Annotated in this window: 49 protein-coding genes and 1 pseudogene (2 of these 50 cut by a window edge); 36 read left to right on the top strand and 14 right to left on the bottom strand. The window is 75.0% G+C overall.

Going from position 1 to position 57,671, the window contains the following annotated elements:
• The 5 genes and pseudogenes from XF36_RS04065 to XF36_RS04050 all read left to right on the top strand — a co-directional run.
• Positions 1-309, top strand: partial view of an IS3 family transposase gene (locus tag XF36_RS04065; protein WP_060710839.1) — the 3' portion only. The gene continues 600 nt to the left of window position 1, outside the view; the window shows 309 of its 909 coding nt (coding positions 601-909); its start codon lies beyond the left edge, outside the window; it ends in the stop codon at positions 307-309.
• Positions 310-444: 135 nt separating this feature from the next.
• Complete coding sequence (locus tag XF36_RS04060) at positions 445-897, top strand: hypothetical protein (protein WP_060710941.1); 453 nt, start codon at positions 445-447, stop codon at positions 895-897.
• 122 nt (positions 898-1,019) lie between these two features.
• A pseudogene (locus XF36_RS31245) lies at positions 1,020-1,365 on the top strand (integrase core domain-containing protein); the annotation flags it as partial.
• Positions 1,366-1,721: 356 nt separating this feature from the next.
• The gene (locus XF36_RS29980) at positions 1,722-2,915 is read left to right on the top strand and encodes an aminotransferase (RefSeq protein WP_060714408.1); all 1,194 of its coding nucleotides are present in this window, start codon (positions 1,722-1,724) and stop codon (positions 2,913-2,915) included.
• 72 nt (positions 2,916-2,987) lie between these two features.
• A complete protein-coding gene (locus XF36_RS04050; protein WP_060710940.1) occupies positions 2,988-4,424 on the top strand; it encodes an MFS transporter in 1,437 nt (478 codons plus the stop codon).
• A 31-nt stretch (positions 4,425-4,455) separates the two neighbouring features.
• On the opposite strand, the gene XF36_RS04045 is transcribed toward XF36_RS04050, so the two are convergent.
• Positions 4,456-6,129, bottom strand: a complete 1,674-nt coding sequence (locus XF36_RS04045; RefSeq protein ID WP_060710939.1) for an FAD-dependent oxidoreductase — start codon at positions 6,127-6,129, stop codon at positions 4,456-4,458.
• A 165-nt stretch (positions 6,130-6,294) separates the two neighbouring features.
• Between XF36_RS04045 and XF36_RS04040 the strand changes: the two genes are divergently transcribed.
• From XF36_RS04040 to XF36_RS04020, 5 genes are all read left to right on the top strand, one after another.
• Positions 6,295-7,449, top strand: a complete 1,155-nt coding sequence (locus XF36_RS04040) for a DegT/DnrJ/EryC1/StrS family aminotransferase (protein ID WP_238589117.1) — start codon at positions 6,295-6,297, stop codon at positions 7,447-7,449.
• A 203-nt stretch (positions 7,450-7,652) separates the two neighbouring features.
• The gene (locus XF36_RS04035; protein WP_060714406.1) at positions 7,653-8,252 is read left to right on the top strand and encodes a sigma-70 family RNA polymerase sigma factor; all 600 of its coding nucleotides are present in this window, start codon (positions 7,653-7,655) and stop codon (positions 8,250-8,252) included.
• A 186-nt stretch (positions 8,253-8,438) separates the two neighbouring features.
• Positions 8,439-9,299, top strand: a complete 861-nt coding sequence (locus XF36_RS04030; protein ID WP_060710938.1) for a DUF5134 domain-containing protein — start codon at positions 8,439-8,441, stop codon at positions 9,297-9,299.
• Positions 9,296-10,702 carry a PepSY-associated TM helix domain-containing protein gene (locus tag XF36_RS04025; RefSeq protein ID WP_060710937.1) on the top strand — a complete coding sequence of 469 codons (1,407 nt, stop codon included), beginning with the start codon at positions 9,296-9,298 and terminating at the stop codon, positions 10,700-10,702. Before XF36_RS04030 ends, XF36_RS04025 begins: the two co-directional genes overlap by 4 nt.
• A 79-nt stretch (positions 10,703-10,781) precedes the next feature.
• Positions 10,782-11,675 (top strand): oxidoreductase, encoded by an 894-nt coding sequence (locus XF36_RS04020; RefSeq protein WP_060710936.1) that lies wholly within the window; start codon positions 10,782-10,784, stop codon positions 11,673-11,675.
• 52 nt (positions 11,676-11,727) lie between these two features.
• Here XF36_RS04020 and mftD read toward each other — a convergent pair whose 3' ends face one another.
• Positions 11,728-12,945, bottom strand: coding sequence for a pre-mycofactocin synthase MftD (mftD, locus tag XF36_RS04015; protein ID WP_060714405.1), 1,218 nt, complete (start codon positions 12,943-12,945; stop codon positions 11,728-11,730).
• A gap of 621 nt (positions 12,946-13,566) precedes the next feature.
• Between mftD and XF36_RS04010 the strand changes: the two genes are divergently transcribed.
• The 7 genes from XF36_RS04010 to XF36_RS35095 all read left to right on the top strand — a co-directional run bounded on the left by XF36_RS04010 (position 13,567) and on the right by XF36_RS35095 (position 23,434).
• Entirely contained in the window at positions 13,567-14,418 is an 852-nt protein-coding gene (locus XF36_RS04010; RefSeq protein WP_060714404.1) for a LytR/AlgR family response regulator transcription factor, read from the top strand.
• Positions 14,419-14,523: 105 nt separating this feature from the next.
• On the top strand, positions 14,524-15,540 hold the full coding sequence (locus XF36_RS04005; protein ID WP_238589115.1) for a hypothetical protein: 1,017 nt from the start codon (positions 14,524-14,526) through the stop codon (positions 15,538-15,540).
• An 802-nt stretch (positions 15,541-16,342) separates the two neighbouring features.
• Positions 16,343-18,697: an LCP family protein gene (locus XF36_RS34945; protein WP_060710933.1), complete on the top strand. Its 2,355-nt coding sequence runs from the start codon at positions 16,343-16,345 to the stop codon at positions 18,695-18,697.
• 156 nt (positions 18,698-18,853) lie between these two features.
• The gene (locus XF36_RS03990; RefSeq protein WP_238589114.1) at positions 18,854-19,855 is read left to right on the top strand and encodes an ABC transporter substrate-binding protein; all 1,002 of its coding nucleotides are present in this window, start codon (positions 18,854-18,856) and stop codon (positions 19,853-19,855) included.
• Between the two features lie 80 nt (positions 19,856-19,935).
• Positions 19,936-20,913 carry a FecCD family ABC transporter permease gene (locus tag XF36_RS03985; protein ID WP_060710932.1) on the top strand — a complete coding sequence of 326 codons (978 nt, stop codon included), beginning with the start codon at positions 19,936-19,938 and terminating at the stop codon, positions 20,911-20,913.
• Entirely contained in the window at positions 20,910-21,962 is a 1,053-nt protein-coding gene (locus XF36_RS03980) for a FecCD family ABC transporter permease (protein WP_145981246.1), read from the top strand. The genes XF36_RS03985 and XF36_RS03980 overlap by 4 nt, the downstream gene beginning before the upstream one ends.
• Positions 21,959-23,434, top strand: coding sequence for an ATP-binding cassette domain-containing protein (locus XF36_RS35095; protein ID WP_349675533.1), 1,476 nt, complete (start codon positions 21,959-21,961; stop codon positions 23,432-23,434). Before XF36_RS03980 ends, XF36_RS35095 begins: the two co-directional genes overlap by 4 nt.
• 7 nt (positions 23,435-23,441) lie before the next feature.
• Here the strand turns inward: XF36_RS35095 and asnB are convergent, their stop codons facing one another.
• Positions 23,442-25,055 carry an asparagine synthase (glutamine-hydrolyzing) gene (asnB, locus tag XF36_RS03970; protein WP_060710931.1) on the bottom strand — a complete coding sequence of 538 codons (1,614 nt, stop codon included), beginning with the start codon at positions 25,053-25,055 and terminating at the stop codon, positions 23,442-23,444.
• A gap of 259 nt (positions 25,056-25,314) precedes the next feature.
• Here asnB and XF36_RS03965 point away from each other — a divergent pair, with 259 nt between their 5' ends.
• From XF36_RS03965 to mihF, 3 genes are all read left to right on the top strand, one after another.
• On the top strand, positions 25,315-26,745 hold the full coding sequence (locus XF36_RS03965; RefSeq protein ID WP_060710930.1) for an NAD(P)/FAD-dependent oxidoreductase: 1,431 nt from the start codon (positions 25,315-25,317) through the stop codon (positions 26,743-26,745).
• A gap of 89 nt (positions 26,746-26,834) precedes the next feature.
• Positions 26,835-27,278, top strand: a complete 444-nt coding sequence (locus XF36_RS03960; RefSeq protein ID WP_145981245.1) for an ester cyclase — start codon at positions 26,835-26,837, stop codon at positions 27,276-27,278.
• Between the two features lie 247 nt (positions 27,279-27,525).
• On the top strand, positions 27,526-27,837 hold the full coding sequence (gene mihF / locus XF36_RS03955; protein WP_020621796.1) for an integration host factor, actinobacterial type: 312 nt from the start codon (positions 27,526-27,528) through the stop codon (positions 27,835-27,837).
• 67 nt (positions 27,838-27,904) lie between these two features.
• Here the strand turns inward: mihF and XF36_RS03950 are convergent, their stop codons facing one another.
• The 4 genes from XF36_RS03950 to XF36_RS03935 are packed head-to-tail and all read right to left on the bottom strand — an operon-like array spanning position 27,905 to position 31,472.
• Positions 27,905-28,891, bottom strand: a complete 987-nt coding sequence (locus tag XF36_RS03950) for a glycine betaine ABC transporter substrate-binding protein (RefSeq protein WP_060710928.1) — start codon at positions 28,889-28,891, stop codon at positions 27,905-27,907.
• A 1-nt stretch (position 28,892) separates the two neighbouring features.
• A complete protein-coding gene (locus XF36_RS31240) occupies positions 28,893-29,687 on the bottom strand; it encodes an ABC transporter permease (RefSeq protein ID WP_064485366.1) in 795 nt (264 codons plus the stop codon).
• A complete protein-coding gene (locus XF36_RS31235) occupies positions 29,684-30,832 on the bottom strand; it encodes an ABC transporter ATP-binding protein (protein WP_349675532.1) in 1,149 nt (382 codons plus the stop codon). The genes XF36_RS31240 and XF36_RS31235 overlap by 4 nt, the downstream gene beginning before the upstream one ends.
• On the bottom strand, positions 30,825-31,472 hold the full coding sequence (locus XF36_RS03935; protein WP_060714399.1) for an ABC transporter permease: 648 nt from the start codon (positions 31,470-31,472) through the stop codon (positions 30,825-30,827). Before XF36_RS03935 ends, XF36_RS31235 begins: the two co-directional genes overlap by 8 nt.
• 79 nt (positions 31,473-31,551) lie before the next feature.
• Here XF36_RS03935 and XF36_RS03930 point away from each other — a divergent pair, with 79 nt between their 5' ends.
• The gene (locus XF36_RS03930; protein ID WP_060714398.1) at positions 31,552-32,469 is read left to right on the top strand and encodes an alpha/beta fold hydrolase; all 918 of its coding nucleotides are present in this window, start codon (positions 31,552-31,554) and stop codon (positions 32,467-32,469) included.
• On the opposite strand, the gene XF36_RS03925 is transcribed toward XF36_RS03930, so the two are convergent.
• Together XF36_RS03925 and XF36_RS03920 are read right to left on the bottom strand one after the other, a co-directional pair.
• On the bottom strand, positions 32,451-33,149 hold the full coding sequence (locus XF36_RS03925; protein ID WP_238589112.1) for a response regulator: 699 nt from the start codon (positions 33,147-33,149) through the stop codon (positions 32,451-32,453). The genes XF36_RS03930 and XF36_RS03925 overlap by 19 nt on opposite strands.
• Complete coding sequence (locus tag XF36_RS03920) at positions 33,146-34,774, bottom strand: sensor histidine kinase (protein ID WP_060710926.1); 1,629 nt, start codon at positions 34,772-34,774, stop codon at positions 33,146-33,148. Before XF36_RS03920 ends, XF36_RS03925 begins: the two co-directional genes overlap by 4 nt.
• A 169-nt stretch (positions 34,775-34,943) precedes the next feature.
• On the opposite strand from XF36_RS03920, the gene XF36_RS03915 reads away from it, so the two are divergent.
• The 8 genes from XF36_RS03915 to XF36_RS03885 all read left to right on the top strand — a co-directional run bounded on the left by XF36_RS03915 (position 34,944) and on the right by XF36_RS03885 (position 44,219).
• On the top strand, positions 34,944-35,978 hold the full coding sequence (locus XF36_RS03915) for a Bug family tripartite tricarboxylate transporter substrate binding protein (protein WP_082375144.1): 1,035 nt from the start codon (positions 34,944-34,946) through the stop codon (positions 35,976-35,978).
• Positions 35,979-36,160: 182 nt separating this feature from the next.
• Positions 36,161-37,162 carry a Bug family tripartite tricarboxylate transporter substrate binding protein gene (locus tag XF36_RS03910; protein WP_060710925.1) on the top strand — a complete coding sequence of 334 codons (1,002 nt, stop codon included), beginning with the start codon at positions 36,161-36,163 and terminating at the stop codon, positions 37,160-37,162.
• On the top strand, positions 37,159-37,692 hold the full coding sequence (locus XF36_RS03905) for a tripartite tricarboxylate transporter TctB family protein (protein WP_060710924.1): 534 nt from the start codon (positions 37,159-37,161) through the stop codon (positions 37,690-37,692). Before XF36_RS03910 ends, XF36_RS03905 begins: the two co-directional genes overlap by 4 nt.
• Positions 37,692-39,200, top strand: a complete 1,509-nt coding sequence (locus tag XF36_RS03900) for a tripartite tricarboxylate transporter permease (RefSeq protein WP_060710923.1) — start codon at positions 37,692-37,694, stop codon at positions 39,198-39,200. The genes XF36_RS03905 and XF36_RS03900 overlap by 1 nt, the downstream gene beginning before the upstream one ends.
• Before the next feature lie 128 nt (positions 39,201-39,328).
• Positions 39,329-39,577: a hypothetical protein gene (locus tag XF36_RS33650; protein ID WP_238589111.1), complete on the top strand. Its 249-nt coding sequence runs from the start codon at positions 39,329-39,331 to the stop codon at positions 39,575-39,577.
• Positions 39,574-41,214: an amino acid transporter gene (locus XF36_RS03895; RefSeq protein ID WP_238589107.1), complete on the top strand. Its 1,641-nt coding sequence runs from the start codon at positions 39,574-39,576 to the stop codon at positions 41,212-41,214. The genes XF36_RS33650 and XF36_RS03895 overlap by 4 nt, the downstream gene beginning before the upstream one ends.
• A 236-nt stretch (positions 41,215-41,450) precedes the next feature.
• Positions 41,451-42,569: a dimethylsulfone monooxygenase SfnG gene (gene sfnG, locus XF36_RS03890; RefSeq protein WP_202968539.1), complete on the top strand. Its 1,119-nt coding sequence runs from the start codon at positions 41,451-41,453 to the stop codon at positions 42,567-42,569.
• 420 nt (positions 42,570-42,989) lie between these two features.
• Complete coding sequence (locus XF36_RS03885; protein WP_060714395.1) at positions 42,990-44,219, top strand: acyl-CoA dehydrogenase family protein; 1,230 nt, start codon at positions 42,990-42,992, stop codon at positions 44,217-44,219.
• A 144-nt stretch (positions 44,220-44,363) separates the two neighbouring features.
• Here XF36_RS03885 and XF36_RS03880 read toward each other — a convergent pair whose 3' ends face one another.
• Complete coding sequence (locus XF36_RS03880; RefSeq protein WP_060714394.1) at positions 44,364-45,677, bottom strand: TMEM165/GDT1 family protein; 1,314 nt, start codon at positions 45,675-45,677, stop codon at positions 44,364-44,366.
• Between the two features lie 316 nt (positions 45,678-45,993).
• Between XF36_RS03880 and XF36_RS03870 the strand changes: the two genes are divergently transcribed.
• Both XF36_RS03870 and XF36_RS03865 read left to right on the top strand, forming a co-directional pair.
• Positions 45,994-47,163 carry a thiolase family protein gene (locus XF36_RS03870; RefSeq protein ID WP_060710920.1) on the top strand — a complete coding sequence of 390 codons (1,170 nt, stop codon included), beginning with the start codon at positions 45,994-45,996 and terminating at the stop codon, positions 47,161-47,163.
• A 210-nt stretch (positions 47,164-47,373) separates the two neighbouring features.
• Positions 47,374-48,873, top strand: coding sequence for a S1C family serine protease (locus tag XF36_RS03865; RefSeq protein ID WP_060710919.1), 1,500 nt, complete (start codon positions 47,374-47,376; stop codon positions 48,871-48,873).
• A 111-nt stretch (positions 48,874-48,984) separates the two neighbouring features.
• Here XF36_RS03865 and XF36_RS03860 read toward each other — a convergent pair whose 3' ends face one another.
• Genes XF36_RS03860 through XF36_RS03850 form a run of 3 tightly spaced genes read right to left on the bottom strand, consistent with a single transcriptional unit; the run spans position 48,985 to position 50,883 of the window.
• Positions 48,985-49,641, bottom strand: coding sequence for a DedA family protein (locus tag XF36_RS03860; RefSeq protein WP_238589105.1), 657 nt, complete (start codon positions 49,639-49,641; stop codon positions 48,985-48,987).
• On the bottom strand, positions 49,638-50,438 hold the full coding sequence (locus XF36_RS03855) for an MBL fold metallo-hydrolase (protein ID WP_060710918.1): 801 nt from the start codon (positions 50,436-50,438) through the stop codon (positions 49,638-49,640). Before XF36_RS03855 ends, XF36_RS03860 begins: the two co-directional genes overlap by 4 nt.
• Before the next feature lie 16 nt (positions 50,439-50,454).
• A complete protein-coding gene (locus XF36_RS03850) occupies positions 50,455-50,883 on the bottom strand; it encodes a TIGR03618 family F420-dependent PPOX class oxidoreductase (RefSeq protein ID WP_060710917.1) in 429 nt (142 codons plus the stop codon).
• A gap of 209 nt (positions 50,884-51,092) precedes the next feature.
• On the opposite strand from XF36_RS03850, the gene XF36_RS31230 reads away from it, so the two are divergent.
• Positions 51,093-51,734: a hypothetical protein gene (locus XF36_RS31230; protein ID WP_060710916.1), complete on the top strand. Its 642-nt coding sequence runs from the start codon at positions 51,093-51,095 to the stop codon at positions 51,732-51,734.
• A gap of 146 nt (positions 51,735-51,880) precedes the next feature.
• On the top strand, positions 51,881-52,456 hold the full coding sequence (locus XF36_RS03840; RefSeq protein ID WP_238589104.1) for a class F sortase: 576 nt from the start codon (positions 51,881-51,883) through the stop codon (positions 52,454-52,456).
• On the opposite strand, the gene XF36_RS03835 is transcribed toward XF36_RS03840, so the two are convergent.
• The gene (locus XF36_RS03835; RefSeq protein ID WP_145981244.1) at positions 52,396-53,625 is read right to left on the bottom strand and encodes a citrate synthase; all 1,230 of its coding nucleotides are present in this window, start codon (positions 53,623-53,625) and stop codon (positions 52,396-52,398) included. The genes XF36_RS03840 and XF36_RS03835 overlap by 61 nt on opposite strands.
• 69 nt (positions 53,626-53,694) lie before the next feature.
• Between XF36_RS03835 and XF36_RS03830 the strand changes: the two genes are divergently transcribed.
• The 3 genes from XF36_RS03830 to XF36_RS03820 form a co-directional block, all read left to right on the top strand.
• Positions 53,695-54,867 carry a citrate/2-methylcitrate synthase gene (locus XF36_RS03830; protein ID WP_060710915.1) on the top strand — a complete coding sequence of 391 codons (1,173 nt, stop codon included), beginning with the start codon at positions 53,695-53,697 and terminating at the stop codon, positions 54,865-54,867.
• Between the two features lie 104 nt (positions 54,868-54,971).
• Positions 54,972-56,444, top strand: coding sequence for an MFS transporter (locus XF36_RS03825; RefSeq protein ID WP_060710914.1), 1,473 nt, complete (start codon positions 54,972-54,974; stop codon positions 56,442-56,444).
• 529 nt (positions 56,445-56,973) lie between these two features.
• On the top strand, positions 56,974-57,671 hold the 5' portion of the coding sequence (locus tag XF36_RS03820; protein WP_060710913.1) for a 3-oxoacyl-ACP synthase III family protein. It continues 1,252 nt past the right edge of the window; the window shows 698 of its 1,950 coding nt (coding positions 1-698); its start codon is at positions 56,974-56,976; its stop codon lies off the right edge, out of view.

Genomic DNA, 57,671 nt, shown 5'->3' with positions numbered 1-57,671 from the left:
ATCTTCCACACCGACCGCGGGTCGACCTACACCGCGGGCGCGTTCACCGCTCTGTGTCGGCGGCTCGACATCCGTCAGTCGATGGGCCGGGTCGGGTCGTGTTTCGACAATGCCGCGGCGGAGGCGTTCTTCTCCAGCCTGGAGTGGGAAGTGCTGTCCCGCAACGACTTCGACACCATCAGTAGGGCGCGGGCGGCGGTCATCGACTGGTGTTACGGCTTCTACAACCACCGGCGGCGACACAGTGCCGCCGCCGGGCTCTCACCGATCAACTACGAGAACGCCGCCCTCACCCGAGACGCGGCATAAGAACCCTCCACGATCTCGGGGGAACCGCACTTCGGCATCCGCGGCGCCACCGCCCTGTCCTTAGCCCTGGCCGTCACAGGATTCTGTACCGCAGCCGCATCGCTACTCACCGGACGGAGCACCACCACCCTCGTCGTGCTCACCATCGGGCTGTGCCTGGTCGCCCTCGCCGGAGCCGCGATGACTCTGCTCAGCGAACTGCTCATCACCACCGCACCCATCCAGCGCACCGGCAGCATGAGCGCCCTCCAAGACGTCAGCAGCGGCCTGGGCGCCGCCAGCGGCATCGCCCTGCTCGGCACCATCGGCGCCATCGCCTACCGCACCACCCTCACCCTGCCCGAAGACCTCAGCGACACCGAGACCCAAGCAGCCAGCGACAGCCCCGGCGCCGCCGCCAGCATCGCCGACCAGCTCGACACGGCCGACCGCGCCGGCTTCCTCACCTCGATCGGTGACTCCATGAGCCTCGGGCTTCAATCCGCGCTCCTCATCGCCGCCGCACTGACCGTCGCACTCATTGCGCTCTTGCTCCTGGGGCTCCGCGGCCACACCGAGCCACCCGCGACAGAAGCGACCGAATCATGAGCACTCGCGCGAGCACGCCCCACCGGTAACGGGCGGGTGGACCGGTGCGCTTCCAACCCATCCTCGCGCGCACCCGCACCATCCACCGACCCATCGGACCCGTTGCCTATGACTGCGTGAAGCTCCGGGCGACGGCCTGGTTCACCGCTCGCGGGGTCACCGTGTCCCGGGTGTTGTCGGACAACGGGTCGGCCTACCGCTCCCACGCCTGGCGCGACACCTGCGGTGATCTGGGCATCACCCCGAAACGGACCCGGCCCTACCGCCCGCAGACCAACGGCAAGATCGAACGGTTCCACCGCACCCTGGCCGACCGCTGGGCCTTCGCCCGCCACTACACCAGCGAATTCGAACGCCGCGACGCCCTACCGGGCCGGCTCCACGAGTACAACCATCACAGGCCCCACCGCCATCGGACGTCGCCCGCCGATCAGCAGATTGACCAACGTCCCTGGGCAGTACACCTAGCACGCCCGCGCTGGGTGATCGGATCACGCGACGTCGGCCGGGAGCGGCCGTCAGTCGTCCTGGAGCCGGGCGTCCCCGACGCCGAAGGACTGTCCGCCGCGGCCCGTGCGCTGTCACTCGACGTGGACACCGTGTCCGAGCTGCACGACGACGCGGGACACGTACAGGTCGCACGCTGCGGGCCGGGGTGCTCGATGCCGCGAGCGACGTGCGTGCCGACGGCGCCGCCGACGTTCTCGGTGGTGGCTGAGGGCTCGGATCACGGTCGCGGGAGGGCCACTGGACCGCCCGGTACGGCGTCGGCGACGATCGGTTCCCACAGGATCCGACGACGACCCGGAAGGCGGCACCCGACGGTGCGACTCGACCCCACGACGGCGGCCGGCAGCGACTCCCCCATCGGCGCGGCCCTCGCGCTCGCCGGTGAGCGGGACCCGGCCCGGAACGCGACGCACCCGCTGCTGGACCTGTCGCAGGCCGCGCCGCCGTACCCGCCGGCACCGGAGGTCGTCGAACGGGTGGTGGAGGTGGCCCGGGACCCGGCCCTGTCCGGCTACGCGCCGGTGCCCGGCATCGCCCCGCTGCGCCGCGCGGTCGCCGAGGAGCTGGCGCGCGACTACGCCGGGGACGTGACGCCGGACGACGTCGTCGTGACGGCGGGCTGCAACCAGGCGTTCGCCGTGGTCGCCGACGCCCTCGCCGGGCCGGGCGACGAGGTGATCTCGCCGCTGCCCTACTACTTCAACCACGACATGTGGCTGCGCATGCGCGGCGTCACCCCGGTGTACCTGGAGCCCGACGCCGACCTGGTGCCCCGGGCCGCCGACGCCGAGGCACTCGTCACGCCCCGCACCCGGGCCATCGTGCTGGTCAGCCCCGGCAACCCGAGCGGGGTGACGGTGCCGCCGGAGGAGATCGTCGCATTCGCCGAGCTGGCGCGGCGCCACGATCTCGCGCTGGTCGTCGACGAGACCTACCGCTCGTTCCGGCCCGATGCGCACGCCCCCGCGCACCCGCTGTTCGCCGACCCGTCGTGGCGCTCGACCGTGGTCAGCCTGCACTCCTACTCCAAGGACCTGGCCATCCCGGCCTACCGGGTCGGGTCGGTGATCGCGGGTCCCGAGCTGCGACGCCAGGTGCTCAAGCTGCTCGACTGCGTCGCCATCTGCGCACCGCGGGCCGGACAGGAGGCCGCGGTGGCCGGGCTCACCCGGGCCGGGGCGTGGCGGGCCGACCGGGTCGTGGAGATCGCCCGGCGACGGGAGTGGGTCGGGTCCGCACTCGCCGACCGACCGGGCGGGTTCGAGATCGCCGCGCTCGGCGGGTTCTTCGCCTGGGTCCGCCACCCGTTCCCGGACCGCCCGACCCTCGACATCGTCCGGACCCTGCTGCTCGACCACGACACCCTGACCATCCCGGGCACCGCGTTCCTGCCCGACGACCGGCAGATGCTGCGGCTGTCGGTGGGGCGGGTGGACGAGGCGTCCGCGGCGCTGCTGGCCGAGCGGCTCACCGAGGCCGGGCGGCGGGCGGGGGTGGCCGCAGGCTGACCCGGCCGGGGCACTCGACGATCGGCGTGGGTGGCACGGAAGAGACCCGGGCGTCGTGGTGTTCGGCCGACCATGGACACCGGACTGCGTACCGGCACCGCGGCCGGCCGCTGGGTCATCACGGCCTGCGTGCTGGGCTCGGGCATGGCGATGCTCGACAACACCGTCGTCACGATCGCTCTGCCCCGCATCGCCGAGGACCTCGGCGCCGGTTTCGCCGGGCTGCAGTGGACGGTCAACGGCTACACCCTGACCCTGGCCGGGCTGATCCTGCTCGGCGGCTCGCTGGGTGACCGGTTCGGCAGGCGGCGGATCTTCGTGACCGGGGCGGTGTGGTTCGCGGTGGCCTCGCTGCTGTGCGGGCTGGCGCCGATCGTCGAGGTGCTCGCCGCGGCCCGGGCGTTGCAGGGGGTCGGCGGTGCGCTGCTGACCCCGGGCAGCCTGGCGCTGATCTCGGCGTCGTTCCACGGTGCCGACCGGGCGGCGGCGATCGGGGCCTGGTCCGGGCTCGGCGGGATCGCGGGGGCGCTGGGCCCGTTCGTCGGCGGGACGCTCGTGGAGTGGTCCTGGCGGGCGGTGTTCCTGATCAACCTGCCGCTCGCGGCGGTCGTCGTCGCGGTGGCGGTGCGGCACGTGCCCGAGTCGCGTGACCCCGACGCCGCGCACCGGCTCGACGTCCCGGGCAGCGTGCTCGCCGTCGCCGGGCTGGCGTTGCTGACCTGGGCCGGGACGGCGGCCGGCTCCGGTGCGTCGCCCGGGCTGCAGGTGTGGGGCGCGGGCGCCGCCGGGGTGGCGGCGCTGGTGGCGTTCGCGCTGGTCGAGCGGCGCAGCCGGTCCCCGCTGGTCCCGCCGGAGCTGTTCACCGGCACCGGCGACGCCGGGGACGGGCGCCGGTTCACCGGCGCGAACGTGGTGACGGTGGCCGTCTACGCGGCGCTGGGCCTGCTGTTCGTGCTGCTCGCCGTGCAGCTGCAGATCGTGGCCGGGTTCTCCCCGTTGCTGGCCGGGACCGCTACGCTGCCGGTCACCGTGCTCATGCTGCTGCTGTCGGCCCGCGCCGGGCGGCTCGCGACGCGCACCGGCCCGGCACCGCTGGTCACCGCCGGGCTGCTGCTGGCCGCGGCCGGGATGCTGCTGGCGTCACGGATCGGGCCGGGAGCGGGCTGGTTCACCGACGTGCTCCCGGCGACGGCGCTGGTCGGGCTGGGGCTGTCCGCGGCCGTCGCGCCGCTGACCACCGCAGTGCTCGACGCGGCGGCGGACCGGCACGCCGGCGTCGCGTCGGGGGTCAACAACGCGATCGCGCGGGCGGCCGGCCTGCTCGCGGTGGCGGCCGTGCCCGCCATCGCGGGGATCCGCGGGGACGCCCCGGCCGACCCGGCGTCGTTCGGGCCGGGGTTCACCGTCGCCATGACGATCGGGGCCGGGCTCCTCGCGGTCGGCGCGGCACTCGCCGCCGCCCTGTTGCGTGGTCGCCCCGCGTCTCCGGTCGCAGCTCCGCCCGCCTAGTGGCCGCGAGGTACCCGCGGCGACCACCCGGTCACGCCGACCGCGGGGCTGAGCCCCGGACGTCGACCGCGATCAGCTCCGCGGTCCGGCAGGCCAGCGCGACCAGTGCCAGCGTCGGCCCGACCGCCCCGGCCGACGGGAACACCGCGCTGGAGGCGATGTGCACGTTCGGCGTGCCGTGCACCCGGCACGCCGGGTCCACGACCCCGCTGCGCGGCGAGTCCGACATGCGCAGGAGCCCCATCTGGTGGGTGCCGTCGGTCATGTCCATGTCGTGCACGCGCTCCACATCGGACAGGTCGACGTGGGCGATCCCGGTCCGCTCCAGCTCCTTGCCGATCAGCGACAGCGAGGTCGCGATCGCCTCCCGGTCGCCGGCGGAGACCCGGTAGTCGACCCGCAGCCGGTGCTGGCCCAGCGCGTCGCGCTCGCGGTCGAGCGTCACCCGGTTCGCCGGGTCGGGGGTCTGCTCGGCGTCGAACCGCAGCCGGCAGTGCGCGGAGTCCAGCGGCATGAACGACGGCAGCCGCCGTTCCCCGGTGATCCGCGGCCGCGCCCAGCCGCGGGCGAACCGCGCCACCCGCAGCGGGTCGGCGGCGACGTTGCGCATGTGGTGGCCGATGTCGGTGGTGTGGCTGTACTGGGCGTGCGTCCCGGCGGCCTTGAACCCGGCACGGAGCTTGCCCAGTCCCCAGTAGGTCAGGGCGAACGTCGACAGCAGCGCGTCGCCGTGCTCGGCGTCCTTCGGGTCGGCGAACCACAGCGCCGCCTTCAGGTTGCCCAACCGGTGGTCGGCCTGGGCCTGCGGGGACAGCGAGAGCATCCGGCGGGCGTAGACGCCGTCGTCGGTGGGCAGGTAGCCCAGGCCCAGCGCGCGCCCGGCCGTGGTCAGCTGCAGCCGTCCGACCTCGCCCACCGGGTGGGTCATGTAGTGCCGCCCGACCTGGCCGTACTCGTCGCCGATCCCGGCTCCGGTACCGGTGCCGCCGTAGCCGTCGGAGGCGAGCAGGATCCGGACCGACTCCAGACCACCCGCCGCGACGACGAAGTGCTGCGCCCGGATCCGGATGTCGCACCCCGGCCGCGGGACGACGACGGCCTCGGTCGCGGTGCCCGACACCGGGTCGCGCTCCAGGCGGGCGACGGTCGCGTGCAGGAACAGCCGGATCCGGCCGGCCTTCGCCATGTTCTCCACCGTCGGCGCGAACGAGGTCGGCGGACTCCAGCGCCACAGGTCGTCCCAGCGCAGGGTGTCGCTGTGGAGCCCGGGCGGGGGCGCCGGGAAGCCCGACTCCGCGGCCGAGTACTCGCAGGCACCGGCGTCGAGGTGCCGCTGGGCGACCGGGTACCAGGCGCGCAGCTCGTCGTGCGGGATCGGCCACGCGGCGCCGGGCATCCACTCGCGGTCGGCGAAGTCGATGTCGTCGAGCGGGGCGCAGCGGCCGCCCCAGACCAGCGAGGTGCCGCCGAGGCGCTTCTGCCGGACGGCGTCGACCGGGTCGTGCTTGCCCCGCCCGCTGATCCCCCGGTAGGTGTCGCGGGCCGTGCGGCTCAGGCCCGGGCCGCCCCCCTCCAGGACGACGACGCGCAGGCCGCGGTCGGCCAGCTCGGTCGCGGCCGCGGCCCCGGCCGGACCGCTGCCGATCACGCAGACCTCGGCCTCGAAGATGGAGCCGGGGAGCGCGCGCCGGGTGTCGATGAGCATGGAGGGCGGTTCCTTCCGAACGTGGTGCGGTACCGCCGTTGATGGTGCCCCGGCTCCGCTGTGAGGACGCTGTGGCCGCCCCTACCCTCCCGTCCCCCGGTCGTGCCGACCCCGCCCGGTACTGTGTTGCCCGGTTCACACGGTTCGTATCCGGAGGAGCACGGTATGGGACTCGCCGCCATGGCGACGACCGCACGGGGGATGGCCGCGACGGTCCGGGTCCTCGGGCGCGGGGAGCTGGGCCGCTTCACCGGCGGCGACCGCTCGGAGGTCGCACGGTTCGAGTCCGAGCTCGCCGGGTTCCTCGGGACCCCGCACGCACTGGCCGTCAACAGCGGCACCAGCGCCCTGGTCGCGGCGCTGGTCGGCGCCGGGATCGGCCCCGGCGACGAGGTGCTCGTCCCCGCGTACACCTGGGTGTCGACGGCCGCCGCGGCGCTCGCCGTCGGCGCCGTGCCGGTCCTGGTCGAGGTCGACGCCTCGCTCACGATGGACCCGGCCGACCTCAAGGACCGGATCACGCCGCGCAGCCGGGCGGTGCTGCCGGTGCACATGCTCAACCACGTCGCCGACATGGACGCGATCATGGACGTCGCGGCCGCCCACGACCTCGTCGTGATCGAGGACGCCTGCCAGGCCATCGGCGTCACGTACCGGGGGCGCCCGGCCGGGTCGATCGGCCACGCCGGGGCCTTCAGCTTCAACCAGCACAAGAACATCCGCTCCGGCGAGGGCGGCGCCCTGGTCACCCGGGACCCGAAGCTGTTCGAGCGGGCGTCGATGTACCACGATGTCGGCAGCTACGAGCGCGCCGGATTCGCCGGGGCCGCCGCGGACCTGATCGTCGGGGTCAACCTGCGGATGCCCGAGCTGTCCGCGGCGGTGCTGCGGCCGCAGCTGGCCGGGCTGCGTGCGCAGATCGCCCGGCGCAGGCGGCACCGCGACATCATGCTCTCGGCGCTGTCGGACCGGATCGGGCGTGACCTGCAGCCGGTGCCGCACCACGACCCGGCGAACGCCGCCGGGCTGGCGCTGGCCTTCGCGACCCCCGAGGCGGCCGCGGAGTTCGGTGCCCGCCGCGGCGTGCACCGGCTGATCGACACCGGGCGGCACGTCTACACGAACTGGCGCTCGCTGCAGGCCCGCAACCCGCTGCACCCCGGGTTCGACCCGTACGCGGCGAACGGCACCGAGATCGACCACGGCCCCGGCGCCTGCCCGCGCACGCTGGAGATCCTGGCCCGGACCTGCGTGGTCGACCTCGCTCCCGAGCTGCCGACGCCGGCGTTCCGACTGCTCGCCTCCCGCACCGCGGGCTGAGCCGCCCACCGCCCTGCCGGCGGGATCCTCCTCCGCGGCGGGCCGCCTCCGGCGACGCCGCGGAACCGCTGATCCACATGTCGGACACCCCGCGACGGTCGCGTCCGGACAGCATCCGCCCGGTCACGCACCGTGTTCCCATGGAGCGGACGGTGACCGGGTCGGGCTTCGTCCCCGAACGGGCGACAGCTACCGTGACCAGCGTGCCCGAACGCCACGACGACGCCACCGTGACGGCGTGGGCGTTGGCCGCCGGGGCCGGTGACACCGCCGCGCTCGCGGAGTTCGTGCGGGCGACCCAGGTCGACGTCCACCGCTTCCTCGTCCACCTCGCCGGCCGCGACGACGCCGAGGACCTCGCGCAGGAGACGTTCCTGCGGGCGCTGCGGGCGCTGCCCTCGTTCGCGGGCCGCTCCACCGCCCGCACCTGGCTGCTGTCGGTCGCCCGCCGGGTCGCCGTCGACGCGGTGCGCACCGCGGTCCGGCGGCCCCGCGTGCGCGACCTCGGCGAGGACACCCAGGACGTTCTGGAGCGCGCCGTGCCCCGCACGGGCGCGCAGGAGGCCGTCCTGCTGCGGACGCTGATCGACGCGCTGCCCGACGAGCGCCGCGAGGCGTTCGTCCTGACCCAGGTCCTGGACCTGGGTTACGTCGAGGCCGCCCAGGTCTGCGGCTGCCCGGTCGGCACGATCCGGTCCCGGGTCGCCCGGGCCCGCGAGGACCTGCTGCGCGCCCTCGGCGAGGACGGCACCGGGACCGCCGGGGCGCCCGCCTCCGGTGTCCGGCGCGCCGCCCGCACCTGAACCCGCGCCGCGCCCCGGCCCGCTTCACCCGACCGCTTCACCCGGCCCGCCGCCGCGTGCCGTCCCCCACGACGGGGTGACCGGCGTCGCACCCACCGGAGGGGGACCGGCGGGAACCGGACGGGCCGCGCCGACGACCACTCCCGTCGTGCGCCCCCGCACCTCCCCCGCCCCCGAGGAGGACCTGTGATCTCGTCGTTGCCGCTGGCCTGGGCCCTGACGGCGTTGTTCGCCGCCACCGGGTTCTACGCCCTGGCCCGCTGGGCCACCGCGGTCTCGGAGCGCCGCTCCGCCGCGCACCGCACCGCGGAGCTCGCCCACCTTCTGATGAGCGCGGCGATGATCGTCATGACCTGGACCTGGTACGGCAGCGCCGGGCTGTGGACCCAGATCGTCCTGTTCGGTGTCCTGGGCGTGTTCTTCCTGGTCACCACCTCCCGCGGGATTTCCTGCGGCCCGTCCGGGCGGCTCGCGGGCGCGGCGCACGCGCTGATGGCCGCGGCGATGGTCTGGATGCTGGTCGCGATGCCGCTGATCATGGCCTCGCCGGCGGAGGCCGCGGGCGGCGGCGGTGCCCACGCCCACCACGGCGGCGGCGACGCCATGGACATGTCCGGGGGCGCCCACGCGGCGGGCCCGGCCGGGTGGGCGGTCGCGGTGACCGTGGCGCTGTGCGCCGTACTGCTGGCCGCCGCCGGGTACTGGGGTGCCCGCACGCTGAGCCACGACCGCGTCGCCGGGGACCCGCTGACCCCCGACGACGCCCGCGCGACCGGCGACGCGACCGACCCCGCCGCCTGCGACTGCGCCGACCCCGCCGGGGGCACGGCGGCCGGTGCCCCGCGGACGGCGCCGGCCGGGGTCGGCGGGACGGCAGAGACGACGGGCACAGCGGGCACGGGGGGCACGACCACCGCGGTCGCCGCGCGGGTCGAGGCCCCGGCGGCACCGGTGCGCCGGCTGGGCGCGCGCTCCGATGCCGCCTGCCACGCGGCGATGAGCCTCGGCATGGTCGTCATGCTCGCGGCGATGGTGGCGGGCTGGTGAGCGCCGGCCTCGACACCCGGCCCGGGACTCCCGTCCCGCCGTCCGGGCGCCCGCCGCTGTTCCGGGGCCTGAAGGGCCTCGTCACCCGGATCCACTTCTACGCCGGGCTGTTCGTCGGCCCGTTCCTGCTCGTCGCGGCCCTGACCGGGCTGCTCTACACGCTGTCGCCGCCGATCGAGCGCTGGCTCTACGCCGACGCGCTGACCGCCCCGGTCAGCGGCCCGGAGCTCCCGCTGTCGCGGCAGGTCGAGGCGGCCGTCGCGACCCAGCCGGGCCTGCCCGTCACCGAGATCCGGCCCGCGCGCGAGCCCGGTGCGACGACCCGGGTGTCGTTCGACGCCGACCTGCCCGAGAGCTACAGCCGCACCGTGTTCGTCGACCCGTACACCGCGCAGGTGCGGGCCACCCTCGACACCTACGCCGAGTGGCTCCCCGCCCGCGGGGTGATCGACAACCTGCACCGCTCGCTGCTGCTGGGCCCGCCCGGGCAGGTCTACACCGAGCTCGCGGCGTCGTGGCTGGCCGTGCTCACGCTGTCCGGCCTCGTGGTGCAGGTGACCCTCCGGGTACGACGACGCCGTGAGCGGCTGCTGCCGCGGACCGGCGGCTCGTCGCGGTCGCGGCTGCGGTCCTGGCACGGCGCGGTGGGCGTCTGGGCCTCGGTCGGGCTCCTGTTCCTCGCCGCGACCGGCCTGACCTGGTCGCAGTTCGCGGGGGCCAACGTGAGCGCGCTGCGCACCGCCCTGGACTGGACGACGCCGTCGGTCAGCAGCACGCTGTCCGCCGCCGGTGGCGACGCGGCCGCGCCCGTGGCGGGTTCCACGACGGCCCCGGTCGCCCCGCAGGCGGTCCCCGCCGTCGCCCAGCGGGTCCTCGACGCCGCCCGCGCCGACGGCCTCGCCGGGCCGGTGGAGCTCACCCCGGGCGACCCCGGGGAGGCCTGGAAGATCCAGCAGACGGTGCGCAGCTGGCCGTCGCAGCAGGACTCCGTGGCCGTGGACCCGGCGACCGGGACGGTCACCGACCGGCTCGCCTTCGCGGACTGGCCGGTCGCGGCGAAGCTCGCCCGCTGGGGCATCGACGCGCACATGGGCCTGCTGTTCGGCACGGTCAATCTGGTGGCGCTCGCCGCGCTCGCCTGCGCCGTGGTCGTGCTGGTCGTGTGGGGCTACCGGATGTGGTGGCTGCGCAGACCGACCCGGCCGGACGGTTCGCGTGGCCTCGCCGGGCCACCCGGGTCGCGGGAGCGGCCCTCCCCCGCCGCGGTGGCGCTGGTCGGGTTCGCCGCGGTGGCGGCCGGGCTGGTCCTGCCGGTGCTGGGGGTCTCGCTGATCGTGTTCCTGCTCGTCGACGCCCTGGTCTCGGCCCGGCGCGACCGGAGGGCCGCCGAGGTGGCGGGCTGACCCGTCCGGGGTGTGGGCGGGCGGGACCCGGGCCGACCGGGTAGACCTGGGGTCCCGTCCCCCGCGAAGGAGTCCTCCCGTGTTCCGGACCTCACCCGCCCCCTGGACGACGGCGGACATCCCGCCCCAGCAGGGCAGGACCGTGATCGTCACCGGCGCCACCAGCGGCCTCGGACTGGAGACCACCCGGGCCCTGGTGCACGCCGGTGCACGCGTCGTGCTGGCCGTGCGGAACACCACGCGCGGCGAGGAGATCGCCTCCGAGCTCGGTGGTGCGGTGTCGGTGCGCCGGCTCGACCTGGGCGACCTCACCTCGGTCCGCGAGTTCGCCGCCGGGTTCGAGGGCACCGCCGACGTGCTCGTCAACAACGCCGGGCTGATGGCGGTGCCGTTCTCCCGCACCGCGGACGGCTTCGAGACCCAGCTCGGGGTCAACTTCCTCGGCCACTTCGCGCTGACCGGTCTGCTGGCCGACCGGATCACCGACCGCGTCGTGACGCTGTCCAGCGTGGTCCACCGGATGGGCCGGATCGGCATCGACGACCTGAACTTCGAGCGCCGCCGCTACGAGCGCTGGACCGCCTACGGCCAGTCGAAGCTCGCCTGCCTGATGTTCGCCTACGAGCTGGAGCACCGCTTCGTGGCGGCCGGGTCGCGGCTGCGCTCGATGGCCGCGCACCCCGGGTACGCGGCGACCAACCTGCAGTCGCGCACCGAGTCCGTCCAGGACGCGCTGCTGGGCGTGCTCAACAAGGTGGTCGCCCAGTCCGCGGCGGCCGGGGCGCTGCCGACGCTGTTCGCCGCGACCGTCCCGGACCTGCCCGGCGGCGCCTACATCGGACCGGACGGCATCGGCGAGACGCGCGGCAACCCACGCCCGGTCGGGTCCAGCGCGGCCTCGCACGACCGGCGGATGCAGCGGGCGCTCTGGGAGCGCGCCGAGGAGCTGACCCGGGTCACGTTCCCGCTCTGAACCGGCGGTGGTGCGGGGCCCGGTCGCGCCGGGCCCCGCACCACCCGGCCGCTCAGGACTTCGAGACGCGGGTGAAGTTCTCCGGGACGATCAGGTCGTCGCGGGAGAGCTCGTGGATCGACTTCTTCCCCAGGCCCAGCAGCGCCTCGTCGATGCCCTTGTAGAGGATCGACAGGACGTTGGTGACCCCGCGCTCGCCCTGCGCGGCCATGCCCCACAGGTAGGCGCGGCCGATCAGGACCGCGCGGGCCCCGAGCGCGAGCGCCTTGACGACGTCGCCGCCGCGGCGGACGCCGCCGTCCATCACGACCTCGACCTGGTCCCCGACGGCGTCGACGATCGCGGGCAGCGCCCGGATCGCGGCCGGGGTGCCGTCGAGGTTGTTGCCGCCGTGGTTGGACACCGAGATCGCGGTGGCGCCCGCGTCGACGGCGCGGCGCGCGTCGTCGGGGTGCATGATGCCCTTGACCATGAACGGGCCGCCCCACTTCTCGCGGAGCCAGGCGATGTCGTCCCAGGTCGGCAACGGGGTGGTCCACCAGACGCCGTAGGCGCCGAAGAAGGTGGGGGCCTCACCGCCGCCGGGGGGCGCCATGTTCGGGGCCTTCAGGTCCGGGATCCTCCCGGACTTCGCCCAGTCCAGCAGGTAACGCGGCTTGGTGATCATCTCGGGCGCGAACTGCAGCGCGGCCGTGACGTCGACCTTCTCCGGGATGGGCGGGCTGCCCCAGTCACGGCGGGTGGCGAAGGTCCAGTCGAGGGTCACGATGAGGCCCTTGGCGCCCGCCCGCTTCGCACGCAGGGCGCGCTCGAGGATGTCCTCCTTGGACCCGGCCCAGTAGACCTGGAAGAAGACCTTGTCGTGGACGGCGCAGACGTCCTCGACCGAGCGGGACGCGAACGACGACAGCCCCATGGCCGTCGACACGGTCTGCTCGGGGTTCAGCGGGTTCTGGATGTTGGAGCTGTGCGCGGCCCGCGCGACGGCGACCTCGCCCTCCGGGTCGACGGCCTGGACTCCGGTCGGCGAGATCACGACCGGGAGGTCGATCTCCTGGCCCATCACGGTCGTCTTCTGGTCCCGCTGCGGCGGGAGCCCCGCGATGTGCGGGCGGAAGCCGAGCTCGTCGAATGCGGCGACGTTGTCCGCCAGCGTGATCCCCTGCTCCGCGCCGGCGACCAGCGCGTAGTAGACCGACTTCGGCAGGCGCCTGCGCGCCCGTCGCTGTGCCTCCGCGACCGTCTCGAACCAGTCCTTCGTGCTCGCCATGGCTGCCCCTTCGCAGTCGGAGGTGTGCGCCCGGCCGTCGTCGGTCACGGCCGGTCCGACACGCCGACCGGATACGAAACGGTCCCACGTGGCGGTTCTCACGCACGGTAGCGTTTCGGCACCGAGTGCCACAATGACACCCACACACAGCCCGTCCGATCGGCGAGGGTGCGACCCTCCGCCCGACCAGCCACGACGCCGGTCCCGGTCCGCTCCCCCAGCCGGACGGCGCCGCTGACACGACCGGCAGCCACGACTCGTGACGCTCCGCTGTCGCGCCCCCTCCGACGGCCCACCCCGGATCGTGTGGGGCGCGAGGCGGGACCGGCCGTCGGTGACGCTCCGCGGTCTCGCTACGGTGTGCCCGCAGTCACCGGTCAGCGGGCGGTGTGCCCGCGGCAAGGAGGAGCCGTGTACAGCCACGCGCGGGGTGGGCACGCTTCGGGCGCGACGCCCGGCCCGGTCGGCCATGTGCTGCAGCCCGGGTACGGCACCGCGAGCAACCACCGGCCCATCGGGGTCCCGGGTCAGCTCCGCGCCCCGGAGCCGCCGCAGCCGTCCCCCGCCGCCCCGGCGGGGACCCGGCTCACCGTCCTCGCCGTCGACGACGAGGAACCGGCCCTGCTCGAGCTGGCGCACCTGCTCGGCGAGGACCAGCGGGTGGAGACCGTGCTGACCGCGCCGAACGCGACGGAGGCGCTACGCATCCTGCACGGATCGCAGGCCGACGCGACCACCCCGACCGTCGACGTCGTGTTCCTCGACATCCGGATGCCCGGCCTCGACGGCCTGGAGCTCGCCCGGGTGCTGAACGCGATGGCCGACCCGCCGCCGGTGGTGTTCGTGACCGCCCACGACGACCGCGCCGTCGACGCCTACGAGGTCGGTGCCGTCGACTACCTGCTCAAACCCCTGCGCACCGAGCGGCTGTCCGGCTCGCTGGACCGCACCCTGGCACTGCGCGCGGTCCGGCGGGCCGAGAACGGCCCGCCCGCGGCGCCCGCCCGCCACGGCGCCGAACCGGGTGGCGCGACCGCGCCACCGGTCGCCCGCCGGGGCGCCCCGGCCGCGACCACCGACGACGAGGTCGTGCCGGTGGAGCTGGCCGGCACCACGAAGCTGGTCCCCCGCTCCTCGATCCGGTTCGTCGAGGCCCAGGGCGACTACGCCCGGCTGCACACCAACGAGGGCAGCCACCTGGTCCGCATCCCGGTCTCGGTACTGGAGGAGCGCTGGGGCGAGGCCGGGTTCGTCCGGATCCACCGCGCCTACCTGGTTTCGCTGCCGCTGATCACCGAGCTGCGCATGTCCGGGTCGGGGTACGTCGTCCGCCTCGGCAACGGGCCGAGCGCGGTCGAGCTGCCCGTCAGCCGCCGGCACACCGCGGGCCTCAAGCGGATCCTGCGGGGCCGACCGCCGCGGCCGCAGCGCGGCCCCGAGGACGGCCCGGACGGGCCCGTCGTCCCGCGCTGACCCGGGGGCGGATGACCGCGGCGGGCCACGGCCCGTCGCATCACCGACACGCCCGGTGACCGTCCGCACTGCCGTGCGTGATCCTGTCGCCTAGCCTGGTGACCGGTGTCCATCTCGGGTGAGTCCTCGCACGTCCTGTCCGTCACGAACCGTCGTCCCCCCGGGTGGCGCGCACGTCCGCCGGTGCTGGTCCTGGCGCTGCTGACGGCCTGCGCGGTGGTCGCGGGCTGTTCCTCCGCCACTGCCCCGGTCCCGGCCCCGGCCGCGCCGCCCCGGCCGGCCCCCGCGCAGCCGGCGCCGACCTCCGCCGCGCCCGCGGTGCCGGAGCTGCCCGGCGGTGGCACCGAGGTCTTCCCGGGCCGCCGGCTGGCCGCGCTCTACGGCCACCCTGGCACCCCGTCGATGGGGGTCCTCGGCGAGCAGGACCTGCCGCGCTCGATCGCCCGCGCGAAGGACCTCGCCGCCGACTTCCAGCCGCTCGTGCGCGAGCCCGTCGTGCCGGCGTTCGAGATCATCACGACGGTCGCCGACCGCGTCCCCGGCCCGGACGGCGACTACTCCGCGGAGATGAGCGTCGACGAGCTGCGGCCGTGGGTCGAACAGGCCGGGAAGGCCGGCGTCTACGTGGTGCTGGACCTGCAGCCCGGCACCACCGACTTCACGACCCAGGCGAAGCGTTACACCGAGCTGCTCTCGCAGCCGCACGTCGGGCTCGCTCTCGACCCCGAGTGGCGGCTGAAGCCGGGCCAGCGTCACGGCGCGCAGATCGGGTCCGTGACCGCAGCGGAGATCAACCGGACCTCGGAGTGGCTGGCCGCGCTCGTCCGGGAGAAGAGGCTGCCGCAGAAGGTGTTCCTGATCCACCAGTTCCGGGTCTCCATGATCTCCGACCGGCAGACCGTGGTCACCTCCCACCGCGAGCTCGCGACCGTGCTGCACGCCGACGGCTACGGCACCCGCCAGGAGAAGACCGAGACCTGGAACGCGCTGCACGCCGCGCCCCGCCCGCAGGGTCTGTTGTGGGGCTGGAAGAACTTCATCGACGAGGACCGGCCGACCTTCACCCCGCGGGAGACCTACGCCGTCCGGCCGGAGTCGCCGGTCTTCGTGTCCTACCAGTGACGGGTGTGTCCCCCTGTCCGGAAGCCCCTCCCGGGTGGGTGGCCGCCCATCGAGATCGTGATCACGGCAAGTACTCTCACCGGAACCCGAGCGCCGTCGTCGCCGCCGGGTGCGCAGGCACGTGCCGCTCCTCCGCGCGGCACGGCCGTCCTGCCCGTGCCGACCAGTGAAGGGGGTGCTCCGGGTGGACGAACGACCGACGGAGGGCTCCCGCCCGACCGGTCCGGACCGGCCACGACGACCCGGCCCTCCCGAGCACGCCCGCCGCGACGACCGTCCCCACCTGCGGGACGAGGCACGGCACGGCGGCCCGCCGCCCCGGGACCGCGCCGAGGTCCCGCCGCACGACCGTCGCGACACCCCGCCGCCGCACCCCCGTGGCGGCGCCGCTCCCCCACCCGGCTCAGCCGGGGCCCCGGCCCCGCAGTCCGGTAGGCCCGGCGACCGCAGACCACCCCGGTCCGGCAGGCCGCCCCAGGAGCCGTCGGGCGGCCCGCGACGTCCCGGGCCGCCCGCCACCGGTGCACCGCGTCCGCCCGCCGGTGACCAGCGCCCGGGAACCGGTCCCGCGGCGCGTCCCGACCGCGGGCGTCCCAGCCGGCCGGACGGAGCCGGGCTTCCCGCCGAGGACGAGTCCTGGCTCCCCCGGCGCGAGCGCGAGGCCCGGGCCGCCGCCCGGCGGGCCGCCGCATGGACGTCCCGCTCGACGCGGTCGGAGACCCCGGGCCGTGGTGGGCACAGCGACAGCAGGCCCACCGACATCCGGTCCATCCGCGCGACCCGTCGCGGCATCGGAGAGACCGTGAAGGTCCCCGGCCGGCCGGACACCGCCGCCGAGCACCGGCGGCACCGCGCGTCCGAGCCCGACGCCCCGCCGCAGGAGCGCGACCGCGCGGCCCGGCTGAGCGGCGAGCTACCGATCGTCCCGCGCCGGCCCGGCGACCGTCCCGGTGGCGCCGTGTCCGGTGGCGCCGTGTCCGGTGGTTCGCGCCCGGACGCACCGTCGCGCCCCGGCGCACCCTCGGCCCCGAGCGGCCCGGGGCGGTCCGGCCCCGGGCCGGTGCCGCCGGGTGGGCCCCGGCGCCCCGGTGACGCCCGTCCCGGCGGCCCCGGCGGCCCCGACCCGCGTTCCGGCGGCCGGCCCGGCGGTGCCCCCGGGGTCCCCGCCGGATCCGGTGCGCGGTCCTCCGGCGCGGTCCGCCCGGACACCGTCCCCGGCCGGCCCGACGCCGGCAGGCCCGACAGCGGCAGGCCCGACAGCGGCAGGCCGGACGGCCCGCAGGGGCGACCCACCGACGCGCGCCCGGCAGGCCCGGGTGGCGCCACACCGGAACCCGCGCGCGACGCCGCACGTCCCGCCCCGCCGCGGCCGCCGCACCCCGGCCTGGCCGCCGGTGCCGCGGCAGGCACGGCAGCGGCCGGCGCCGCAGCGGCCGGCGCCGCGGCATCCTGGAACCGGCCCGCCCGGGACGGCCGCGGCGACGACGACTACGGCGACGGCGACGGCGACGGCGACGGCGACGGCGAGACCGCGCTGGCGCCGCCCGCCGGCCCGTCGGCCGCGCCCGACCCCGCGCGGCGCACCCTCGCCGCCGCACTCGGCCTCACCGCGGCGTCCACCGTGGTGCCCGGCAGCGGCCATCTCGCGCTGCGCCGTCGTCGTACCGGCGGTCTGATCCTCGGCACGCTGGTCGCGATCGTCGTCGGGCTTGCGGCGGTGGCGCTGCTGGCCCGGCGGTCGACGCTGCTGCAGAACCTGTTGTCGACGACCACGCTGACCGTCATCGCGGGCGCGCTGGTGGTCGCCGGCATCGCCTGGATCGCCCAGGTCGCGCGGACCTACGCGCTGGCCCGGCCGCGCGGGATGCCGCTCGGCCAGAAGATCGTCGGCACCGGGACCGCGGCCCTGCTGTGCCTCGCCGTCGCCGTCCCGTTCGGCTACGGCGTCGAGCTGGTCAACTCCCAGCGCGGGCTGCTGAACTCGCTGTTCCAGGACGGCGGGACCTCGGCGGCCGAGGCGTTGGGCAAGCCCCGGCTCAACGTGCTGCTGCTGGGCAGCGACGCCGGCGACGACCGGACCGGCACCCGTACCGACACCATGATGGTCGCGAGCATCGACACCCGCTCAGGCCGGACGACGCTGTTCAGCCTGCCTCGCAACATCCAGCGGGCCGAGTTCCCGCCGGGCAGCCCGGCCGCGGAGAAGTTCCCGAACGGCTTCCACGACCCGTCGCAGCCGTTGTCGGGCGACTACCTGCTCAACGCCATCCACGCCTACGCCGAGCAGCACCCGGAGATCGCCCCGTCGGGACCGACCTCCTCGCCCGGTATCAACCTGCTCCAGTCCTCGATCGCGTACATGACCGGCCTGCCGCTGGACTACTACCTCGAGGTCAACATGGCCGGGTTCTCCTCCATGATCGACGCCGTCGGCGGGGTCACCGTGAACGTCGGGCCCGAGCCGATCCCGGTCGGTGGCGTCACCGCGTTCGGCCGACACGTCACCCCGGACCGCTACATCAGCCCCGGGGTGCAGACACTGGGCGGCGAGGACGCGCTCTGGTTCGCCCGCTCCCGCCGTGACGGCACCGACTACCAGCGGATGGGCCGCCAGCGCTGCCTGATCCAGGCCGTCATCTCGCAGACGACCGCGACCGAGCTGATCTCCCGGTTCCAGAGCATCGCCGCGGTGACCCGGGACAACGTGGCCACCGACATGCCCCAGCAGGTGCTGCCCGCGCTGGCCGTCCTGGCCGACGAGGGGTTCCGGCTGGAGAGCGTCGCGTTCGACCCGTCGCTGCCGGACCCGAACTCCCCGACGGGCTACTTCGTCACCGCCGACCCGGACGTCCCCTACATGCGCGAGGTCGTCCGCAACGCCATCGCCGACCCGCCTCCGGAGCCGGCGCCCGGGACCGCACCGTCACTCGCCGCCCCGACGACGCAGCCGTCGACGAGCCCGGAGTCGTCCCGGTCGTCCTCGTCGAGCGCGTCGCCGACCCCCGACCCGGCCGCGGCCCGGCCGCAGTCGGTCGAGGAGTCCTGCGCGGCGACCGGCGCGGCCGACGTCCCCGCCGGGGCCGAGCCCGGGAACTCGCAGGAGCCGTCCGCGACCGGCTCCGAGCAGTTCGACGGCCTCCGCCCCGACCAGAACTGAGCCCGCCGCAGCCGAGCCGTCACGGTCGAGGCCATCGGAGCCCGCTGCGGATGCCCGGCGCCATCTGTGGCGCACACGGCTGCGGTCCGCTCTTCCGTCCGCCGTACTGGGATGATGAAGTGAGGGTCACCTATAAAATGGAGAGGCGGCCCTTCCGTGCGACGAACGCTCCCCCTGTTCGCCGGTCTGCTCATCGTGCTGATGCTGCTGGCCGGATGCGGCTCACCGGAGCCCGGGACCACACCGTCGGGGGCCACCCCGTCCGGGGACGGTGCGTTCCCGGTGACGGTCCCGACCGCGTTCGGCGACGTCACCGTCCCCGAGCAGCCCCGCCGGGTCGTCGCCCTCGGGTGGAGCGACGCCGAGACCGCACTGGCCCTGGGCGTCGAGCCGGTCGGGGCCGCGGACTGGCTGGCCGTCGGCGGTGACGGCCTCGGGCCGTGGGTGCAGGCCCGCTACACCACACCGCCACAGATCCTCGGCACCCTCGAGGTCGACCTGGAGGCCGTCGCGGCCCTGGACCCGGACCTGATCCTCGACACCCGCTCCTCCGGCGACCGGGAGCGCCACGACCGGCTGACCCAGCTGGGCGTGCCGGTGATCGGGATCCCGGCCGGCGGCGAGAACTACAAGACGACCTGGCGCGACCAGCTCCGCATGGTCGGGGCCGCGGTCGGCAAGCCGCAGGAGGCGGCGCGCGCGCAGGCCGACCTGGAGCAGCGCTTCGCCGACGCCCGCGCGCAGCACCCGCAGCTGCAGGGCGCCACCGTCGTGTCCGGGGCCCGCAACACCCTCGGCGAGTACGCCGCCTACACCGGCGACTCCGGGCGCCTGGCGTTCCTGAAGGAGCTGGGCATGGTCAACGCCCCGCAGATCGAGTCGCAGCGCACCGACGGCTTCTCCGTCCCGATCTCGCGGGAGCGGATGAACCTCCTCGACGCCGACGTCACCGTCATGCAGGCGATCTCGGAGGACACCTCGGCCATCGCGAACGACCCGCTGTGGAAGGCCGTGCCGTCGGTCGCCGCGGGGCGCGGTGTGCTGCTGTCGGACCGCGACGTGTCCCAGGCCTTCTCCAGCGCCTCGGTCGACGGCTGGCGCTACGCCCTCGACCGCACCGTGGGCCAGCTCGCGGACGCGGCGGCGAAGGCGCGGTGACCGCCCCGACGGCCACGCCCACCGTCCCGTCCCCTCCGGATGCGCCGGCGACGGTCCGGCGGCGGCGGCGGTGGCCCGCCGTGGCCGGCCTGACCGTCGCCCTGCTGGCCGTGGCCGCGCTCGGCCTGCTGGTCGGTGCCCGGCCGCTCGCTCCGGGGTTCGTGCTCGACGTGCTGACCGGGGCCGTCGAGCGGACGTCCCCGGACGCGCTCGTGGTCACCGAGGTGCGGCTGCCGCGCACGGTGCTGGCGATCCTGGCCGGGGCAGCGCTCGGCGTGGCCGGGGTGCTCGCCCAGGGCATCACGCGCAACCCGATCGCCGAGCCCGGCATCCTCGGGCTCAACACCGGCGCCGCCCTCGCCGTCGTGCTCGGGATCGCGCTGCTCGGCGTCGACACCCTCAGCGGCTACGTCTGGTTCGGCTTCGCCGGGGCGGCGGTGGCGGCCGTCGTCGTCGCCGGAGTGGCCGGCATCGGCCGCCGCGGCAGCGTCTCCCCCGCGACGCTCGCCCTGGCGGGCGCCGCGCTCGCCGCGGGCCTGCAGTCGATCACCACCCTGTTCCTGCTCACCGACCCCCAGGCCTTCGACGACTACCGGTTCTGGCAGGTCGGCTCTGTCGCCGGCCGGGACCTCGGGATCGCCGCGCAGGCGGCCCCGTTCGTCGTCGCCGGGCTCGCACTGGCCCTGACCTGCGGTCCGCGGCTGAACGCGCTTGCGCTCGGCGACGACGTCGCCCGGTCCTTCGGCCGCCCGGTCGGGACCGACCGCGGGGTGTGCGGGGTGGCTCTGGTCGTGCTGGCCGGGGCCGCGACCGCCGCCGCGGGGCCGATCTCGTTCCTCGGGCTCGCCGTGCCGCACCTGGTGCGGCGCCTCGCCGGGACCGACCACCGGGTGGTGCTGCCGCTGGCGGCGCTCGCCGGACCCGTCCTGCTGCTGGCCGCGGACGTGCTCGGCCGGGTCGTCGCCCCGCCGGGCGAGGTCCAGGCCGGGGTGGTGACGGCCGTCGTCGGCGCCCCGCTGTTCGTCGCGCTGGTCCGGCGGCGGAGGTTCCTGCGGTGAGCGCCGGGACCGTCACCGGCGGGGATCCCACCGCGGTGCTGCGCCGGATCCGGGCCCGGGCCCGGCGCCGTCGTACGACGGCCGGGCTCGCCGTCGCCGTCGCCGTGCTCGCCGCGTTCGTCACCTCCCTCTCGGTGGGTGCACAAGGCCTCGGGCCCGGCGACGTGCTGGCCGCGCTGACCGGGCTCGGCACGCCGCGCACCGAGCTGGTGGTGCTGCGGCTGCGGATGCCGCGGGCGTTGACCGCGCTCCTGGTCGGCGCGGCCCTCGGCCTGGCCGGGGCGCTGTTCCAGCGGGTGCTGCGCAACACCCTGGCCAGCCCGGACGTGATCGGTGTGGGTGCCGGCGCGGCCGTCGGTGCGGTGACCGCCTCGATCGTGCTCGGCCTGTCCGCCACCGGGACCTCGGCCGGTGCCGTGCTGGGCGCCGTCGCGGCGGCGCTGCTCGTCGCCGTCCTGGCCCGCCGCGACGGCCTCGGCGGTACCCGCTTCGTGCTGGTCGGGGTCGGGATCGGGTCGGCCGCGATGGCCGTCGTCTCCTATCTGATGATCACCGCGTCGCTGACCACGGCGCAGCAGACGCTGGTCTGGCTGACCGGCAGCGTCACCGAGACCGGCTGGTCGACCGCGGTCCCGCTCGCGACGGCCTGCGCCGTGCTCGTGCCCGCGGCGCTGCTGCTGGCCCGCGCGCTGCCCCGTCTGGAACTCGGTGACGACACCGCGACCGCGCTCGGGCTGCCCGTCGGCCGGGCCCGGGGCGCGCTGCTGGCGGTGGCCGTCCTGCTCGTCGCCGCCGCGGTCGCCGCGGCCGGGCCGGTGTCGTTCGTCGCGCTCGTCAGCGGGCCGCTCGCCGCCCGGCTCGCCGGCCACGGGCGGGCGTCGCTGCCGCACGCCGCCGGTGTCGGGGCCGCGCTGGTGCTGTTCGCCGACGTCGTCGCCCGCACGCTGATCGCCGAGGTCGCCCTGCCCGCGGGTGTCGTCACCGGTGCGATCGGCGCCCCCTACCTGCTGTGGCTGCTCGCCCGCTCCCGGACCGGAGGAACCCCGTGACCACCCCCGCCACCGTGCCCGCCGGGCCCGCGCTGGACGCCGACGGCCTGGTCCTGCGCTACGACGAGCGCGTCGTCGTCGACGGCCTGACCGTGCACGTCCCGCCGCGCCGGATCACCGTGATCGTCGGCCCGAACGCCTGCGGCAAGTCCACCCTGCTGCGCGGGCTGGGCCGGATCGTCGCCCCGGCCGCCGGGACCGTGCGCCTCGACGGCACCGACGTGCGGTCGCTGTCCGGCCGCGAGCTGGCCCGCAGGCTCGGGCTGCTCCCGCAGTCCCCGACCGCCCCGGACGGCATCACCGTCGCCGACCTGGTGGAACGCGGCCGGTCCCCGCACCAGGGCTGGTTCGGCGGCCGCGGCGACACCGACGACGCCGCCGTCGCCGAGGCGATGCGCGCGACCGGGGTGCTGGAGCTGGCCGACCGCCCGGTCGACGAGCTGTCCGGCGGTCAGCGCCAGCGTGTGTGGATCGCGATGGTGCTGGCCCAGGACACCGGGGCTTTGCTGCTCGACGAGCCGACCACCTTCCTGGACCTGCCGCACGCGGTGGAGGTGCTGGACCTGCTCGTCGACCGGAACCGGGAGCGGGGCAGCACGGTCGTCGTCGTCCTGCACGACCTGAACCTGGCCTGCCGCTACGCCGACCACCTGATCGCGATGGCCGACGGTGCGATCGTCGCGCAGGGCCCGCCCGCGACGACGATGACCGCCGATCTGGTGCGCCGGGTCTTCGGGATGGAGTCGCGGGTGGTGCCCGACCCGGTCGCGGGCACCCCGATGATCGTGCCCGCCGGACGGCACCACCCGGTTCCCACGCCGGCCGCCCCGGCCCCCGAACCGGACGCGGTGCGGAGCGAGGACGAGCTGCGCGCGGTCGTCGCCGCGCCGCACCCGATGGTCGCGGGCAAGTCCACCGACCGGGTCGACGAGGTCGCCGCCCGGTTCGTCGCCGCCTCCCCGCTGGTGTTCCTGGGCACCACCGCGCCGGACGGCACGGTCACGGTGACCCCGCGCGGCGACGCCCCCGGCTCGGTCCGGGTGCTCGACGGCGGCCGGCGCCTCGCGGTCCCGGAGCGGCCGGGCAACCGGCGCGTCGACAGCATGCGCAACCTGCTCGCGCACGACGGCATCGGACTCACCTTCTGCGTGCCGCGCGCCACGCACGTGCTACGGGTGCACGGCCGCGCCCGGGTGACCCGCGACCCCGCGGTGCTGGCGCTGTGGGGCCCGGCCGACGCCGAGGGCCAGGGCCCGGCCGGGCACCGGCCGCCGCCGCTCGCGCTGCTGGTCGACGTGCACGACGCCTACGTGCACTGCGGTCGGGCGCTCGCCGCCGCCGGGCTGTGGGACCCCGACAGCTGGGACGGCGACGACGTCCCCGGGTTGAAGGAGCTGGCCGACGCCGCCCGGGCCGACCGTGCGAGCCGCGCCGAGGATCCCGACACCGTCGGACCGGCTGCGCGGGTGTGAGCGGGGCTCAGGCCGTCGCGAAGGCCCCGAGCACGTGGTCCGGCCGGATCCCGTCGAAGTGGGACCGCCAGATCCCGTGGTAGAGGATCTCCTCCTCGCTGCGCAGCGGCCAGGAGTCGGACGGGTGCTCGGGCACCTCGTCGGTCAGCCCGGCGGCCGCCGCGGCGGCGGCCTTGCCGGCGGCCAGCTCGGCCAGCACGGTGCCGGCGCCGGAGCCGTCGCCGAACTGCTCCTTGCCGCGCCACAGCAGGTCCTCGGGCAGCCAGCCCTCGAACGCCTCGCGCAGGATCGCCTTCTCCGGCCGGCCGCCGGGGCGCTGCTTCCACTCCGGCGGCAGCGCCAGCGCGGCGCGGACCAGGCCGGAGTCGAGGAACGGCTCGCGGGCCTCCAGCCCGAAGTACATGGTGGTCCGGTCGCAGCGCTGCAGGTTCAGGTGGTGCAGCTGCTCCAGCGAGCGGACCAGCTCGGCCTGCAGGGTGTCCGGGTCGGCGTACTCGGGACCGTGGACGTAGGAGTAGCCGGCGAACAGCTCGTCGGCGCCCTCCCCGGTCAGCACGACCTTGACCTTCTTCGCCGCCTCGCGGGCGAGGATCAGGTTGGGCACGGCGCTGCGGACCAGGGCCGGGTCGAAGTGCTCGATGACCTCGACGGCGTGGTCGAGGGCCTCGGCGATGTCCTCGGGCGTCACCAGGATCTCGTGGTGGTCCGAGCCGATGTGCGCGGCGACCTTGCGGGCCGCGATCAGGTCTCCGGACTCCGCGGTCCCGACGGCGAAGGTGGGCAGCTGCTCGCCACGGGCCCGTGCCTCCTGCGCGGCGATGGCCGCGACCAGCGCCGAGTCGAGGCCACCGGACAGGAACACCCCGACGCCGACGTCGGACATCATCCGGCGGCGCACCGCGGACACCACGGCCTCGCGCACCCGGGACAGGTCGGCGTCGTCCCAGCCGGGGCGGATCGCGCGGCGGGCCGGGCGGACCTCGACCGGCACGGCGTCGGCGAACCGCACCAGCCCCGACGACGGGCTCCACAGGCAGCCGGGCGGGAACGAGCGCACGTACGGGCGGTCCTCGGAGTCGAACGCACGGAGCTCGCTGGCGAACAGCACCGTCGCCGACGGGTCCGGCGCGGTGTACGGGACGTCTCCGCCGCCGGTCTCCGCCGGGGGCACCCAGTACAGCGGCTTGACCCCGAACGGGTCCCGGGCGACGAGCCCGGGGCCGTCGGTGCGGCCCATCGCGACGGCGAACATTCCGTTCAGCGAGGCGACCGCGGCCTGCCCGTCCCACATCACCGCGTGCAGCGCGGCCTCTGTGTCGGACTTGGTGCGCACCGTGCCGTCCGGGAACGCCTTGGCGATGCGCTCGTGGTTGTAGATCTCGCCGTTGCCCACGATCCACGCGGTCCCCGCGGCGTCGGACATCGGCTGGTGCCCGCCGCTCACGTCCATGATCGACAGGCGCTGGTGGCCGAGCCAGGTGTTCCCGACGACCTGCACGCCGGTGTCGTCGGGTCCGCGGTGCGCCACCCTGGCGAGCATCCGCTCGTACTTCTCGGGGTCGGCGGGCTCACCGCCCGGCCATGCCGTGGGTCCACCGAACGCAGCCACGATCCCGCACATGGCTCCATCGTCGCACGGTCGGCGAGCCCGCATCCGGCTTCCGTTCCCCCACCGTGTGAGTTCGGACTCTGAAAGGCGTTTCCGGAGCGATCCGAATTGCCCCGGCGGCCGAGGGTTCGTACGGTCGGAGACCGGCCAGGACGGCCGCCGTCCACCGCCGACACCAGGACTCCGGGTCCGGAGGCGGGGACCGACACCGGCCATCGAGCAGGTGCGCGGTGACGCCGCGCCAGGACCGACCGACAAGGGGCGGACTCAGGTGAGCACGGCAGAGCACGACGAGCGGCAGGGCCGGCACAAGGTCGTGATCGTCGGCGGAGGGTTCGGCGGTGTGCAGGCCGCCAAGGCGCTCAAGGGCGCCGATGTCGACGTGACCATCGTCGACCGCACGAACCACCACCTGTTCCAGCCGCTGCTCTACCAGGTGGCGACGGGCATCCTGTCCCCCGGCCTGATCGCCCCGGCGCTGCGCCGGGTGCTGAAGAAGCAGAGCAACGTGCGCACCCTGCTCGCCGAGGTCGGCGACATCGATCTCGACGCCAAGGTCGTGCACGCGGCCGCGCCGGACGGACAGCGGATCACGCTGCCCTACGACACCCTCGTCGTCGCCGCGGGCGCCACGCACGCCTACTTCGGGCACCCGGAGTGGGCCGAGCACGCCCCCGGCATGAAGTCGATCGAGGACGCCCGGCTGCTGCGCTCGCGCATCCTGGGTGCCTACGAGCTCGCCGAGGTCGCGACGACCGAGGAGGAGAAGCAGGCGTGGATGACCTTCGTGGTCGTCGGCGCGGGCCCCACCGGCGTCGAGCTCGCCGGTCAGCTGGCCGAGCTGGCGCAGTACGTGCTGCCCCGCGAGTACCGGTCGATCGACACCCGTTCCGCGCGGATCATCCTGCTCGACGCGGCGCCGGCGGTGCTCCCGCCGTTCGCGAAGAAGCTGCAGGACTACACGCGCAAGACGCTGGAGAAGAAGGGCGTCGAGGTCCGCCTGAACACCATGGCGACCGGGATGGACGCCGAGTCGATCACGGTGAAGGGCCCGAACGGCGAGGAGCGCATCACCGCCCGCACCAAGGTGTGGGCCGCGGGCGTCCAGGCGTCGCCGCTGGGTGAGCTGCTGGCGAAGGCCTCCGGCGGTGAGGTCGACCGCGCGGGCCGGCTCACCGTCGACCCGGACTGCAGCCTGCCGGACCGCCGCGACGTGTTCGCGATCGGCGACATGGTCTCCACCATCGACCGGCTGCCCGGCGTCGCGCAGGTCGCGATACAGCAGGGCACCTACGTCGGCAAGCTGATCAAGGCGCGGGCGAAGGGCGACGACACCACGCCGGCCCCGTTCAAGTACTTCGACAAGGGCTCGTTGGCCACCATCGGCGCCCGCGAGGCCGTCGCGGACGTCCGAGGCATCAAGCTCACCGGCTGGCTCGGGTACTTCATCTGGTGCTACGTGCACGTGATGTTCCTGATCGGCTGGGGCAACCGCTTCGGCACCCTCTACAACTGGCTGCGGTCGCTGCGTTACGCCCGCTTCCGCGGACACCGGCTGATCAGTGTCACCGCCTCGTACGACAAGGCGGTCGACCCGGAGAAGCCGCTGGGCGGGAAGGCCGATGAGCGCGCCGAGCTGGACCCGCGCGTCTCGCCCGGCACACCGCCCGTGCCCGGGGAGCACCCGGCCGCCACGGCCTGATCGCGGCCACGCACCACGACCGACGCCCGGGGCACTCCCCCGGGCGTCGTCGCGTGCACGGGCGGGTCACGGCGTGGCACCGTGACCGGGTGACCCCGGCGATGCAGGTCCTGATGCGCGACATCGCACGGCTCTGGGACACTGCGGCCGACGCGCTCTACGACACCGGCGACCCCGGCCCGGCGACGGCCGCGCTCGCCACCGACGTGAGCTGGACCGAGCTGCCCACCGGCGCCGGGGGTCACGGCCGGGACGCGGTCGCCGCGCACCTGGCCGCCGTCGCCGGTGCCCGGCCGTCCGGGCTGACCCGGACCCGGTTGTCCCGCACCGTCGACGTCCGCCGGGTCGTCGACGAGGTCCGCGTCGGCTTCACCCACGACCGGGAGCTGCCGTGGCTGCTGCCCGGGCTCGCCGCCACCGGGCGCGCGGCGGAGGTGCTGGCGGTGCAGCTGGTGCGGGTCCGGCAGGGCCGGATCGACGAGGTCCGGACCCTCTGGGATCTCGCGGGACTGCGCTCCGTGCTCGAGGGGTGAGCCCGCCGTCACCGCTTCCGCTGCTTCATCCCGCTGACCTGCGGCAACAGCCCCACTCGTCGAATGTGCGACGGGCGGTCGCCCGGGTGCGGTGAACAGCGCCACGGAAGGGCGCCACCAGGCCCGACACGCCCTGAAGAGGGGGTTCCCGCAGGTCGTGGCGATGTCTCTGCCAGTCTGTACCGCGATCGGAGATAGCAGTCCACCCCGGTGAGCGGGGTGCGTGAACCGAGAGGAGTTGTCAGCGATGGCTCTGCCCACCCTGACCCCGGAGCAGCGCGCCGAGGCGCTCAAGAAGGCGGCTGCGGCCCGTACCGCCCGCAAGGAGCTCCGCGACAAGATCGCCAGCGGCGAGGAGACCATCCCCGCTGTGCTGGGTCGCGCGAAGACCGACCAGATCGTCGGCAAGACCAAGGTCGCCGATCTGCTGAAGAGCGTCCCGGGCTGGGGCCCGGCGAAGGTCTCCAAGGTGATGGAGGAGGCCGGCATCGACGTGTCGCGTCGGGCCGCCGGCCTCGGCGACCGTCAGCGCGCCGCGCTGATCGAGAAGGTCGGCTGACCTTCCCCGGCGCCCCGTGACGGCCCGGTCCGCACCCCGTGCGGACCGGGCCGTCGTGCGTCGCCGGTCAGGCGCCGATGAGGCCGTTGCGGGCCAGGAACAGCTGCGCGACCGCGGTGGCGCTGCGGCCCTCCAGGTCCACCAACCCGTTCAGCTCGATCATCGTGTCGACGGTCAGGAGCTCCCCCAGGGTCGCGGCCAGGATCCGCAGCTGCGGGTGGCGCTGCACGGTCTCCGCCCGACAGGTCAGCGCGGCCAGCTGGGTGGTGAAGAAGTTCCGGTCGTCGACGAGCACGGTGAGGTCGAGCGACCGGACCCGCGCGTCGGTGGTGAACACCTCGGCGAGCTCGCACGGGCTGGACCGGGCGACGTTGACGAAGTTCAGCGCGAAGTCGTTCTGGTAGGTCTGCGACGGCGGGAACGTGATGCCGTAGGCGGCCTGCATGTCGGCGAACTCGCGGTCGAGGAACTCCGCGGCCCCGCAGAACGTCGCCCGGGACTCGTCGGCGGCGAAGTAGGGGCCCAGGTCCGACAGCGTCCGCACCTGCGCGAGCGGGCCGTCGACGTCGCTGCGGCGGGCGACGGCGTACTGGTTGCCGAAGCGGGCGGGGCCGAGCCAGGCGACGTCGTTGCGCTCCCGGTCCTGCCCGGCGACGGCGTCGAACAGCGCCCGCTCGCCGGGGACGGTCGTGTCGTTGCCCAGGAACAGTGTCCAGCCGGTGCCGGCGTACTCCCAGTAGACGTCGACGTCGCCCTGCTCCAGGGCGGCACGGACGATCGTGGAGCCGGACAGACCGGTCCGGTCGACGGTGCGGGCACCGCAGGCCTGGAGCGCGAGCAGGGTGATCGCGCCCAGCACCCGCTGCTCGGTGAACTCCTTCGACCCGACCGCGAGCTCGGCGCCGGACAGGTCGACGTCGCGGGCCAGGGTCCCGCCGCGCAGCTGCTGCGGCGACGGACCGGCGACCGCGCCGGCGGCGCCGCAGCCCGAGACGAGCGCCGCCACGCCTGCGAGCAGGCCGGGCAGCGCCCGGCGGGGGAAACGGGTGGTCATCTCAGAGCCCCTTCGGGTGCAGGACGTCCTCGGCGAGGCCCGCCAGCCAGTCGATCAGCAGAGCGAGCGCCGCGACCAGCACGCTGCCGGTGACCAGGACGAGGGTGCGGTTGGAGGCCAGGCCGTTGGAGATGATGTCGCCCAGCCCACCGGCGCCGACGAACGTCGCGAGCGCGACGGTGCCGGTGGTGATCGTGAGCGTCGTCCGCACCCCGGCCAGGACGACCGGCACCGCCAGCGGCAGCTCGACCGAGAACAGCACACCGCGGCGGGTCATCCCCATCCCGCGGGCGGCCTCGATCACCGAGCGGTCCACCTGGTCGAGCCCGGCGATGGTGTTCCGGACGATCGGCAGGATCCCGTGCAGCACGAACGCGAGCACCGCGATCACCGTGACCGGCAGGGCCAGGAACGCCACCGCGAACAGCACGATGAGGCCGATCGACGGGATCGCCTGGCTGATGTTGGCCACGGTCAGCACCGGCCCGGCGAAGCGGCGGGTCGCCTCCCGGGTCAGCAGCACCCCCAGCGGCACGGCGATGACGAGCACCAGCACCGACACGACGGCGGTCAGCCAGATGTGCTGCCAGGTGCGGCTCGCGATGTAGGCGGCGTCGAGGCTGCGGGCCTCGATCGAGTCGAGCTCGCGGGAGGACACCACCAGGTACAGGATCGTCAGCGCGGCGACGACCAGCAGCGGCCGGGCGAGCAGCGTCGCCCACCGCCGGGCCGGGCGGGTCGTCCCGTCCGCCGGCGCCCCGGCGGCCGCGCCCGGACCGGTGGCCGCGACGGTCATCGGGCGGCGCTCCGGGTGTCCTCGCCGGCCGGGGCCGCAGCGGTGGGCCGGTGCACGGTCGCCAGGATCGTGTCGAGGTCGAGCACGCCGCGGTGCACTCCGTCCCCGTCGACGACGGCGACGGCGTTCGCGTTCCCCGCGAGCATCGCGTCGAGCGCGGTGTGCAGGGTGTCCTGCGTCCCGATCCGGGTGACGACGGGCAGGCCGTGGTCGAGCACGTCGCCCGCGGCGTCACGCGGCAGCCAGCCCCGGGGGCGGTGGTCGTCGTCGAGCAGCAGCACGAACTCCCGCTCCCTCGCCCCCAGCGCGGCGACGCGCTCGTCGCGGGTGGCGTCGTGCCCGATCGTGGGCCAGTCGGCGAGGTCGACGTCGGCGACCCGGGTGAGGGTGAGCCGCTTGATGGTGGCCCCGGCCCCGACGAAGTCGGCGACGAAGTCGCTGGCGGGCTCGGTGAGCAGCCGTTCCGGGGTGTCGAACTGTTCCACCCCGGAGCCGGCGTTGAACACCGCGATCCGGTCGCCCATCTTGACGGCCTCGTCGATGTCGTGGGTGACGAACACGATCGTCGTGCCCAGCTCGGCCTGGATCCGCAGCAGTTCGTTCTGCAGGGTCTCGCGGGTGAGTGGGTCGATCGCGCCGAACGGCTCGTCCATCAGCATCACCTCGGGGCCCGCGCCGAGCGCGCGGGCCACGCCCACGCGCTGCTGCTGCCCGCCGGAGAGCTGCTTGGGGAACCGGCCGCGGAACTCCTCCGGGGCGAGTCCGACCAGGGTGAGCAGCTCGTCGACACGGTCGGCCGTGCGGCGGCGGTCCCAGCCGAGCAGCGTCGGCACGGTCGCGACGTTCTCGGCGACGGTGCGGTGCGGGAACAGACCGGTCTGCTGGATGGCGTAGCCGATCCGGCGACGCAGCTGGTCCGGGTCCGCGGAGGTGACGTCCTCGCCGTCGAGCAGGATCCGGCCCGACGTCGGCTCGATCAGCCGGTTGATCAGCTTCATCGTGGTCGTCTTGCCGCAGCCCGACGGGCCGAGGAACACGACGAACTCGCCCCGTGGCACCTCCAGGTCGAGGCGGTCGACGGCGGGCCGCTCCTGCCCCGGGTAGCGCTTGGTGAGCTGTTCCAGCCGGATCATCGGCTCAGGCACGGATCCCCCTCGAGGTGGTCAGGCGGGTGAGCAGGGCGATCGTGGCGTCGAACAGGACCGCCAGCACGACGATCCCGGCGATGCCCTGGACGGTCAGGTAGATCGCGAACGGGGTGCCCGCGCTGGACAGGCCGGACAGGATCAGGTTGCCCAGCCCGGGCCCGTTGACGGCCGCGGAGATCGCGGCGATGCCGAGCAGCAGCTGCGCGGCCACCCGGACCCCGGCGAGCACCACCGGCCACGCCAGCGGAAGCTCGACGCCCAGCAGCAGCCGGGTGCGGTCCATCCCGACGCCGCGCGCGGACTCGATGACCGACGGGTCGACCCCGCGGAGCCCGACGATGGCGTTGCGGACCACCGGGAGCAGGCCGTAGAGCATGAGCGCGACGACCGCGGGTCCCCACCCGAGCCCGAGCAGCGGGATCAGCAGGCCGAACAGCGCGTAGGACGGCACCGTCATGATCAGCGACGACCCGTTGACGGCGGCGGCGCGGCCGAGGTCGGTGCGGTACGTGGCGACGGCGAGCGGCACGCCGACCGCCACCGCGAGTGCCAGCCCCACCACGACGAGGGCGGCGTGCTCGAGGGTGTACCCCAGCAGCTCCCCCCAGTTGGTGGCGAGATACTCCCAGAAACCCATGAACGGCATTCTGCACGCACACCGGACGGCGGCCGGCCGAGGTGGGGGCGCGCCGGTCTGGCAGCCTGCCCGTGTGGAGATGCCCGGCACCGTGCGCGAGGTCGAGATCGAGCCGGGCGTGGTCCTGTGGGTGCAGGACCTGCCCGCGCACCGGCCGTCCCCGGCGGCGCCGGTTCTGCTCGTGCAGGGGGCCGGGCAGGCCGGGCTCGCCTGGCCGCACGCGCTGGTCGAGGTGCTGCGCGAGCGGCACCGGGTGGTCCGGTACGACCACCGGGACACCGGCCGGTCGACCCACGCGTTCGACGACCGGCCCTATGCCGTCACCGACCTGGCGACCGACGCGCTCGCCGTGCTCGACGGCTGCGGGATCGGCCGGGCGCACCTGGTCGGGATCTCGCTGGGCGGGGTGCTGGTGCAGCTGCTGGCCCTCGAGGTGCCGCAGCGGCTGGTCAGCGCGACCCTGCTGTGCACCGCGGCGCTGGACGGCGGCGCGGCGGGCCTGCCCGGACCGACCCGGGACGTGCTGCGGATGTGGCAGGAGCTGGGCGACCCGCGCGACGAGGCCGGCGAGCTGGCGTGGCGGGTCGAGTACTGGCGCCGGGTGTCCGGCGGCGTGCTGCCGTTCGACACCGCGGAGTTCGCCGCCCGGGAGCGACGGGTGATGGAGCACGGTGGACGGATCGAACCGTGCACCGCACACACCCAGGCCGACGTCGACGGCCTGGACCGGGGCGACGAGCTGGGCTCGGTCACGGTGCCGACGCTCGTCGTCGAGGCGCCGGAGGACCCGGTGCACCCGCCGCCGCACGCCGAGCACCTGGCGGCGCGGATCGGGGCGGCCGCCCAGCTCGTCACGGTCGACGGGATGGGTCACGCGCTGCCCGACCTGCTGTGCGAACCGATCGCGGCCGTGCTGCTGGAGCACGCGGCCGAGGCCGAGGAGGCCGAGGCGGCGGCGCCCACGGCACACCGGGACGGTCAGCCGACCCAGCGGTAGCGGCGCTCCGGACGGCCGGTGCCGCCGTAGCGCAGCCGCACGGTGACCTGCCCGGTCGAGACGAAGTGCTCCAGGTAGCGGCGCGCGCTGACCCGCGACAGCCGGGTCGCCTCCGCGCACTCGGTCGCCGACAGGTCCGTCTCGGGCCCGGACCCCGAGTGCTCGCGCAGGGTGCTCGCGACCAGCTCGGCGGTCGGGGTCGTCAGCCCCTTCGGCATCCGCTCGGGGCCACCGGGCATGCGGGCCGGCGCGGCGCCGGTCCCGCCGAAGATCCGGTCGATGTCGGACTGGTCGCGGACCCGGTCCAGGTCGCGCCGGGTGCGGGAGGCGCGGTGCACCTGGGCGGCGAGCGCAGCCGAGTCGAACGGCTTTACCAGGTAGTGCAGCGCTCCCCCGTGCAGCGCGGCGGCGACCGTGTCGGAGTCGTCGGCGGCGGTCACCACCAGGACGAACGGGTCGTCGGCGGCGCCGGTGCGCAGCCGCGTCAGCACCTCCAGACCGGACATATCGGGCAGGTACACGTCGAGCAGCACCAGCTCCGGGCGGAGCCGGGCGGCGGCGGCGAGGGCCGCCGCGCCGCTGTGGGCGACGCCGACCACGGTGCAGCCCTCGATCCGCTCCACGTAGCCGGAGTGGACCTTCGCGACCATGAAGTCGTCGTCGACGACCAGGACCCTCACACCCGCACCCCCGTCGGTGCCACCGGCAGCACCGCCTCGAAGACCGCACCGGCCCGGCCGGCCGGTGCGGGCCGCACCGCGATGGTGCCACCCCGGCGCAGGCATGCCTGCCGGGCCAGGGCCAGGCCGAGGCCGCGGCCGCCGATCTCGGCGGCCTTGGTGGAGTAGCCTGCCCGGAACACCTCCTCGGCGAGCTCGGAGGCGATCCCGGGGCCGGAGTCGCGGACCTCGACCCACACCTCGTCGCCGGGCGCGTCGCCGCCGCCGGCGAGCCCGATCTCGACGCGCCGCGGGCCCTCCCGCCCGGCGGTCGCGTCGATCGCGTTGTCGACGAGGTTGCCCAGCACCGTCACGATGTCCGCGGACAGGTCCGGGTCGTGCGCCGGGTCGGTGGGGTCGAGCCGGGAGTCCGGGTCGAGGGCGAGCTCGACGCCGCGCTCGGCGGCCTGGCTGTTCTTGGCGACGAGCAGGGCGGCGGTCGCCGGGTCGCCGACGCGTGCGGTGACCTGGCGGCGCCAGCCCTCCGAGGCGGCGACGATCCCGGCGACGAACCGGCGGACCTCGTCGTGCTCGCCCAGCTCGGTGAGCCCGGCGATGGTGTGCAGCCGGTTGGAGAACTCGTGGGCCTGCGCGCGCAGGGTGTCGGTGACGGTGTGCGAGGCGTCCAGCCGGTGCTGCAGCGTGGTGAGTTCGGTGCGGTCCCGCAGCGTGACGACGGCGCCCACGTCGCGCCCGTCGACGCGGACCGGGCGGCGGTTGAGCACCAGGGCCCGGGTGTCGCGCAGCACGAGCTGGTCCTCACCGTCGGCGGCGCCGGTGAGGACCTCGCGGAGCCGGTCGTCGAGGCCCAGGTCGGCGACGGCGTCGCCCTCCCGCGCGCCGGGCAGCTCCAGCAGCTCCCGGGCGACCGGGTTCAGCAGCATGATCCGGTGCGCGGTGTCCAGCCCGACGACGCCCTCCTTGACCCCGAGCAGCATCGCCTCACGACGCTGCACGAGCTCGACGATCTCGTCGGGCTCCAGGCCGAGGGTCTGGCGGCGGACGCGGCGGGCCAGCAGCAGCGACCCGAGGACGCCGACGCCCAGCGCCAGCCCCAGCAGCGCGCCGGTCTCCGCCCGCGCCCCCGCGAGCGACTCCCACGGCGAGGGCGCGCGGATCCCGGCCGAGACCAGCCCGGCGACGGCGCCGCGGTCGTCGATCACCGGGACCTGCGCGACGACGGTGCGACCGTCGGTGTTGCCGACCCAGGCCCGGCCCCGTGGCGCCGTGCTGCTCCCGGGGTCGAACCGCTGCCGGACCCGGGCCGGGTCGGGCGAGGTGCGGACGACCAGGCCGGCGTCGACGATCTCGATCCCGTCGGCGCCGGACAGGTTCTCCGCACTGCGGGCGAACGACGGCAGCAGGTCGTAGCGGCCGGTCTGCAGCGCCTCGCGGACGGTCGGGACCGATGCGACGTCCTCGGCGACCGACAGCATCCGGCGGCCCTGGGTCTCGCGGAAGGACTCCGAGGACTGGACGGCGGCCAGCGCCGCGACGGCTCCGAGCAGCACGAGCACGACCACCAGCTGCCAGACGAGGAACTGGCGGGCCAGCGGCCCGCCCGTCCGCCCCGCGCGCCGTCGCATGCGCGCAGCCTAGGGTCCGCGGGGGACCCGCGTGATCAGCGCGGCCGGCGCGGCCCTCCCGGGCGGTCGGCGTCGCGCGGCTCACCCGAGGTGGACCGGCCCGGTCGCGGGCGCGCAGACTCGCGGTCGAGCGACGGGCGACGGGCGACGGGCGACGGGCGGGCATGGCATGGCAGGGACGGCGACGCGGCCCGGCGCAGCGACGGTCGCTGCCCGGGCCCGGCGCGGCCCGGTCGCCCCGCTGGCCGTGGTGCTCGTGCTGGCCCTCGCCGCCGTCGTCGTGCCGGTGGTGCTCGCCGGGGCGGCGCGCCCCCTGCCGGAGCTGCGGATCCTGGTGCCCAACCCGCCGGGCGGCGGCTACGACGCCACCGCCCGCAGCGCGGCGAAGGTGCTGTCCGACAACGGGATCACCGGGCCGGTGGAGGTGTTCAACCTATCCGGCGCCGGCGGTGTCGCCGGGCTCGGGCGGGTGGTCAACGAGTCCGGCAACGGGCGGCTGCTGCTGAGCATGGGGCTCGGGGTGGTCGGTGCGACCGCGTCCCGCGACACTCCGCTCTCGCTCACCGACACCACGCCGATCGACCGGCTGACCGAGGAGTCCGAGATCGTCGTCGTGCCGGCGCAGTCGCCCCACCGCGACGTCCGCTCGCTCGTCGGCTCGTGGGGCGCCGACCCGCGCCGGCTCGTCGCCGGCGGCGGCTCCAGCGTCGGCGGACCCGACCACCTCGCCACGATGCTGCTCGCCGAGGGCGCCGGCATCTCCCCGGACCGGGTCCGCTACGTCGCCTACGAGGGCGGGGGCCCGCTGCTCGCCGCGGTGCTGCGCGGCGAGGTCGGGTTCGCGGTGTCCGGGGTCGGCGAGTTCGCCGACCAGATCGGGTCCGGGGACCTCCGGGTGCTCGCCGTGACCGCGGGCGAGCGGGTGCCCGGGCTCGACGTGCCGACGCTGCGCGAGTCCGGGATCGACGTGGAGTTCACCAACTGGCGCGGGCTCGTCGCCCCGCCCGGGCTCTCCGGGGCCGACCGCGCCGCGCTGTCCGGCGCCGTCGCCGCGATGCGCGCGACGCCGGAGTGGCAGCGCGTGCTGGCCGACAACGGCTGGAACGACGCGTGGCTGCCCGGGCCGGACTTCGCACGGTTCACCGCCGCCGAGAACCGGCGCGTGGAGCACGTCCTGGGCGAGCTGGGCCTGCGGTCCCGATGACCCGCACGGCACGACCGAAACGACCACAACGACCGTTGTGGCCGTTACGGAGACACCGGGGCGGTGGTTCCGCACACTTCTCGGCGTTCGCTTCGCAACGGTGAGATCGGACGCAGATGACACAGTCGACGGCTCCTCCGCAGACGCAGGACCGGCCTACGCCGGACGACCCCACGCCGCCCGTGCCGCGGCCCCGGGTCGGCCCCCTCCTCGGCACGGTCCTGGCCGTCCTGGCCGCCCTGCTGCTCGTTCCGCCCGCGGTGGGCGCGCTCGGCGGCGGCGGCGGCGACGGCACCCAGCTCCGCGGGCTGCGGATGCTGGTCCCCAACGCCCCCGGCGGCGGGTACGACGTCACCGCCCGCAGCGCGGCCAAGGCCATGGAGGACGCCGGGCTGACCGGCTCGGTCGAGGTCTTCAACCTGCCCGGCGCGGGCGGCACGGTCGGTCTGGGGCGGACCGTCAACGAGGCCGGCGACGACCGGCTCGTGATGAGCATGGGCCTGGGCGTGGTCGGGAGCGTGTACTCCAACGACTCGCCCGCCACGCTCGCCGAGACCACCCCGGTCGCCCGGCTCACCCAGGAGACCGAGATCGTGGTCGTGCCGGGCGACTCCCCCTACCGCGACCTGGACGACCTGCTGGCCGCCTGGCGGGCGGACCCGGGCAGGACCCCGGTCGGCGGCGGCTCGTCCCCCGGCGGCCCGGACCACCTGGCCCCGATGCTGATGGCCGAGGGCGCCGGGCTCGACCCGCGCACGGTCAACTTCGTCTCCTACGACGGCGGCGGCGAGCTGCTCGCCGCGGTGCTCGGCGGCAAGGTCGCGTTCGGGGTGTCCGGGCTCGGCGAGTTCGCCGACCAGATCGCCTCCGGCGACCTGCGGGTGCTCGCGGTGACCGCGGGCGAGCGGGTCGCGGGGGTGGACGCGCCGACGCTGCGCGAGTCCGGCATCGACGTCGAGTTCACGAACTGGCGCGGAGTCGTCGCCCCGCCGGGGCTCGACCCGGAGGGCGTGGCCGAGCTGGAGAGGGCCTTCGCCGACCTGCGCGCGACACCGGAGTGGCGCGCGGTGCTGGAGCGCAACGGCTGGCAGGACGCGTACCTGCCGGGACCGGAGTTCGGCCGGTTCCTGGCCGAGGAGGACGCCCGCGTCGAGCGGGTGCTGACCGGGCTGGGGCTGACGTGACGACCACCGGGGACACCGGGACCACCGGGACCGCGCGCTCCTGGTGGAAGGAGCACTCCGAGCTGGGGGTGTCGGTGCTGCTGGCCCTCACCGGCCTGCTGGTGCTCGGTGACACCCTCGCCGAGGGCGGCGGCGGCTCCGCCGCCGACCCGCTCGGGCCACGCACGGTGGCGTTCGTGCTCGGTGCGGCGCTGCTGGTGCTGGCGGCGCTGCTCACCGTCGACGTGCTCCGCGGCGGCCGCGGCGAGGCCGAGGGCGGCGAGGACGTCGACCTCGACACGAGGATGGACCTGCGCACGGTCGGGATGCTGGCCGGGGTGATCGTCGCGACCGCGGCGCTGATCCCGCTGGCCGGCTGGCCGATCGCCGGAACCGTCCTGTTCGCCGGCGCCACCTACGCGCTCGGGTCGCGCGCGCTGCTCCGCGACCTCGGCATCGCCGCCGGGGTCTCCCTGCTGACCTGGGTGCTGTTCGACGCCGTGCTCGGCGTCGACCTCCCGGGCGGCCCGCTGATGGGGGTGTTCGGCTGATGGGCACGTTCGACCTGCTCATGAACGGGTTCGCGAACGCGCTGACCCCGCAGAACCTGCTGTTCGCCGCGTTCGGGGTGCTGCTCGGCACCGCGATCGGCGTGCTGCCGGGCATCGGCCCGGCGATGGCGGTGGCGCTGCTGCTGCCGGTGACCTACGCGTTCGATCCGACCGGCGCGTTCATCATGTTCGCCGGCATCTACTTCGGGGCGATGTTCGGCGGCTCGACGACGTCGATCCTGCTCAACACCCCCGGCGAGTCCGCCTCGGTGATGGCGGCCATCGAGGGCAACCCGATGGCGAAGTCCGGGCGCGGCGCGCAGGCACTCGCCACCGCCGCGATCGGGCACTTCATCGGCGGCATCGTCGGCGTGACCGGCCTGGTGCTGATCGCGCCGCTGATCGCCTCGGTCGCCGTCGACATCGGCGCCCCGGACTACTTCGCGATCATGGTGCTGGCCTTCGTCGCCGTCAGCGGGGTGCTCGCAGCCTCCCGGGTCCGCGGGTTCGCCGCGCTGGCGCTGGGCCTGACGATCGGCCTGGTCGGGCTCGACCCGATCTCCGGGCAGCCGCGCCTCACCTTCGGGGTGCCGCAGCTGGCCGACGGCATCGACGTCATCATCGTCGCGGTCGGCCTGTTCGCGATCGGCGAGGCGCTCTGGGTCGCCGCGCACCTGCGGCGACGCCAGCAGGAGGTCATCCCGGTCGGCCGTCCGTGGCTGGGTCGCGAGGACCTGCGGCGCACGTGGAAGCCCTGGCTGCGCGGGCCGTTCATCGGGTTCGGGTTCGGCTCGATCCCGGCCGGCGGCGCCGAGATGTCGACGTTCATGGCCTACGTGACCGAGCGGAAGCTGTCGAAGCACCCGGAACAGTTCGGGAAGGGCGCCATCGAGGGGGTCGCCGGGCCGGAGTCCGCGGCGAGCGCGTCGTCGGCGGGGACACTCGCCACGATGCTCACACTCGGCCTGCCGACGACGGCGATCGCCGCGGTCATGCTGGCGGCCTTCCAGCAGTTCGGCATCCAGCCCGGCCCGCTGCTGTTCCAGAAGGAGCCGGACCTGGTCTGGACGCTCATCGCGAGCCTGTTCATCGGCCTGGTCATGCTGCTGGCGCTCAACCTGCCGCTGGCCCCGGCGTGGGCGAAGCTGCTGCGGATCCCGCGGCCGTACCTCTACGCGGGCATCCTGTTCTTCGCCTGCATCGGCGCCTACGCGGTGTCCGGTCAGCCGGTCGACCTGCTGGTGCTGCTCGCGATCGGCGCCATCGGGTTCCTGATGCGCCGGTTCGGGCTGCCGGTGCTGCCGGCGATCATCGGGGTCATCCTCGGCCCGGATGCGGAGCTGCAGCTGCGCCGCGCCCTGCAGATCGCCGACGGCGACGTCACGACGCTCGTCTCCACCCCGCTGGCGGTCGTGGTGTACTCGCTGATCGCGATCCTGCTGGTCGTACCGGTCGTGCTCCGCGCGGTCCGCGCCCAGCGCGGCGACCGGGAGTCCGAGACGGTCTGACCCGGCCGGCGACCCCGACGGCGCCCCGCGGCCGCACCGGCCGGGGCGTCGTCGGCACGACAACGCTGCCCACGGTGCGCGTCACGTCATGGCTGGCGACGACCGTGTCGTAGCGCAATCCTGGGCCGGTGGCGATCACCAAGACCCCGCGACGGGTCCGCGACCGGGTGGGCTCCTGGCTCCTGCAGGACGCGCACCGGCCCGAACGGCACGGGCCGCACACCCGGCTCGAGCCGGAGCACCCGCGCCATCCCTGGTGGAAGGTCATGTGCCTGACCGGCGTCGACTACTTCTCGACGCTGGGCTACCAGCCGGGGATCGCGGCGCTCGCCGCCCGCGTGCTCTCCCCGTCGCCACTCTGGTCCTGGTCGCGGTGACGCTGCTCGGCGCGCTGCCGGTCTACCGCCGCGTCGCCCGGGAGAGCCCGCACGGCGAGGGCTCCATCGCGATGCTGGAGCGGCTGCTGCCCGGGTGGCGCGGCAAGGTGTTCGTCCTGGTCATGCTCGGGTTCGCGGCCACCGACTTCCTCATCACGATGACGCTGTCCGCGGCCGACGCCACCGCGCACCTGGTGCAGAACCCGCTGGCGCCCGCCGCGCTGCAGGGGCAGAACGTGCTGATCACGCTGCTGCTGCTCGCGCTGCTCGGCGGGGTGTTCCTCGCCGGGTTCTCCGAGGCCATCCGGATCGCGGTCGCGCCGGTCGCGGTCTACCTGGTGCTCAACGCCGTCGTCGTGGTCGACCGGCTGGTCCGGATCGTCACGGCGCCGCACGTCGTCGCGGACCGGTCGGCGCTGCTCGTGTCCCGCTACCCGGACCCGCTGCTGATGGTGGGGATCGCGCTGATCGTGTTCCCCAAGCGCGCGCTGGGCCTGTCCGGGTTCGAGACCGGGGTGTCGGTGATGCCGCTGGTCCGCGGCCGCGACGGTGACACCGAGGACCGCCCGGAGGGCCGGATCGCGGGCACCCGGCGGCTGCTCACCGTCGCCGCGCTGATCATGAGCACCTTCCTGGTGACCTCCAGCATCGTGACCGTACTGCTGATCCCCGAGGCGGACTTCGCCCCCGGCGGGCAGGCGAACGGCCGGGCGCTGGCGTTCCTGGCCCACCGCGGCCTGGGGAACGTCGTCGGCACCGTCTACGACCTGTCCACGATCGCGATCCTGTGGTTCGCCGGGGCATCGGCCATGGCGGGCCTGCTCAACGTGATGCCCCGGTTCCTGCCCCGGTACGGCATGGCGCCGTCCTGGGCCAGGGCCGCGCGGCCGCTGGTCCTGGTCGTGCTGGTGCCGATGACCTCCGCGGCGGTCGCCGTCGCCTTGTCGGTGCGGCGCACCGGGAGCCGCCCGGCCGTCGTCGCGTTCGTGCTGATCGCGCTCGTGTTCGTCTACACGACGGTGGCGAACGTCGTCGAACGGCCGGAGGGGGTGAAGATCGCCGCCTGCTTCATCGCGGGGGGGATCCTGGTGGTGTCGCTGCTGTCGCGCACCCTGCGCGCGTTCGAGCTGCGCGTCACCGACGTCACCCCGGACGACACCGCCCGCGGGTTCCTCGACGAGTGCTCCGGCGCCGGCCGGCCGCTGCGCCTGGTCGCGCACGAGCCCCGCCCCGGCGAGCGGGACAGCGTCACAGACCCGTCGGAGCTCGAGTCGGGCGTCACCGTGCGCGGCGAGCGGCGCGGCCCCTACCGGGTGCTGACGACGTCGGCGCCTCGGTCCCGAACGCGATCGCCGCGCTGCTGCCGCACCTGCGCGACGTCACCGGCACCGCCCCGCACGCCTACTTCGACTGGACCGAGGGCAACCCGGTGCGCCACTTCGGCCGGTACCTGTTCACCGGCGTCGGCGAGGTCGCGCCGATCACCCGGAGATCCTGCGGAAGGCCGAGCCCGACGTGGCCCGGCGCCCCGTGGTGCACGTCGGTTAGGGCGGCCCGTGGTGGCCGGCGTGGGTCCCGCGGACGACGTCCCCGCGGATCTCGGTGGCCCCACGGTGATCTCCCCGGCATCCGGTTGACACCCACCGGCTCTGCGGGTTCGGTGGGACCGTGACCGGCTTCCTGCTGACCCGACGCCGTCACGTCGACAACCTCGTCGTCGTGAGCCAGGCCTGTCACTGATCGCGTCACCGCAGGTCCGTTTCCTCCCTCTTTCCTCTCTTTCCGGCGCCGTCGTGCGCCCGTCTGCCGTGCCCGGCACACCCCCGAGGAGTCTCCCGTGTCCGATGCTCTCGACACCACGCCCAACACCCGGATCCAGGAGCCGCTGAAGTTCGCGTACTGGGTCCCGAACGTCTCCGGTGGGCTGGTCACCAGCACCATCGAACAGCGCACCGACTGGGGCTTCGAGTACAACAAGAAGCTGGCGCAGACCGCCGAGAACAACGGCTTCGAGTACGCGCTGTCCCAGATCCGCTACATGGCCAGCTACGGCGCCGACCACCAGCACGAGGCCACCGCGTTCTCCCTCGCGCTGGGGCTGGCCACCGAGCGGCTCACGGTGATCGCCGCCGTCCACCCCGGCCTGTGGGAGCCCTCGGTGCTGGCCAAGTGGGTCGCCACCGCCGACCACCTGACGAACGGCAGGCTCGCGGTCAACGTCGTCTCCGGCTGGCTGAAGGCCGAGTTCACCGCGATGGGCCAGCCGTGGCTCGAGCACGACGAGCGCTACCGCCGCAGCAACGAGTTCATCCGTGTGCTGCGCGAGATCTGGACCTCCGACGGCGGCGCCGAGTTCGCGGGCGACTTCTACCGGATCCGCGACTTCGACCTCAAGCCGCGCCCGCTCGACGTCCCCGGCCGTCCGCACCCGGAGATCTTCCAGGGCGGCAACTCCACCGCGGCCCGCTACAACGGCGGCACCGTGTCGGACTGGTACTTCTCCAACGGCAAGGACTACGACGGCTTCTCCGAGCAGGTCGAGGAGGTCCTCGGCCACGCGAAGACCGCCGAGCGCCTGCAGCCGGTCCGGTTCGGCCTCAACGGCTTCATGATCGCCCGCGATGACGAGAAGGAGGCCAGGGACACCCTGCGCGAGATCATCGAGAAGGCGAACCGGCCGGCCGTCGAGGGTTTCCGCGACGCCGTCCAGCAGGCCGGTAACTCCACCGGCGACAAGCGCGGGATGTGGGCCGACTCCTCCTTCGAGGACCTCGTCCAGTACAACGACGGTTTCCGGACCCAGCTCATCGGCAGCCCGGAGCAGATCGCCGACCGCGCGATCGAGTACAAGCGGCGCGGCGCGAACCTGCTGCTGCTCGGCTTCCTGCACTTCCAGGAGGAGGTCGAGTACTTCGGCGCGAAGGTGCTCCCGATCATCCGGGAGAAGGAGGCCGAGCTCGCCGCCCGCGAGCCGCAGCTGACCGCCGTCTGACCGGCGGCGTCCGACCGACACCTGCCCGCACGGGCCCGGCGACCGTCGTCGCCGGGCCCGTGCGTGTCCCCGGGGACCGTCCTGACCGGACATCCCGCCCCTCGTCCCATTTCCGGGAACGTCTCGTTGACTTCCGCGGTGACCTACCCGAACACTGGGACCGTGCTGTTCATCGAGTTCACCCGTCGACGCCACGTCGACCTCTCGCGTGTGAACTCCTCGCTCTGTCGCTGACCGGCATCCCCGTCGCACCTCTCCGCGTGTGACGGCCGGCGGGCGTCCGTCCCGCCGGTGATCGCCCGGCACCGTTCCCGCAGCCGGGCCCCCTCCCCCGCGCACCGTCGTGGCGCGCCCGCACCCGGGCGCCCCGCGTGGCGTGCCGTCGAGGTGCCCGGCTCCCTGCACGACGAGGAGTCACCCATGACCACCACCGAGATCCGTCCCGAGACCGTGACCGAGTCCTGGGACCCCGTACCCACCGACGCCGCGGGCTGGATCGCCCGCGCCGGCGAGGTCCGCGCCGTCCTGGCCCGCGACGCCGCCGCACGCGAGCGCGCCGGCGCCACCCCGCACGCCGAGGTCGCCCTGCTGAAGGCCTCCGGCCTGGTCACCCTGCTCGGTCCGGTCGAGCACGGGGGCGGGTGCCAGGACTGGACCGTCGCCTACCGGGTGATCCGCGAGGTCGCGGCCGGCGACGGCTCGATCGGGCAACTGCTCGGCTACCACCTGCTGTGGTTCTGGGCCGCGCGCCTGGTCGGCACGCCCGAGCAGATCGCGGCGGTCGAGGAGCAGGCGACCCGCGAACGCTGGTTCTTCGGCGGCGCGGTCAACCCCCGCGACGACGACCTGACCATCCGCGACGAGGGCGACGAGCTCGTCTACGACGGGCGGAAGAGCTTCTCCACCGGCAGCCGGGTCTCCGACGTGACCGTGCTGGAGGGCGTCATCGAGAACACCGACACCCACGTGTTCGCCATCGTGCCGAGCGCCCAGGAGGGCATCGTCTACGGCGACGACTGGGACAACATCGGCCTGCGCCTGTCGGAGTCGGGAAGCGTCACGGTCTCGGGCGTGCGGGTGCCGTGGGCGTCGGCCGCCGGGTTCACCGACAAGGTGTTCGCCCCGCGCGTCTACAACACCTTCAACGTGCCGGTGATCCAGCTGGTGTTCGTCGCGTTCTACCTCGGGATCGCGCGCGGGGCCCTGGAGGCGGGCGCGGAGTACACCCGCACACGGACCCGGCCGTGGCTCTACGGCGGCCACGAGCGGGCCGTCGACGAGCCCTACCAGCTCGATCTCTACGGCGACTACACCGCCAAGCTCTGGGCGGTGGAGGCGCTGGCCGACGCCGTCGCGGCCGAGCAGCAGCGGCTGCACGACGACGCCGACGCCGTGACCGCCGAGCAGCGCGGCGAGCACGAGGTGCGCGTCGCCGCGGTGAAGGCGCGGGCCACCGAGGTCGCGCTGGAGATCACCGGCGGGATCTTCGAGGGACTCGGCGCGCGGGCGACCCGGACCGAGCTCGGCTTCGACCGCTTCTGGCGCGACGTGCGCACCCACACCCTGCACGACCCGGTCGCCTACAAGCGGCGCGAGGTCGGGGCGTGGGTGCTGCGCGACGAGCTGCCCGAGCCGACCTGGTACACCTGATCCCGGGATCACCCGGACACGACACCGCCCGCCCCGGTCGCACTGGGGCGGGCGGTGTCGTCGCGCGGCGGTGCCGCGGAGTCCTCGGTGTCGGAGCGCCGGCGGGGCCGTGGAGTCGGCGGGGCCGTCGGCTCGGCGCGGCGCTCAGCCGACGGTCGTGCGGTCGCCCTCGCCCGCGGGCGTGCGGTCGGTGCGGACCCGCGGGAGGAACCGGCCGGTCCGGGCGCGGTACTCGGCGTACTCGGGGCCCAGAGCACTGCCCAGGCCGGGCTCGTAGACCGCGCGGGCCTGGATCTGCACCGCGACCAGGATCAGCACCCCGGCGAGCACACCGAGCAGGGTCGGGGCCATGAACAGCATCCCGGCGCACCCGACGATCAGGCCGGTCAACGCGGGGTTGCGGACACGACGGTAGATCCCGCCGGTGGCGAGCACCGGGCGTCGTGCGGCGTCCGGGTCCCCGGCCGCGGCCGCACCGGCCTCGGCGGCCGAGCGGCGCCACACCGTGCCGAGCTGCAGCATCGCGACCGCGACGACGGCGAACCCGAGCAGCAGCAGCCCCGCCCCGACTACGGCGACCGCCGGCCGGGCCAGCACCGAGATCGGCTGCAGCACGTCGAGGGCCACCAGCAGCGGCGCCCCGAAGCCGAGGACCGCGGCCAGCACGAACAGCGTGCGGGCCCACCAGGCCGGGCTGCCCGGGGTCCGGGCGACGTCGAGCCTGCGCTCCCCGCGGGCACGGTGCGCGCGACCGCGGAACCACAGCCCGACGCCCACGGCGAGTGCCCCCAGCACCAGCGCGGCCCACCCGAGCCCGTGGTGCCCGGCGACGTCGAACACGCGGGCCCAGGCGTTCTCGCCCCACACCTGCGGGACGGCCTCGTACAGCAGCCAGGCGCCGAAGACGAAGAACATCACCGCGGCGCCGATCGAGATGGCCCGCTCCGGGAGCCGCTTGCCGAGCTGGCGCCCGACGACGATGGCCAGCGCGTCCGCGGCGACCATGCCGGCCGTGGACCCGGCCCAGATACCGATCGACCCGGCGAGGGTGCCGTGCTGAGTGGCCAGGGTGATCGTCGCGAGCATCGTCTTGTCACCGAGCTCGGCGAGGAAGAACGCGACCGACGCGGCGACGACGGCGGACCCGCCGGCCCGCCTGGCCTTGGCCTCCTCGTCCTCGGAGAGGCTGTCACCGCGCAGCGTCCAGGCGCCGAACGCCAGGAAGGCGACCGCGGCGACCAGCGCGATCCAGCCGGTCGGGATCGACGCACCCAGGCCGTAGCCGACGGCGACCGACACGAGGTGGGTCACCGAGGTGGCGATCGTGATCCCGATCAGGACCGGGATCGCGTTGAAGCGCGTCGCGAACGTGAGGGCCATGAGCTGCGACTTGTCGCCCAGCTCGGCCACGAAGATGACGCCGAAGCTGACCGCGAACGCGATCAGGAATCCATCCATGTCCATCCCTCGATCTCGACCGGACCGAGGATGGGTGCCCTCGATCCGGTGTATCCGGATCGAAGGTCTCGCTCGCCTGGTGGTGGTCAGGCCGCTGCGCCCGGGTCGGCCGTCGCAGGACGAGGCGGACCAGTATGTCGAGCGCAGCGTTGGGAGCTACTCCCCTTCGCGTACGAGGAGACGGTACCTCATCGATCCAGAGCGGCTCGACACCTGATGCGCATCCGAAGGTGTGACCGCCCTCTCAGCGCCGACCCCCTGCGATGGCTTAGCGTCGCGAACGAGTCGTGTCACCGGTGACCGAGGAGGACCCGTCATGCCCGAGGCCGTCGTCTGTGCCGCCGTCCGGACACCGATCGGGAAGCGGAAGGGTTCGCTGGCCGAGGTCCACCCGGTCGACCTGTCCGCCGCCGTGCTCACCGCCCTGGCCGAGCGGACCGGGATCGATCCCGCCGTCGTCGACGACGTCGTGTGGGGCTGTGTGAACCAGGTAGGCGACCAGGCCGCGCAGATCGGCCGCTACGCCCTGCTCGCCGCGGGCTGGCCGGAGTCGGTGCCCGGGGTGACGGTGAACCGGGCGTGCGGGTCGAGCCAGTCCTCGTTCGACTTCGCGGCCGGGATGGTGCTGGCCGGGCAGTACGACGTCGTCGTCGCCGGTGGGGTGGAGTCGATGACCCGGGTGCCGCTGGGCGCGGGCCGCGACCTGGGGCGTCCCTACGGACCGCTGGTGCGCGAGCGCTACCGCGCCGACCTGGAGTCCGGGGAGTTCCCGAACGGCGACTTCAACCAGGGTGTCGGCGCCGAGCGGATCGCCCGGGACTGGACGCTGTCGCGGACCCGGCTCGACACCTACGCCGCCCGGTCCCACGAGCTCGCCGCCGCCGCGATCGACGCCGGCGCGTTCGACGACCAGCTCGTCGAGGTACCCGGGGCGCCCGGGTTCACCGCCGACGAGGGCCTGCGCCGCGGGACCACCACCGACACCCTGGCCGCGCTGAAGCCGTCGTTCTCCGCGGACGGGGTGATCCACGCCGGGAACAGCTCGCAGATCTCCGACGGCGCGTCGGCGGTGCTGGTCACCACCCCGGAGAAGGCCCGCGAGCTCGGCCTGACCCCGATCGTCCGCTACCACTCCGGGGCTGTGTCCGGCGCCGACCCGCTGCGGATGCTGACCGGCCCCATCCCGGCGACGCAGAAGGTGCTGAAGCGCTCCGGGCTGTCGATCGGTGACATCGGCGCGTGCGAGGTCAACGAGGCGTTCGCGCCGGTCCCGCTGGCCTGGCAGGCCGAGCTGGGCGCCGACGACGCCGTGCTCAACCCGCTCGGCGGGGCGATCGCCGTCGGGCACCCGCTGGGCGCCTCGGGCACGGTGCTGCTCACCCGCCTGGTGCACCACATGCGCGACCGCGGGATCCGCTACGGGCTGCAGACCATGTGCGAGGGCGGCGGTACCGCCAACGCGACGATCGTGGAGCTGGTCGCCTGACCTTCAAGGTTCCGCCCCGTGCTGTGGGTGGGCCCGCGGCGGGGCCGCGCTCGCCGTGCCGGGGCCGGGTCCTCACCGTGGTCGGCGCCCTCTCCTGACCAGGGCGTCCCGACCGACCGACACGGCCGCGACGGGCACTCTCACCCGATGCCCGAGCGATTCCCAGCGCGGTCACAGGGTCGTCTCAGGGTCGCGGCGCACAGTTGCACCATGACCGAGAACGGGCCGGGAACGGGCGAGCCGTCCGACGGACGGACCTCCACCGGAGACGACGCCACCGACCCCTTCCGGCCCGAGCGGCACGACGGGGCGGTCCCCGCCACCACCGCGCACGCCGACGACGTCCAGGCACAGGAGGCGGCCACCGTGACCGACACCGACCACCGCCGGCAGCAGGGCGCCGGCCCTGGCGACCGGACGACTCCGCCGCCGTGGGCGACCGCCAGCAACCCGACGATCCCGGCCTACGGGGCGGGCAGCCCGCCCACCTCGGTGTACCCGCCGTTCCCGCAGCCGGGTCCGGCGCCCGGGCCCCCGCGCCGGTTCGGCGCGGGCCTCGCAGCCGTCGCGCTGACCGCCGCCCTCGTCGGCGGCGCGGCCGGAGCCGGTGGCGCTTACCTGATGCTCGACGGCTCCTCGTCCCCCGCCACGCTGACCAGCGCGGCGGCCTCCGGCACCCCGGCCACCCCCGCCGACGGCTCGATCGCCGGCGCCGCGGCCGCGATCACCCCGAGCACCGTCGACATCCAGGTCCGCACCGCGCAGGGCGTCGCCGAGGGGTCCGGGGTCGTCCTGACCTCCGACGGGCAGATCCTCACCAACAACCACGTCGTCTCCGGCGCCGGCGACGGCGGGCGGATGACGGTGTCCACCGCCGACGGCCGGCAGTACACCGCGACGGTGGTCGGCACCTCCCCCGGCTACGACCTCGCCGTCATCCGGCTGCAGGGCGCCTCGGACCTCAAGCCGGCCACCCTCGGGGAGTCCTCGGGCGTGCAGGTCGGCGAGCAGGTCGTCGCGAACGGCTCGCCGCAGGGGCTGTCCGGCACCGTCACCGCCGGCATCGTCTCCGCGCTGAACCGGACCGTCACCGCGGGCGGCGACGGCCAGTCCCCGGTCGTCTACAACGGGCTGCAGACCGACGCACCGATCAATCAGGGCAACTCCGGCGGTCCGCTGGTCAACCTGGCCGGGCAGGTCGTCGGCATCAACTCGGCGATCGCCACCGCCGGGCAGGGTTCCGGCTCGATCGGGCTGGGCTTCGCGATCCCGGTCGACACCGCCAGGCGGGTCGCCCAGGAGCTGATGGACTCCGGCGTCGCGACCAAGCCGCAGCTCGGCGTGCAGGGCTCGGTGGCGTCCTCCGGTGGCGCCACGAGCGAGGCCGGTGGCGCCCAGATCGCCTCGGTGGAGCCGGACTCGCCGGCGGCGGCCGCGGGCGTCGCGGCGGGCGACGTCGTGACCCGGGTCAACGAGTACCCGGTGTCGAGCTTCGCGGACCTGATCGCCCGGGTCGGCAACTTCGCCCCCGGCCAGCAGGTCACGCTGAACGTCGGCAGCGGCTCCGGTGCCCGCGAGGTGCCGGTGACCCTGGGCAGCGTGGAGGACACCGCCGCCGCGACCGCCCAGAACGGGGCGCGGACCGTGCCGCAGGACGGCTCCTCCGGCGAGCTGCCGTTCGGCATCAACCCCTTCGGCGACGGCGACTGATGCGATCTCCCCGGGGCGACGCCACGCCCCGGGCACCCACTCCGGCCGGGCGCGACACCCCCCTCCCGTCGCGCCCGGCCGGTTCCGTGTGCGCTGGTGGGCCGTCCGGTCTCAGCCGACGGGGTGACGGGCCCGCAACCGGGACCGCACCCGTCCGGCCAGCGCCGTGACCCCGGCGACGACGGCCACCAGCCCGACCGCGAGCAGCGCCGCCACCACCGGGGAGTCGGTGAGGTTGCCGGTCAGCACCCCGAGCACGCCGTAGAGCAGCGTCCACAGCACCGCACCGGCCGCGACGGCGGGCACCAGCTTCGCCCAGGTCATCCCCGACACCGCGGCCGCGATCAGGGTCGGCACCCGCCCCGCCGGGGCGACCCGTCCGACCAGCACGACCAGCCAGCCGCGGTCGGCGAACGCGCCGCGCATGCGTTCGATCCGGGCCGCGGTGCGCGCACCACCGAGCCGCCCGCCCGCGACCGCGGCACGGACCGGGTCACCGGCCAGCCGGGCGACGGCGAAGGTGACGAGGTCACCCAGCAGGGCCGCGGCGAAGGCCAGCAGCAGCACCACCGGCAGCGACAGCGCGGAACTCGTCATCGCCGTCGCGGCGGCGGCACCGACGATCGCGCCGGTCGGCACCACCGGCAGCACCGATCCGAGCAGCACTCCCCCAGCGACGACGAGGTAGGCGATCCGCCCGGCGTCCGGGCTGAGTTCGGCCTCGAGCCAGTCCTGCGCCGGTGCGGCCAGCAGCTGCAGCGCGCTCACGCCGGCGTCCCGACGGCGGCACCGGGCGGGAGCACCAGGGTGCGGGTGGGCAGCCCGGCCGCGGCGACGGCGTCGGCGAAGTCGTGCGGCGGGCGCACGAGCAGCTCCCGCATCCGGGATCCGGTCCGCCCCGGGACCGAGCACAGCCCGGCGACGGCGAGGGTCCCCCAGTGCACCGGCACCGCGACGGCCGGTGCGAGCCGCCGGACGGCCTCGGCGGCGCCGGCCGGGTCGAGGTGCCCCGGCCCCAGGTTGGGGCCCCAGCCCCACACCGGCAGCGCGGCGAGGTCGATCGGACCCTGGGCGGCGACGTCGTCGAGCCCGGGGAACAGCCCGGTGTCCCCGGCGACGTAGACGCGCAGACCGTCGCCCTCCAGCAGGTGTCCCATCGCGTCGGCCTGCGGTCCGCGGGTGAACCGCGGCCCCCACCGGTGCCCGGAGTGGTCGGCCGGGGTGCCGGTGACGCGCAGTCCGTCGACGACGCGGGTCTGCCCGACGGCGAGCTCGGAGACCCGGGCGACGCCGCGGCGGCGGAGCCAGTCGCCCGCCCCCGTGGGCACCACGACCTCCACCGACCGCGGCAGCCGGCGCAGCGAGGCCAGGTGCAGGTGGTCGGCGTGCAGGTGGGAGATCAGGACCAGGTCGACCCCCGCGGGCCCCGCCGGGTCGACGGCCGGCGCGGTACGGCGCAACGGACCGACCGAGTTCCCCAGCACCGGGTCGGTGAGAACGGTGCGGCCACCGATCCGCAGTCGCAGGGTGCTGTGGCCGAGGAAGGTCGTCTCCGGCAGGTCCACACCGGCGAGTATCCCCTCAGGCGTTGCCGAGGACCCGGTCGACCGCGATCTGCAGCACCACCCGCCGGGGGTTCGGCCGGGGCTGCTTGTACTCGGCGGCGTAGCGGCGCTCGGCGTCGGCGACCACGTCGGGCTCGTCCCGCACGACGGCGCGGCCCTCCAGGGTGGACCAGGTGCGCCCGTCGACGACGGTGACGCTGACCCGGGCCCCGTCCGGTCCGGCCGCGGCGACGTTGCGCGCCTTCTGCGACCCGCCGCTGCAGATCACCCGGGCGGTGCGCTCGGCCACGTCGACGGTCACCCCCACCGGCGCCGCGTGCGGGGTGCCGTCGCGGCGCAGGGTCACCAGGACGCACGGCCGGCGCTGGGACCAGAGCTCGACGAACGCGTCGGAGACGCCGTCGTCGAGCGACCGGCGACGGGGCGGGACGGGGGTGGTGGTCACGTCGCCATCCTGGACGTCGCACCGGCCAGGGCGCGCCCGGCACGCCGAGGAGCCGGTCACTCCTGGCGACACCACTCGCCCCAGTGATCCCCGTACGGGCGACTCGCCTGGCCCCGCCGATCGGGTGTCGCTTCACTCTCCGCCATCGGACAGGGCGTCCCGTTCGCCCCACCGGTCACGAGGATCACGTTCGTCACAGGGAGTGGATCATGACCGCACGTTCGCTCGTCCGCCGCACCGGCGCCGTCGCCGCCACCGTCACCCTCGCCGCGCTCGCCGGGCTCCCGCTGGCCGGGGCGGCGTCGGCCGCGGAACCGGCCGCCACCCCGGTGACGAGCGTCGTCACGGCCCCGGCCCAGGAGGACACCGAGGAGCCGCCGGCCGAGGAACCCACCGACGACGCGACGCCGGCCGACGACGACCCGGACGCCACCGACCCGGACGAGACCGGCCCCGAGGAGACGACCACCGCTCCGGAGACGACCACTCCCGCGGCCGGTGCTCCCGCCACCGGCCGCGACAGCGACCTGGACTGCGTCGACCTCTCCCGCGCCCAGGCCCAGGCGGTGCTCGCCGCCGACCCCTCGGACCCGAACAACCTGGATCGCGACGGCGACGGCCGGGCCTGCGAGGGCCCGGACCTCGTCGCGGCCGCCGGCACCGGGCAGGTGCGCGCGGTCCCCGGCGGCGGTGTCGAGGCCGGTGACGGCTCCGGCGGCGCCGGGGTCGACCCGACGGTGTTCCTGCTGTTCGGGACCGGTGCGGTCCTCGCCGCCGGGGCGGGCGTCGTCGTGTGGAGCGGGCGTCGCACCGGCCGCGCGTCGCTCCCCCTGACCACCCGCCACTCGTGACCCGCACCCCCGCACGCACCGGTCCGCCGGGCACGAGGCCGGTCGGGCGCGGGCGCTGCGGCCCCGCGTGCGGGGCCGGTCGACGGGAGCCGCCCGGGCCCCACGGCCGCCGCGGGCCGCGCGGGGTGCGACGGGTGTGGTGGGGGGTGCTCGTCGTGCTGGCGCTGGCCGTGCCGCTCGGGGCACCGCCGGTGGCGATCGGCGGAACGGTGCCGCCGCTGCCCACGGCCACGCTCCGCCCGGCGGCGGCCCCGCTGTCGCCGTCGGACCCGGTGCGGGCGCGGGCGCCCTCGATCGGGCTCGACAGCGGGCTCGTCCCGCTCGGCCTGACCGGGCGGGGGACGCTGGAGGTGCCACCCGACGGTGCCGCCACCGGCTGGTACACCGGCGCCCCCGCACCGGGCTCCCGGGGGCCTGCGGTGCTCGCGGCGCACGTCGACTGGGACCACGAGCCGGGCCCGTTCTTCCGGCTGCACGCGCTCTCCCCCGGTGACCTGGTGTCGGTCGACCGCGCCGACGGCACCACCGCGACCTTCGAGGTCCAGGCCGTCCGTCGCTACGCCAAGGACCGCTTCCCCACCGCGGCCGTCTACGGCGACCTGCCCGGCGCGGGCCTGCGGATGATCACCTGCGGCGGGACGTTCGACCGGGGCGTGCGCAGCTACACCGACAACGTGGTGGTGCTCGCGTCGCTGGTCGACCCGGGCCGCGGCCCGGTGTAGACGCCGGTCGGCCGGAACCGCAGGCCGGGATCGGCGTACTCCTCCAGGGCGTGCGCCACCCAGCCGACGGTTCGGGCGCACGCGAACAGCAGCTCGCCGGCGTCGGGGCGCAGGTCGTGGGCGTGCATCAGCGCGGCGAGTGCGAGGTCGACGTTCGGGGCGGGGCCGTCCCCACCCCGGTCCATCCCCGCGACGACGGCGTCGACGCAGGCCACGACGCGGTCCGCGGCCGGGTCCGCGCGGAGCCGGTCGAGCAGCACCGTCGCGCGCGGGTCGGTGCCCCGGTACACCGAGTGCCCGAAGCCCGGGACCCGCTCGCCGGCCCGCAGCCGCTGGGCGAGCGCGCCGGACGGGTCGTCCTGGGCCTCGGCGAGGAAGCGGTGGGCGAGCCCGCTGACCAGTCCGTGGCGGGGCCCGTCCAGGGCTCCGAGCCCGGCCGAGACGACGGCGTGCACGTCGGCCAGGGTGCTCGCGGCGACCCGGGCCGCGACCGTCGACGACGCCAGGCCGTGGTCGGCGAGCAGGACCAGCGCGGCGCGGACGTGCCCGGCCGTCGCCGGCGCGGGTGCCCGGCCCGGGTCACGCAGGAGCGCCGGCAGCAGCCGCTCGGCCAGGTCGGCCGGTCCGGGCCCCGAGTCCCCGGCGAGTGTGGTCACGACCGTCCCCAGCAGCGCCGACGCCGTCGCCACCACCGCGCCCGGCCGGGCGGCGGCACGCAGCGGGTCGGCGGCGGCCACCGCGGCGACGACGAGCCGGAACCGGTCGGTCGCCCGTGCCCCGGCGGGGGCGGCGGCTAGCACGGCGCGCGCCGGGGCGAGCAGGTCCGGGGCGGCGTCGAACGACACCCGGCCCGGGACCTCCCACAGCAGCGCCGCGACGTGCTCGAGGTCCGCCGATCCCGCGAGCGCCGGCGCCGCCACCCCGCGGAACCACGGCCCCCCGTCGGCGACGAGTGTGATCCGCGTCCTGATGCGCTCGACCGTCCCGGACGGTTCCCCCGCCTCCCGGCCGCGCGCGGCGAGTGCCTCCACCTCGTCCTGGGCGAACCGGCTGCCCCGCCGCTGCGCGCCGCGCACGCTGGTCAGCAGCCCGCGGCTGGCGTAGGCGTAGACGGTCTCCCGCTTCACGCCGAGGCGTTCCGCGGTCTCGGCGACGGTCAGGTACTCCACGAGATGGGCCGTATCAACATTGATCCGATCAATATTGACAACGATTCCCGACGGGCGGACGGTCCGGTCATGACCAGCACCGACAGCACCGGCACCGCCGCCCCGCAGGTCCCACCGGGCCTGCGCGGCGTCGCCGTCACCAGTACCCGGATCGGGGACGTCCGCGGGGACGAGGGCTTCTACCACTACGGCCCGTACTCCGCGGTCGACCTCGCGCGCACCCGCACCTTCGACGACGTGTGGTTCCTGTTCGTCCACGGCCGCCTCCCGGGCGCCGCCGAGCTCGCGGAGTTCGCCGCCACCACCGCGCAGCGCCGGGCCCTGCCCGACGCCGTCGCCGCGCAGCTGCCCGCGATCGCCGAGGCCTGCGGACCCGACCTGCTCGCCGGGCTGCGCACCGCGCTGTCGCTGCTCGGCCCGCAGCACGGGATGCGCCCGCTCTGGGACGACCCGACGGCGGGCCCCCGCGACGCCGCGACCGTCTGTGCCGCGACACCGACCGTCCTCGCCGCGCTGCACCGGCTGCGTCACGGCCTCGACCCGGTCGCCCCGCGCACCGACCTGTCGTCCGCCGCGAACTGGCTGTGGATGCTGGCCGGTGCCGAGCCCGCGCCGGCGCACGTCCGCGCGCTCGACGCCTACCTCGTGGCGACGGTGGACCACGGCTTCAACGCCTCCACCTTCACCGCCAGGGTGGTCGCCTCCACCGGCGCCGACGTCGCGTCCTGCGTGGTCGCCGCGCTCGGCGCGTTCGCCGGGCCGCTGCACGGGGGCGCCCCCGACCGCGCGCTGGAGAGCCTCGACGCGATCGACCGTGACGCCGGCGGCTCACCGGAGCGCTGGGTGGCCGACCGGCTCGCCGCGGGGATGCGGATCATGGGGTTCGGCCACGCCGTCTACCGCGGGCCGGACCCGCGCTCGGCGCTGCTGCGCGAGGTGGCCGCGGAGCTGGGCGGGCCGCTGCCCGCGCGGGCCGCCGACACCGAACGGCGGGTCGCCGCCACCCTCGCCGAGCTGCGTCCGGACCACCCGCTGTTCGCGAACGTGGAGTTCCACGCGGGCGTGGTGATGGAGAGCTGCGGGATCCCCCGCAGCATGTTCACGCCGACGTTCGCGGTCAGCCGGGTCGTCGGCTGGTGTGCACACGTGCTGGAGCAGGCCGCGCAGCGCCGGCTGATCCGCCCCTCCGCGGTCTACGACGGCCCGCCGCCGCCCGAGCCGGTCCCCCCGCGCGCGGAGTGACCCGGCTTGCCGGACGGGTGACCGGCGTGCTCATCTGATGGGTGGCTCCCGCTTCGGCGGGGGTCCACCGTCAGCACGATCCGTCACCCCACCACGGAGGTCGAGTGTTCCGGGCACGCCGTCCGCACCAGCAGCCCGAGAGCACCCACCCCGGGGGAACCGCACCGGCGCCGCCGCGCCCCGGCGTCGCGATCGCCGTCCTGGCCTCCTGCGGACTGCTCGTCTCACTGGTCCAGACCATGGTCGTGCCGCTGCTGCCGCGATTCCCGGAGCTGCTCGACGTCAGCGGGTCGACGGCGTCGTGGCTGATCACCGCCAACCTCGTCGCCGGCGCGGTGTCGGCGCCGGTGCTGGGGCGGCTCGGCGACATGTTCGGCAAGCGCCGGATGCTGCTCGTGGCGCTCGGCCTGGTCGGGGTGGGGTCGCTGCTCGGCGCGCTGGCGCCCGGGATCGAGCTGCTGCTCGTCGCCCGGGTGCTGCAGGGCGCCGCGTTCGGCGTGATCGCGCTCGGGATGAGCCTGATGCGCGACGTCCTGCCCGCCGACCGGGTCGGGTCCGGGGTCGGGCTGATGTCGTCCTCGCTCGGCTTCGGCGGGGCCATCGGGCTGCCGATCACCGGCGTCGTCGCCCAGTTCGCGAGCTGGCGCTGGCTGTTCGCCGGGGCCGCGGTGCTCGGTGTGCTGCAGATCCTGCTGGTCCGGCGGCTGGTGGCCGAGTCACGGCTGCGCACCGGCGGCCGGTTCGACGTGCCGGGGGCGTTCGGCGTCGGCGGCGCACTGGTGTGCCTGATGCTGGCGATCTCCAAGGGCGACGACTGGGGCTGGACGTCGGCGACCGTGCTCGGCCTGTTCGCCGGCACCGTGGTGCTGGTGGCCGCGACCGCCTGGTACGAGCTGCGCGTCCCCGCGCCGCTGGTGGACCTGCGGGTCTCGGCACGGCCCGCCGTGCTGCTGACCAACCTCGCCTCGGTGCTGGTGGGCTTCTCGATGTTCGCGGGCTTCGTGCTCGCCACCCAGATCCTGCAGGCCCCGGTCACGACCGGCTACGGGTTCGGGCTCTCGCTGGTCGTCGCCGGACTGGTGCTGCTGCCGATGGGCGGGTCGATGGTGGTGTTCTCCTCGGCCTCGGCCCGGCTGTCGCGGCTGCGGGGCCCGCGCACCACCCTGGTGGTCGGCACGCTGCTCCTCGGGGCGGGCAACTTCGCCTTCGCCGCGATGCCCTCGACGGTGCCGCTCCTGGTGGCCGCCTCGACCGTGGCCGCGGTCGGCGCCGCGCTCGCCTACTCGGCGATCCCACTGACGATCATGCGGGCGGTGCCGGAGTCGGAGACCGCCGCGGCGAACAGCCTCAACACCCTGGCCCGGCAGCTCGGCACGAGCTCGTGCACCGCGGTCGTCGCCGCGGTGACGGCGACCTACGTGCTCGGCGACGGCGGACCGCCCTCGGCCACGGCGTACACGATCTCCTTCGTCGCGGCGGGTGCCGCCGGGCTGCTCGCCACGGTCCTGGTGCTGCTCACACCCGCGCCGAAGGCGGAGACCGTAGCGGCCCCGGCCCCGGCCACCGCCCACGGCTGAACACCGGAGCGCCCCGGAACGGTGTCCGGGGATTCGGGATCGCATTCCGCAGTCGCATTCCCACCGTGCGCCGCCGGGCGGCCGCCGCGGCGCCCGCGTACGACCGTCCACATCGGAGGACGAGCCCTGTCCTCCTCCGTTCGGACGATGGCGTGCACCCGGAGCGCGGGTGACGATCACCGCGCGGACTGTGACGCCGACGACCATGCCCCCGTCGGCGTGTGCACGTGCCGGGGCCGACCGGCCACGCCCGGTGATCGTTCCACTGTGGACCAGCCCGCCCGTCAACCTGCGGGTCTGCGGAGCTCTTTCCGAGAACCGGCGAGTAGACCGACCGGTAACATTCTCGCCGGTAACAGTCGGAGTTGACCGACCATCCGTGAGAGCGCACACTCGGCGGCTGGATCACATTCCGATCGTGACTGTTCATCGATAGCGTTGCAGGCACCGCAACCGATCCGATCGACCAGGCCGCACCGCGTCCCGCCTGGCGATCTCGCCGGTCGTCGCCGCTGCTGGAGGTCGTCACATGAAACCGTTCGTGGTCAACAACCACGACCGACTGGTCTTTCCCGCAAATTTTCTCGGTGAACTCGATTTTTCCGTCATCGACGACCTGGAACAGTTCACGGCCATCGTCGGTCGCGATTTCGAGGCAAAGGCGCCCACCGGCACCGACATCCTGGAGCGGGTCACCAACGGTGCCTACGAGAGTCGCTTCGCGCTGCTGCGCGACATGAGCCAGAACCTGTTCTGGGTCAACCGGTACACGCTCACCATGTTCGAGAAGCGCCCGACCCGCTGGCGCGACCTCCCCCGCCACCGCGCCGACGTCTTCCTCCCGCTGCTCACCCCCTGGCGCGACGGCGACAAGAAGATCCGGGCCGTCGCCGACGCCTTCGCCACGCTCCCCACCACCTGGGACGAGGAGACCGAGCGCCGCATCTTCGACCTCCTCTTCGACGTCTACGGCAACCGCCGTCACCACGCGACCGAGCTGCCCGCGGTCAAGCCGACCGTGGAGCAGTTCCTCACCACGCCCGGCGCGCAGACCTTCGTCGTGCCCCACCACGACCCGGACTACCCGGTCTTCTCCTTCACCGAGATCCTCGACGCGCACGCCGAGCGTCCCGAGCTCGAGGCCCTGACCCGGTGGGCGATGGTGCTGCACAACCAGTACCCCTGGGACCGTGCCGCCACCGAGCTGCGCACCGCCGAGGAGATCGG

Origin of the sequence: Pseudonocardia sp. HH130629-09 (assembly GCF_001294645.1) — a bacterium.
Classification (GTDB): domain Bacteria; phylum Actinomycetota; class Actinomycetes; order Mycobacteriales; family Pseudonocardiaceae; genus Pseudonocardia.
Note: the sequence above shows the minus strand (reverse complement) of the source record. Positions and strands in the feature narration are given on the sequence as shown.

Bases quoted from the DNA above. Each gene is read 5' to 3' on its own strand.
- XF36_RS04050 (WP_060710940.1), top strand. From the start codon at position 2,988: ATGGACACCGGACTGCGTACCGGCACCGCGGCCGGCCGCTGGGTCATC.
- XF36_RS04045 (WP_060710939.1), bottom strand. From the start codon at position 6,129: ATGCTCATCGACACCCGGCGCGCGCTCCCCGGCTCCATCTTCGAGGCC.
- XF36_RS04040 (WP_238589117.1), top strand. From the start codon at position 6,295: ATGGGACTCGCCGCCATGGCGACGACCGCACGGGGGATGGCCGCGACG.
- mftD (WP_060714405.1), bottom strand. From the start codon at position 12,945: ATGGCGAGCACGAAGGACTGGTTCGAGACGGTCGCGGAGGCACAGCGA.
- asnB (WP_060710931.1), bottom strand. From the start codon at position 25,055: ATGTGCGGGATCGTGGCTGCGTTCGGTGGACCCACGGCATGGCCGGGC.
- mihF (WP_020621796.1), top strand. From the start codon at position 27,526: ATGGCTCTGCCCACCCTGACCCCGGAGCAGCGCGCCGAGGCGCTCAAG.
- XF36_RS03950 (WP_060710928.1), bottom strand. From the start codon at position 28,891: ATGACCACCCGTTTCCCCCGCCGGGCGCTGCCCGGCCTGCTCGCAGGC.
- XF36_RS31240 (WP_064485366.1), bottom strand. From the start codon at position 29,687: ATGACCGTCGCGGCCACCGGTCCGGGCGCGGCCGCCGGGGCGCCGGCG.
- XF36_RS03935 (WP_060714399.1), bottom strand. From the start codon at position 31,472: ATGGGTTTCTGGGAGTATCTCGCCACCAACTGGGGGGAGCTGCTGGGG.
- XF36_RS03930 (WP_060714398.1), top strand. From the start codon at position 31,552: ATGCCCGGCACCGTGCGCGAGGTCGAGATCGAGCCGGGCGTGGTCCTG.
- XF36_RS03920 (WP_060710926.1), bottom strand. From the start codon at position 34,774: ATGCGACGGCGCGCGGGGCGGACGGGCGGGCCGCTGGCCCGCCAGTTC.
- XF36_RS03915 (WP_082375144.1), top strand. From the start codon at position 34,944: ATGGCAGGGACGGCGACGCGGCCCGGCGCAGCGACGGTCGCTGCCCGG.
- XF36_RS03900 (WP_060710923.1), top strand. From the start codon at position 37,692: ATGGGCACGTTCGACCTGCTCATGAACGGGTTCGCGAACGCGCTGACC.
- XF36_RS03885 (WP_060714395.1), top strand. From the start codon at position 42,990: ATGACCACCACCGAGATCCGTCCCGAGACCGTGACCGAGTCCTGGGAC.
- XF36_RS03880 (WP_060714394.1), bottom strand. From the start codon at position 45,677: ATGGATGGATTCCTGATCGCGTTCGCGGTCAGCTTCGGCGTCATCTTC.
- XF36_RS03870 (WP_060710920.1), top strand. From the start codon at position 45,994: ATGCCCGAGGCCGTCGTCTGTGCCGCCGTCCGGACACCGATCGGGAAG.
- XF36_RS03865 (WP_060710919.1), top strand. From the start codon at position 47,374: ATGACCGAGAACGGGCCGGGAACGGGCGAGCCGTCCGACGGACGGACC.
- XF36_RS31230 (WP_060710916.1), top strand. From the start codon at position 51,093: ATGACCGCACGTTCGCTCGTCCGCCGCACCGGCGCCGTCGCCGCCACC.
- XF36_RS03830 (WP_060710915.1), top strand. From the start codon at position 53,695: ATGACCAGCACCGACAGCACCGGCACCGCCGCCCCGCAGGTCCCACCG.